Source organism: Streptomyces sp. NPDC057702 (assembly GCF_042799315.1).
Taxonomy (GTDB): domain Bacteria; phylum Actinomycetota; class Actinomycetes; order Streptomycetales; family Streptomycetaceae; genus Streptomyces.
The window spans coordinates 5,756-49,540 of the sequence record NZ_JBHVJC010000050.1; the positions used below are offsets into that span (position 1 = coordinate 5,756).

The 43,785-nt window shown below is 74.8% G+C and carries 29 protein-coding genes, 1 tRNA gene and 1 pseudogene; 11 read left to right on the plus strand and 20 right to left on the minus strand.

The annotated features are described in order from the left end of the window. Positions 1–355: 355 nt before the first annotated feature. Complete coding sequence (locus ACFVFR_RS29005) at positions 356–1,111, minus strand: GPP34 family phosphoprotein (protein WP_383707036.1); 756 nt, start codon at positions 1,109–1,111, stop codon at positions 356–358. 605 nt (positions 1,112–1,716) lie between these two features. Between ACFVFR_RS29005 and ACFVFR_RS29010 the strand changes: the two genes are divergently transcribed. Both ACFVFR_RS29010 and ACFVFR_RS29015 read left to right on the plus strand, forming a co-directional pair. Continuing rightward, positions 1,717–5,118, plus strand: a complete 3,402-nt coding sequence (locus ACFVFR_RS29010; RefSeq protein WP_383707038.1) for a D-alanyl-D-alanine carboxypeptidase — start codon at positions 1,717–1,719, stop codon at positions 5,116–5,118. A 458-nt stretch (positions 5,119–5,576) separates the two neighbouring features. After that, positions 5,577–7,445, plus strand: a complete 1,869-nt coding sequence (locus ACFVFR_RS29015) for an MFS transporter (protein ID WP_383707040.1) — start codon at positions 5,577–5,579, stop codon at positions 7,443–7,445. Between the two features lie 77 nt (positions 7,446–7,522). Here ACFVFR_RS29015 and ACFVFR_RS29020 read toward each other — a convergent pair whose 3' ends face one another. Then, entirely contained in the window at positions 7,523–8,812 is a 1,290-nt protein-coding gene (locus ACFVFR_RS29020) for a nucleotide disphospho-sugar-binding domain-containing protein (protein WP_383707042.1), read from the minus strand. A gap of 7 nt (positions 8,813–8,819) precedes the next feature. Further along, a complete protein-coding gene (locus tag ACFVFR_RS29025; RefSeq protein WP_383707044.1) occupies positions 8,820–9,593 on the minus strand; it encodes a MerR family transcriptional regulator in 774 nt (257 codons plus the stop codon). Positions 9,594–9,932: 339 nt separating this feature from the next. Here ACFVFR_RS29025 and ACFVFR_RS29030 point away from each other — a divergent pair, with 339 nt between their 5' ends. Beyond that, complete coding sequence (locus tag ACFVFR_RS29030; RefSeq protein WP_383707046.1) at positions 9,933–10,364, plus strand: OsmC family peroxiredoxin; 432 nt, start codon at positions 9,933–9,935, stop codon at positions 10,362–10,364. A 138-nt stretch (positions 10,365–10,502) separates the two neighbouring features. On the opposite strand, the gene recQ is transcribed toward ACFVFR_RS29030, so the two are convergent. The 3 genes from recQ to ACFVFR_RS29045 all read right to left on the minus strand — a co-directional run bounded on the left by recQ (position 10,503) and on the right by ACFVFR_RS29045 (position 15,315). Further along, positions 10,503–12,797, minus strand: coding sequence for a DNA helicase RecQ (recQ, locus tag ACFVFR_RS29035; RefSeq protein ID WP_383707048.1), 2,295 nt, complete (start codon positions 12,795–12,797; stop codon positions 10,503–10,505). A gap of 441 nt (positions 12,798–13,238) precedes the next feature. Then, on the minus strand, positions 13,239–14,333 hold the full coding sequence (locus ACFVFR_RS29040; protein ID WP_383707050.1) for a trypsin-like serine peptidase: 1,095 nt from the start codon (positions 14,331–14,333) through the stop codon (positions 13,239–13,241). Between the two features lie 133 nt (positions 14,334–14,466). Continuing rightward, positions 14,467–15,315 carry a class I SAM-dependent methyltransferase gene (locus ACFVFR_RS29045; RefSeq protein WP_383707052.1) on the minus strand — a complete coding sequence of 283 codons (849 nt, stop codon included), beginning with the start codon at positions 15,313–15,315 and terminating at the stop codon, positions 14,467–14,469. Positions 15,316–15,674: 359 nt separating this feature from the next. Here ACFVFR_RS29045 and ACFVFR_RS29050 point away from each other — a divergent pair, with 359 nt between their 5' ends. Then, positions 15,675–16,547, plus strand: a complete 873-nt coding sequence (locus ACFVFR_RS29050) for an NmrA family NAD(P)-binding protein (RefSeq protein ID WP_383707054.1) — start codon at positions 15,675–15,677, stop codon at positions 16,545–16,547. A gap of 29 nt (positions 16,548–16,576) precedes the next feature. Then, positions 16,577–16,747: pseudogene (locus ACFVFR_RS29055) on the plus strand (arsenical-resistance protein); the annotation flags it as partial. 109 nt (positions 16,748–16,856) lie between these two features. Here ACFVFR_RS29055 and ACFVFR_RS29060 read toward each other — a convergent pair. From ACFVFR_RS29060 to ACFVFR_RS29070, 3 genes are all read right to left on the minus strand, one after another. Then, a complete protein-coding gene (locus tag ACFVFR_RS29060) occupies positions 16,857–17,948 on the minus strand; it encodes a methyltransferase domain-containing protein (protein WP_383707056.1) in 1,092 nt (363 codons plus the stop codon). Positions 17,949–18,488: 540 nt separating this feature from the next. Next, positions 18,489–18,989, minus strand: coding sequence for a nitroreductase/quinone reductase family protein (locus ACFVFR_RS29065; protein WP_383707058.1), 501 nt, complete (start codon positions 18,987–18,989; stop codon positions 18,489–18,491). A 419-nt stretch (positions 18,990–19,408) separates the two neighbouring features. Beyond that, the gene (locus tag ACFVFR_RS29070) at positions 19,409–20,170 is read right to left on the minus strand and encodes an SDR family oxidoreductase (protein ID WP_383707060.1); all 762 of its coding nucleotides are present in this window, start codon (positions 20,168–20,170) and stop codon (positions 19,409–19,411) included. A 956-nt stretch (positions 20,171–21,126) separates the two neighbouring features. Here ACFVFR_RS29070 and ACFVFR_RS29075 point away from each other — a divergent pair. Continuing rightward, positions 21,127–25,017, plus strand: coding sequence for a BTAD domain-containing putative transcriptional regulator (locus tag ACFVFR_RS29075; RefSeq protein WP_383707062.1), 3,891 nt, complete (start codon positions 21,127–21,129; stop codon positions 25,015–25,017). Between the two features lie 38 nt (positions 25,018–25,055). On the opposite strand, the gene ACFVFR_RS29080 is transcribed toward ACFVFR_RS29075, so the two are convergent. From ACFVFR_RS29080 to ACFVFR_RS29090, 3 genes are all read right to left on the minus strand, one after another. Continuing rightward, complete coding sequence (locus ACFVFR_RS29080) at positions 25,056–25,961, minus strand: NADP-dependent oxidoreductase (RefSeq protein ID WP_383707064.1); 906 nt, start codon at positions 25,959–25,961, stop codon at positions 25,056–25,058. A 166-nt stretch (positions 25,962–26,127) separates the two neighbouring features. Continuing rightward, positions 26,128–26,664 (minus strand): hypothetical protein, encoded by a 537-nt coding sequence (locus ACFVFR_RS29085; protein ID WP_383707066.1) that lies wholly within the window; start codon positions 26,662–26,664, stop codon positions 26,128–26,130. Positions 26,665–26,737: 73 nt separating this feature from the next. Then, positions 26,738–27,202, minus strand: coding sequence for a cupin domain-containing protein (locus tag ACFVFR_RS29090; RefSeq protein WP_383707068.1), 465 nt, complete (start codon positions 27,200–27,202; stop codon positions 26,738–26,740). A gap of 73 nt (positions 27,203–27,275) precedes the next feature. On the opposite strand from ACFVFR_RS29090, the gene ACFVFR_RS29095 reads away from it, so the two are divergent. Continuing rightward, positions 27,276–27,827 (plus strand): TetR/AcrR family transcriptional regulator, encoded by a 552-nt coding sequence (locus ACFVFR_RS29095; protein ID WP_383707070.1) that lies wholly within the window; start codon positions 27,276–27,278, stop codon positions 27,825–27,827. A gap of 294 nt (positions 27,828–28,121) precedes the next feature. Here the strand turns inward: ACFVFR_RS29095 and ACFVFR_RS29100 are convergent, their stop codons facing one another. From ACFVFR_RS29100 to ACFVFR_RS29115, 4 genes are all read right to left on the minus strand, one after another. After that, positions 28,122–28,970: a TrmH family RNA methyltransferase gene (locus ACFVFR_RS29100; protein ID WP_383707072.1), complete on the minus strand. Its 849-nt coding sequence runs from the start codon at positions 28,968–28,970 to the stop codon at positions 28,122–28,124. A gap of 250 nt (positions 28,971–29,220) precedes the next feature. Then, positions 29,221–29,293 (minus strand) — tRNA-Arg (locus ACFVFR_RS29105). 407 nt (positions 29,294–29,700) lie between these two features. Beyond that, the gene (locus ACFVFR_RS29110; RefSeq protein ID WP_383707074.1) at positions 29,701–30,063 is read right to left on the minus strand and encodes a DUF4190 domain-containing protein; all 363 of its coding nucleotides are present in this window, start codon (positions 30,061–30,063) and stop codon (positions 29,701–29,703) included. Between the two features lie 275 nt (positions 30,064–30,338). After that, the gene (locus ACFVFR_RS29115; protein ID WP_383707076.1) at positions 30,339–30,497 is read right to left on the minus strand and encodes a hypothetical protein; all 159 of its coding nucleotides are present in this window, start codon (positions 30,495–30,497) and stop codon (positions 30,339–30,341) included. 177 nt (positions 30,498–30,674) lie between these two features. Here ACFVFR_RS29115 and ACFVFR_RS29120 point away from each other — a divergent pair, with 177 nt between their 5' ends. Beyond that, positions 30,675–31,361, plus strand: a complete 687-nt coding sequence (locus tag ACFVFR_RS29120) for a TetR family transcriptional regulator (RefSeq protein WP_383707078.1) — start codon at positions 30,675–30,677, stop codon at positions 31,359–31,361. A gap of 219 nt (positions 31,362–31,580) precedes the next feature. Here ACFVFR_RS29120 and ACFVFR_RS29125 read toward each other — a convergent pair whose 3' ends face one another. Next, entirely contained in the window at positions 31,581–32,921 is a 1,341-nt protein-coding gene (locus ACFVFR_RS29125; protein ID WP_383707094.1) for a M6 family metalloprotease domain-containing protein, read from the minus strand. A 2,522-nt stretch (positions 32,922–35,443) separates the two neighbouring features. Here ACFVFR_RS29125 and ACFVFR_RS29130 point away from each other — a divergent pair. Both ACFVFR_RS29130 and ACFVFR_RS29135 read left to right on the plus strand, forming a co-directional pair. Then, on the plus strand, positions 35,444–36,130 hold the full coding sequence (locus ACFVFR_RS29130) for a TetR/AcrR family transcriptional regulator (protein WP_383707080.1): 687 nt from the start codon (positions 35,444–35,446) through the stop codon (positions 36,128–36,130). A gap of 151 nt (positions 36,131–36,281) precedes the next feature. Further along, the gene (locus ACFVFR_RS29135; protein ID WP_383707082.1) at positions 36,282–37,793 is read left to right on the plus strand and encodes an MFS transporter; all 1,512 of its coding nucleotides are present in this window, start codon (positions 36,282–36,284) and stop codon (positions 37,791–37,793) included. Positions 37,794–38,439: 646 nt separating this feature from the next. On the opposite strand, the gene ACFVFR_RS29140 is transcribed toward ACFVFR_RS29135, so the two are convergent. From ACFVFR_RS29140 to ACFVFR_RS29150, 3 genes are all read right to left on the minus strand, one after another. After that, positions 38,440–38,943, minus strand: coding sequence for a MarR family winged helix-turn-helix transcriptional regulator (locus ACFVFR_RS29140; RefSeq protein ID WP_383707084.1), 504 nt, complete (start codon positions 38,941–38,943; stop codon positions 38,440–38,442). A 586-nt stretch (positions 38,944–39,529) separates the two neighbouring features. Further along, the gene (locus tag ACFVFR_RS29145) at positions 39,530–40,723 is read right to left on the minus strand and encodes a questin oxidase family protein (RefSeq protein WP_383707086.1); all 1,194 of its coding nucleotides are present in this window, start codon (positions 40,721–40,723) and stop codon (positions 39,530–39,532) included. Positions 40,724–41,147: 424 nt separating this feature from the next. After that, complete coding sequence (locus ACFVFR_RS29150) at positions 41,148–41,591, minus strand: hypothetical protein (protein ID WP_383707088.1); 444 nt, start codon at positions 41,589–41,591, stop codon at positions 41,148–41,150. Between the two features lie 959 nt (positions 41,592–42,550). Here ACFVFR_RS29150 and ACFVFR_RS29155 point away from each other — a divergent pair. Continuing rightward, entirely contained in the window at positions 42,551–43,552 is a 1,002-nt protein-coding gene (locus tag ACFVFR_RS29155) for an RNA polymerase sigma factor RpoD/SigA (RefSeq protein ID WP_383707090.1), read from the plus strand. Positions 43,553–43,785: the final 233 nt, after the last annotated feature.

Sequence of the window (43,785 nt, forward strand, 5' to 3'; positions counted from 1 at the left end):
GGGGGGTGCCGCCCCTGGCGGTATGCCGGCCCCCCCGCGGGGGGGCTGGTTGTTGTTTTTGTCCTTTGGGGGCGCGGGGGGCCGCGGGGGGCGGGCCCCCGCGGGTCCTGCGTCCTGCTCGATGGCGCCGTGGTCGGCGTGGTGCTGGTTGTTCTGATGGTGCTGGTGGTGCGTGGGTGAAGCTGGTGGTGCCGGGACGAGCCCGTGGTGCGGTGGCGTCGTGCCGGCCGAGGGGCGCCGCGAGGGCGCCGGGTCGGCCGGCAGAGCGTCGGCTGCGACGGGTCGACCGGACAGCGTCCTGTTCGGTCACCCGTCGACGAAACGGTTTTTCGTCGCGTTCGACGCCAGGCCCTCGTCAGCGAGCGCCGACGCGTGCCATGTTCCCGCTGGCGGACGCCGACGGCGCCGGAACGCTCGTCGCGGTGTCCGCCACGGGCCGAGCCCCGGCGGCCTGCCGGCCGGTGGCCGGAGCTCGCCTCGGCTGAGCGGCGACACCGTTCTGTACGTCCATCACGGCGTGCGCCACGAGCCCGCCCATCGGGTCGTGCCTGATCAGGTCCCGGAGCCTGGAGCGCGACGAACGCCCCTCGTTGCCCGGGTAGAGGTGCTTGCCGAGCCCGACCGCGTGGGCCAGGGCGGCAAGCGCCGCGGTCCGCGGGTCCGGCGGTATGCCGGTACGGATCGCGTTATCGAGCCGGGCCCTGATCTCCCGGCTGATGGCCGTCTCCGTCGCTTGGTAGCGCGTCGTCGGCAGCACCCCGCACATCTGGCCCGCCACGGCATGCACCATGCCGCACCGCTCCAGGTGCGTGAGATACGTCTGGCGCAGCCCCAGTCGGGGCCCGCCGATCCAGTGGACGGCCCGCACCGGACTGCCGCGTCGGCGCAGCAGTTCGAGCGCGGAGTCCAATGTCGGATCTCCGGTCGGCCGTGGTAGCACCACGGCGATACGATCCCCATCTGGGGCTATCCGTCCTGCCAGAGCCAGCTCTACTAGCTGGGCCCCGGCAAGGCCGAGGTCAAGCGACTGCGGCTGCGCCGTGGTTCCCGTGGCCGGGTCCAAAGCGAGCAGCAGAAGCTCCTCCGGAATTGTTCTGCGGCTCCTGCCCATCCATGCCTCCCCGCGTGGATGAATGACAGGGTGACCCCTCTCACATTGGTCTGTCGAGAGCGCGTGGGCACTTCGAGCGGGAACCGGTAGGTATGTCGTTCTCGTCTAGCAGGTGGGCGACGCCCCTTGGCGGAGCGGCCGTGCGGGCGCGCCGTGGCGACACAGGACACTGGACAGACGGTTGGGCGGCGGGACGCGAGGCCATGGGCAGTGGCGCGTCCCGCGCGACGTATTTCGAGGAGGCATCGGTGGCGGGCGAGTCCCCCGACAGGTCAGTGCAGCGAAAGTCATCGGGGGAGACCAACAGGGGCGAACGTGACCCGCGGCTCACCGACCGGGGCGAAGCGGAGGAGACCTCGCGCTCCGCCCCGGCGCGTGAGGGCGCCGCACGGACGGCCGCCGGCACGCCGGGCGCGCGAGGCCGCGCCGCGGCGTCTGGCGGCGCCTCCAAGCCCTCCTCGGGCGCCGCTGGACGCGCGAGCGGGGCCGGGCGTCGACCCGAGGAGGGCGGATCCGAGAACGGCGCGTCCGGCGTGCCGGGGCGCGGTTCGGGCGCGGCCCGGACGCGGACGGAAGCGGAACCGGAATCCGATCAGCGTGAGCCCGTGGGCCGGGAACGGTCCGACGACCAGGCGACGGCGGTCTTCACCACGTCTCGGCGCGCCGGCTCCGACGCGGCGGCGGACGCGCCCGGCGCCAGCCGTGGCCCCCGCGAGGCGGCCGGCGCGGCCGACACCGCCGACGAGCCCGCCGACCGCGCGCGGACGGCGGGCGGCGACGCTGACGGCGCGAGGGTTCGCGCCAGCGAATCGCGTCGGGGCCGCACCGGCGCGGGCGCTACCGCGACCGGCCGTGGTGGCACCGGTTCGGCGGGCGGGTCCAGGGACGCGGACGCGTCCAAGGGCGCCGCTGGCGCCAAGGGTGCGAGCGGGGACGGGAACGCCGGCGGGCCCCAGGACGGGAGCGAGGCCGCGGGTACGGGCCAGCCCCAGGGCACGGCCGGCCGGGCTGGTGCCGGTGGGTCGGGCGAAGGCGACGGGCGGGGCGAGGGCGGCCGGACCGGCGCGGACGACGCGGACGACGAGCCGAGCGCGGGCGAGCGGCGGGGCGAGGCCGCACGCGGTGGCACGGTCGACGCGGACGCGGCGGGAGCGGACCCCGAGGGCCAGGACCGGGCGACCGCGGTCCTGCGCGCCGGTGCGCTGCCGACGCGGCGCGGCGCGGACGCCGCCTCGGGCTCGGGCCCTGACACGGGCGCCGACGCCGACGCGGACGGCGTGGCAGCACCGACAAGCGGAGGCTCCGGTACGGGTTCCGGTTCGGGCTCGGGTTCCGGGTCCGGCGCGAAGTCCCGGGCCGCCGACGCGCCGGCTGACTCCTCGGCGGACGCCGAGGCCGGGTCGGCCGACGGCGAACGGGGCATAGCGGCCGGCGGCGACCACGCCGACCGGAGCACACCGGCCCGCGACGCCAGGTTGCGGGCCGCGGTGGCCGCGTGGGTGGCCAAGGCGGGCCCCGACGACCGGGACGACGAAGCGAGCCGCGACCGGCCCGCCGCCGGTGGCGACGCGCCACGACAGCCCGGCGCGGCTCCGACATCCACGGCGGGCGGGACCTCTCGTACGGCCGACGCGGGCGGCTCCGGGGACGGTACGACCGACGGCGCGGCGGCGCGGACCCCGAGCGACGGGGCGGCGGATTCGCTGGACGAATCGGCCGACGGTGATTCCGTATCCGGTTCCGCTTCGGGAGCGAGTGGGGTCGCGGGCACGCCCGCCGACCGGGCGACGGCCGTGTTCGGCGCGGTACACGGTGCGGCGGCCGGAAAGCGCGTGGCGCGCGACGAGGCCGCGCGGCGCGTGACCGACGGCGCCCGCGACGGCGGGAGCACCGGCGCCGGTGACCGTGACGGTGCCCGCGACCAGGGCCGTGGGGCGAGCGACGGTGCCGGCGGGAGCGACCGCCGGGCCGGCGGGAGCGACGGCGGCACCGGTACCGGCGGCGGCCAGGCGGGCAAGGACGCCGGCCGGACCGGCAAGGACGGCGGCGCCACGGGCGTACGCGGCGAGCGGGGCGGCGGCGATCCGGCCCGGCCGGCGCGCACCACCTCGGGTGACACCCCCACCTCCGTGTTCGGCACGTTGCGCCCGCAGCGGAGGGACGCCGCCGACGACCCCTCCGGCGAGCGCGACACCGCCGCCGCCACGGACCGGGACAAGGAGGCGGGCCGGGGCGCGGACCAGGCTCCGGGCAAGGGCAAGGACGTCGGCGGGTCCGCCACCTCCGACCGGGACGCGGGCCGCTCCCGGGCGGCCGGTGCGGGCGGGCGTGCCGACGCGGACGCGGAGGACGGCACCGTCGACCGCCCGACGACCGCCTTCAAGGCGTTGCGCCCGTCGGACACGCCGAGCGCCGGCACCACCGGCGCGGCTACCGACCGTGGCACCCAGCGGGGCCGGGGCGCCGGCGGGGCCGAGCGCGGCCAGGCGGCCTCGCGGGCCGAGTCCGGCGCCGAGCGGACCAGCCAGTTCGTCCCGCTGAAGTCCGCCGACGAGCGGCCGGCGAAGCCGACCACGGGCACGCGGGGCGCCGCCGCGTCCGCGACCACGGGCGCGGTGCCGGAGGCCGAGCGCACCGCGCGGCAGCCGGTGCTGGACCCCGAGGCCGTCGCGGCCAGGGGCGCCACGGCGGCCCCCGATGCTTCGCAGGCCGTTGGTCCGCAGGCGCCGCTCGACCTGTTGGCGCAGCTCACGAACACGCCGCCGCCTCCGCAGACGCTGACCCGCACCGTCGTGCGCCGGGTCAAGATCTGGACGCCGCTGGTGCTGCTCGTGGCGATCCTGTTCGGGGTCGCGCAGTCGGTGCGCCCGCTGCCGACGCCCACGCTGGAGCTGACCGCGAGCGAGACGTTCACCTTCGACGGCGCCAAGCCCGCCATGCCGTGGCCCGCGTCGGGGCAGGCGGTCGTGGAGGTCGAGGGGCTGGGCAGCCTGGGGGCGTACGGGGAGGAGAAGCCCGCGCCGATCGCCAGTGTGGCCAAGGTGATGACCGCGTACGTGATCATGCGGGATCACCCGATGAAGGCGGGCAGTGACGGGCCCAAGATCAGGATCGACCCCAAGGCGGCGGCCGACGCCGGCAAGGACGCCGACGGCGAGTCCGTCGTCAAGGTGGACGAGGGGGCGCAGATCACCCAGCGGGAGGCGATCGAGAGCATCATGATCGCTTCCGCGAACAACATCGCGCGGCTGTTGGCGCGCTGGGACTCCGGGACCGAGGCCGAGTTCGTCAAGAAGATGAACGAGGCCGCCAAGGACCTGGGGATGCGGAACACCACCTACACCGACCCCAGCGGCCTGAACGCGACCACCGTCAGCACCGCCGCCGACCAGGTCAAGCTGGCCAAGAAGGCGATGGACAACCCGGTCTTCCGGGAGGTCGTGAAGATGCCCAAGTACAAGGACAGCCGGGGCGAGGAGCACGGCAACTGGAACCACCTGGTGCCCTTCGACAACGTGGTGGGCATCAAGACCGGCACCACCACCAAGGCGGGCGGCAACCTGGTGTTCGCGGCCGAGAAGGAGATCGGCGGCACCACGCAGCTGATCATCGGCGCGGTGATCTCGCAGCCCCCGGCCAAGCGGGACAACTCGATCCTGACCGGCGCCCTGGACGCGAGCAAGAAGCTGATCCTCACGACGCAGGACCTGCTCCAGGCCCGCAAGGTCGTCAAGAAGGGCGACGTGGTCGGCGAGGTGGACGACGGTCTCGGCGGGAAGACCCCGGTCGTCGCGGTCAAGGACGTCACGGCGGTGGGCTGGCCCGGCCTGACGGTGGACCTGGAACTGACGGACGGCGGGAAGAAGCTGCCGCACGAGGCGGCGGCGGGCACCGAGATCGGCACCCTGACCGTGGGTGAGGGCCCCGGCCAGGTCAAGGTCCCGGTGGCGCTGGCCGACGACCTGTCCGAGCCGTCCTTCGGCACGAAGCTGGTGCGCGTCACCTGACCCGCCCACCGGCGCGCACCGCCCGACCCGGATCACCCGACCCGCGTCGCGCGGTGCGCGCCCACCGGTCCGCGCGGCCCCACGACACGGGGCGGGCGTAAGTGCCCCCGGCGACCGAGCCGGGGGCACTCCCGCGTCCGCCCGCCGCCCGCGCGGGCACCACCCGGTGGGCCACCTGATGGGCCGGCCGGGCAGGCGGCGCCCGACGCGAGGTGCGTAGGCTCCGTGAACCCCGTGCCCCCGCGCCCGGCTGACCAGTGAAGAGTTGGCGAATGCCGAGGTCACGAGCTCGCCTCAGCTCTGGCACGACGCCCGGCCGTGCTAGCGTCGCGGGGTCCCGATCGGGCCGCCGTCCTACGCGCCCCATCGCGACCCAGCGCGAGACCACCGGGTGGCAGACCCGCCCGGGCAGCGTTGAAGATGGGGGATGACCCTCGGGGAAGACGGGGAGAGCCGCAGTGACCACCGTTGATCCGGCGCGGGCCGAACAGGACCAGGAAAGCGCCGCGGGACTCATACGCGTACCCGCACCACGACGGTCAAAGGAGGACGACGGCGGCTCGGCTGACACCCGGGAGCGGCCAGGCATGCTTCGCCGAATCACCCGGGCGCTGTGTCACCCCGTCCCCGCCGCACTGGTCTTCGCCGGCCTGCTGCACCTGGTGTGGGTGCTGGTGGTCGCCAACAGCGGCGGCGACATGGCCGCACAGGACGCCTGGGCGGAGTTCGCGCTCCAGCACCCCGGCTCGGCGTACAACCTCGCCTGGTACGGGGGCATGCACCCCGTCTCGTACAGCGTCATCTCGCCCTACCTCATGGCCGTGCTCGGCGTGCGCACCACGATGGTCATAGCGGGCACGCTCTCGGCCGGCCTGGTGGCACTGCTGCTGGTGCGCAGCCGCTCGGTGCGCAAGCCGCTGTGGCCCGCGCTGTACGCCGCCTTCGCGCTGGTCTGCAACGCGATCTCGGGGCGGGTCACGTTCGGCCTCGGCACGATGTTCGGGCTCGCCGCGCTCGCCGTGATCTTCGCCTGGCCGACGCGGTGGCGGTCCACGCGGGCCCTGCACAAGGTGCTGCGTTGGCTGCTCGCGGCGCTGCTGGCCGCCCTGGCGACGATGGGCAGCCCGGTGGCCGGCCTGTTCGTGGGCGTCGTGGCGGCGGCCCTGTGGCTGACCAAGCGGCGCTGGGCCGCGTACGCGCTCGGTATCACGCCCACCATCGTGGTGGCCCTGTCCTGGTGGCTGTTCCCCTTCTCCGGCGAGCAGCCGATGAGCTTCTGGTCGGCGGTCCTGCCCTTCCTGTGTGGCGTCGGCGCCCTGGTCTTCAGCCCGCCGCGCTGGCGCACGGTGCGCTTCGTCGGTGGCCTGTACGCGCTGGCCGTGCTGCTGGCCTGGCTGATCCCCTCGCAGATCGGCAGCAACATCACCCGGCTGGGCATGCTCTTCGGCGGCGTCGTGCTCATCGCCGCGCTGCCCGAGTTCCCTCGGCCCAGCCGCGCGGCGCTGCTGCGCACCGGCCGCCAGTGGGTGGCGTTGGCCAGCGCGCTCGTAGCGGTCACCGTGTGGCAGGGCTTCAAGTCGGCGGACGACATCATCAACACCACGCCCTCCGCCGCCTGGGCCCGCGAGCTGGCACCGCTTCTCGACCAGTTCGAGCAGATCAACGCCAAGCAGCGGGGCCGGGTCGAGGTCGTACCGGCCAAGAGTCACCGCGAGTCGTCCGCCCTGCTGCGTTACGTCAACCTGGCCCGGGGCTGGAACCGCCAGGCCGACCTGGAGCGCAACCCGATCTTCTACGACGACTCGCTCACCCCGCACAGCTACCGCGCCTGGCTCAACCGCTGGGCCGTGCACTACGTCGTGCTGCCGGCGGGCAAGGTGGACAACGCGGGCGAGCAGGAGGCGGAGCTGATCACCGAGGGCCTGCCGTACCTGCGCGAGATGTGGTCGAACGCGAGCTGGAAGCTGTACGCGGTGGAGAACCCGACGCCGGTCGCCGAGCCGCCCGGCAAGCTGGTCATCGCCGAGCCCGACCAGCTCACGCTCACCGTCGACGAGGCGGGCCCGGTCCTGATCCGCGTCCCGTACTCGCCGTGGCTGGGCCTCGTGGACGACAAGGGCAAGAGCATCAAGCCGCCCAAGTCCGACATCGAGGGCGGCGTGCCGGTCAACCTCAACGGCTGCCTGACCAAGCGGGTCGTGGAGGCCAAGGACGGGCAGCCCGAGGACGAGTGGACGGTGCTGCACGCGCCGTACGCGGGCACCTACCACATCGCCGCGCCGTACCAGTTGCCCCGCGGCACGCCCTGCCCCGACCACATGGAATAGCGGCCCGAGCCTTCGCCCGGGGCCCCCGCGCGAAGGCCCGCCCCCGCTCCGCGACGGCCGGTGCCCGCCCACCCCGCTCACCCGCCCGCCACCGGGAGGGCCGCGACGGCGCGCACCACCGCCCCCGCGCCGTCCTCCGTGGCGAGCCGGCGGGCCAGCCGCCGGGCTCCGACACCCAGCTCCGGTTCGCCGACGGCCCGCGTGATCGAGGCGGCGAGACGGTCGGCGGTCAGGGCCGCGAAGGGGATCGGTGGCGTGGCCGCGCCGCTGGCGGCCAGCCGGCGGGCCCAGAACGGCTGGTCGGCCAGGACCGGCACCGGCACGCTGGGCACCCCCGCGCGGACGGCCGCCGCCGCCGTGCCCGCCCCCGCGTGCTGCACCACGGCCGCCAGGTGTGGGAAGAGCAGCGCGTGCGGCACCTCGCCGATGGTCAGGACGTCGTCGCCGTGCGCGGCGAGTCCCGCCCAGCCCGACTGCACCACGCCCCGCACGCGCGCGGCGCGCAGCGCCCGCGCGACCAGTTCGCCGAGCCGCTCCCCGTGACCGCCGCCCATGCTGCCGAAGCCGACGAACACCGGTGGCGGGCCGGCCTGGAGGAAGTCCGCCAACTCGGCCGGGAGCGCGGCGTCGGCCGGCAGGTGCGGCCACCAGTTGCCCGTGACCTGCAGGCCGGGCCGCCAGTCCGCCGGGCGGGGCACCAGCGCCGGACTGAACCCGTGCAACACGGGCCAGCCGGCCGCCTCCCGGGCCCGGCGCGCCGCGCGGCTGCCGGCCGGGGGCAGCCCGAGGCGGTGCCGCAGCGCGCGGGCGGCGTCCGCGTGGACACGGTCCACGACGCGCAGCGCGAGCCGCCCGGCGGCCTGGTTGCCCCACCGACCCAGCGACCGGGTGCCGCCGACGACCGGCGGAAAGGCCCCGGTGGGCGCCACCGGCTGGAGGTAGAGGCCCATGCTGTCGACGTCCAGGGCCTCGGCGAGGTGCCAGCCGAGCGGGGCGGTGGTCGTGGAGAGCAGCAGCAGATCGGCGCCGGGGCGGGCCGCCTCGACCATGCCCGGCCCGAGTCGCCCCACGAACGCCGACGCGGCCCGCAACAGCCCGGCCCGCCCCCGGCTCGGCACGCCACCCTCCCCGCCCGCCCCCCGCGTGGCCTCCTCCCGCCCAGCCGTGCCGCGCGGGGTGGCCCCGCTGGCTGCCCGGGGGTCGGCGGGGAGAGGGCGGAAGGCCAGGCCGGCGGCGGTCGCCGCTCCCGCGTACGGCGCGTGCGTGGCCAGCGCGACCTCGTGGCCTGCCGCGCGCAGCCGGGCGCCGACGCCGACGTAGGGCACGACGTCGCCGCGCGAGCCCGCCGCCATGACGAGAATCCTCATCGCCGCCTCACCTGCGCCGGTGCCGGGCGTTGGCGTAGACCGCCGCGTGCAGGAAGTCGGCGAGGCCGGGGCGCTGCTCGGCCGGGGGCACGACCAGGGCGAACGCGCGCGCGTCGGCCACGTAGTCGTCCGCGATGCGGCAGTGCATCTCGGGCGAGCAGGGCACGAACCACTGGCCGATGTGCTGGCGATGCTCCTCCGCCAGCTCGCGGGGCACCTCGCCGTCGGCCGGCGTACCGGCGTCGAACGCGGCCAGCAGCCGCTCGCGCCACGCGCCCGCCTCCGCCATGAGGTGCCGCCAGTCCTCCTTGGTGTGCTCGGCGGCGCGGGCCATCGACCGTTGGTAGCCCTTGCTCTCGCTCCACTTCAGGTGCGCGTCGGTGGCGTAGCTCAGGTCGAAGGCGACCTCTCCGAACACCTCGAAGCGCTCGCGCGGAGAGAGCTCTATCCCCGTGTCGCGCACCGCCATGGCCTGCTCGGCGACCTCCACCAGCCGCCGCAACCCGGCGATCTGCTCGGTCAGTTCGCGGTGCCGCTGACGGAGCGCGTCCAGGGCGTGGGCCGTCGGGTCCTGGAGGATGGCGCCGATCTCGTCGAGGGAGAAGCCGAGCTCCCGGTAGAAGAGGATCTGTTGCAGTCTGGCCAGGTCGGCGTCGCTGTAGAGCCGGTACCCGGCCGGGCTGCGCTCGCTCGGGGTCAGCAGCCCGGCCTTGTCGTAGTGGTGCAGGGTGCGCACCGTCACGCCCGCGAAGCCGGCGACCTGCCCGACGGAATAGCTCATGGAAAGTGTCCTCCCGTTCGGGAAAAGCCTGCGGCCTGACGCGACGTAAGGGTCAACAGGTGCCCGCCGGAACCGCTGTCCGCCGGCGGCACGCCAGGTTCCGCCCGCCCCGCGCGCCCGCCCCCGCGCCCCCCGTGCCCCGTACGCCCCGGGGAGTCCGCTCCCGTGTTCCCGCTCGCTCGTGAGGCCCGTGCGGAGCACCTGCGCGTTACGCCAGCGCGGGGGTCCCGTACGCCAGGCGTTGCCCGATCGCCGGACAACCGCCCGCCTCCGGTCGCGCGGCGTGCCTAAGCTAGGCGGCGCACACCGCTTTTACGCTGAGGAACCGGGAGCACCCGCATGGCAACGACGCGCACCGCCCACACGCACTGGGAAGGCAATCTGCTGGAGGGCAAGGGCACCGTCGCCCTGGACTCGTCCAAGATCGGTACGTACGACGTGAGCTGGCCGGCCCGTTCGGCGGAGCCGGGCGGCAAGACCAGCCCCGAGGAGCTCATCGCGGCGGCGCACTCCTCCTGTTACTCCATGGCCTTCTCGCACGGCCTCGCGGGCAAGGGCTTCACCGTCGAGTCGGTGGACACCCAGGCCGACGTCACCTTCCAGCCGGGCGAGGGCATCACGGGCATCGTGCTGACCGTCAAGGCCCGCGTGCCCGGCCTGTCCGAGGAGGACTTCCAGGCGGCGGCGGCCGACGCCAAGGCGAACTGCCCGGTCAGCCAGGCCCTGGCCGGCGTCAAGAACATCACGCTCCAGGCCGAGCTGCTGGCCTGACGCCCGCCGTGGGGCCCGCCGGCCCCGGTCGCGACGCGCCCACCCGGTGGGCGCCTCGCCTGACGCGACCCGGCCCGGACCCGGCCGCCGCCCCGCGGGGGCGGTGTCAGGTTCGGGCCGGGGCGCGTCGTGGGCCGCTTACGCGCCCTCGTCCCAGAACGGCGGCTCCGGCTCGGGCTCCTCGTCCGCGTCCGACCAGTCGTACAGCGACCCGGCCGCCGGGCGAGGCCCCGCCCCGCCCCGGCCCGCGCCGCCGCCGGCCGCGCCCGAGCCCGCCGGGCCGTCCGCCGTGCCACCACCGGCACCCGCCACGCCGCCCCGCGCGCCGCCCTGGCCCCGCGAACCGGCAGCCGCCGACCCGCCGCCACCACGCGCGGCCCCGGCCGACCCCGCACCGCCCGCACCATCCGCACCGCCCGTGCCCGCGTCGGCCCCGGGTCCGCTCCCGGTGTCCGCGCCGCTGGGCAGGGTGCCGTCGGCGCGCAGTTCGGCCAGGGCGTCGAGGATCGGCTGACCGTACTTGGCCAGCTTGCTCTCGCCGACGCCGGAGACCGTGCCCAGTTCGTCGAGGGTGCTCGGGGAGAGCGCCGTGATCTCACGCAGCGTCGCGTCGTGGAAGATGACGTACGCCGGTACGCCCTGCTCCTTGGCGGTCGCGGCCCGCCAGGCCCGCAGCCTCTCGAAGACCGGAACCAGGGCGTCCGGCAGGTCGACTACGGCGGCCCGCCGTGCCCCGCCGCTCCCGCCGCTCCGGGACTCGGACCTGGTGGCGCGCTTGGCCGGCTCCGGGTCGCGCCGCAGCGGCACCTTGCGCTGGCCGCCGAGGACCTCGCCGCTGGTGTCGGTGAGCACCAGCGTGCCGTACTCGCCCTCGACCGCGAGCAGCCGCTGGGCCAGCAACTGCCGTGCCACGCCCCGCCATTCGGCCTCGCGCAGGTCGGCGCCGATGCCGAAGACCGACAGCCCGTCGTGGTCGTGCTGGATCACCTTGGCGGTCTTCTTGCCGAGCAGGATGTCCACGATCTGCCCGACGCCGAACTTCTGTCGCCGTTCCCGCTGCAACCGCACGATCGTGGACAGGAACTTCTGGGCGGCGACCGTGCCGTCCCAGGAGTCGGGCGGGGTCAGACAGGTGTCGCAGTTGCCACACGGCGTGGACTCCTGGCCGAAGTAGGCCAGCAGGCGTACCCGGCGGCACTCGACCGTCTCGCACAGCGCGAGCATCGCGTCCAGGTGGCTGCCGAGCCGGCGGCGGTGCGCGTCGTCACCCTCGGAGCCCTCGATCATCTTCCGCTGTTGGACGACGTCCTGGTAGCCGTAGGCGAGCCAGGCCGTGGACGGCAGGCCGTCACGCCCGGCACGGCCGGTCTCCTGGTAGTAGCCCTCGACGGACTTGGGCAGGTCCAGGTGGGCCACGAACCGTACGTCGGGCTTGTCGATGCCCATGCCGAACGCGATGGTGGCGACCATGACCACGCCGTCCTCCCGCAGGAACCTGGACTGGTTCGCGGCGCGCACCCGCGCGTCGAGGCCGGCGTGGTAGGGCAGCGCGTCGACGCCGCTGCGGACCAGGAACTCGGCGGTCTTCTCGACGGAGCCGCGCGAGAGGCAGTAGACGATGCCCGCCTCGCCCGGGTGCTCCTGCCGCAGCAGGGCCAAAAGCTGCTTCTTCGGCTCGTTCTTGGGCGCGATGCGGTACTGGATGTTGGGCCGGTCGAAGCTGGCGACGAAGTGCCGGGCGTCCTTGAGGTTCAGCCGTACGGCGATCTCCTCGTGGGTGGCCTCGGTGGCCGTCGCGGTGAGCGCGATCCGGGGCACGGTGGGCCAGCGCTCGTGCAGGGCGGACAGCGCCAGGTAGTCGGGGCGGAAGTCGTGGCCCCACTGGGCGACGCAGTGCGCCTCGTCGATCGCGAACAGCGAGATCTGGCCACGGTCGAGCAGGCGCAGCGTGGACTCCGTGCGCAGCCGCTCGGGCGCCAGGTAGAGCAGGTCGATCTCGCCGGCGAGGAACGACGCCTCGACCACCTGCCGCTCCTCGAAGTCCTGCGTGGAGTTGAGGAAGCCGGCGCGCACGCCCAGCGCCCGCAGGGCGTCGACCTGGTCCTGCATGAGGGCGATCAGGGGCGAGATGACGACGCCGACGCCGCCGCGTACGAGCGCGGGAATCTGGTAGCACAGCGACTTGCCGCCGCCGGTCGGCATCAGTACGAGCGCGTCGCCGCCGTCGACGACGTGCTCGATGATCTCCTCCTGCTCGCCCCGGAAGGCGTCGTAGCCGAAGACCCGGCTCAGCACGCGACCGGCCGCCGAGCCGTCTCCGGCGTCCGCCGCTCCGGCTCTGTCCGCCCGCGCTCCGGGGGCCTCGGACGCGTCGAAGGCCCCGGACGGCGTGGCGGCGTCGTCGAGGTCGTGATCGAGGGGAGGGGGAGTCATTCGGCAATTCTATGGGGGGCGCGGCGGGTACCACGGGCCGTTCCCGCGACGGGAGATCGTCCGGCCGGCCCGACGATCACGCGCGCCCGTCGGGGCCGGGGCGCCGAGCTGGTACGGGGCGGCGCCGGGCCCGGTTCGCCGGTGGGTGCCGACGGCCCCGGGCCGGTGCGCGGGGCGTACACCGTGTCGTACGTCATGCCCGTGCGCGCCCCTCGTCGCACTCCGGGCCGTCCCGTCACCGGCCCGCCGGGGCCGGCACGCCGACCGACGGGCCGGGTCGGCCGAGGGGCGGCCCGACCCGGCGCTGACCCACCCCGGCCGGACGCCACCTCCAGCCCGGCCGGCCCCGGCCCCCGGCCCGGGCCGGCTCGACCAGCCGGCCCCGGCCCGAGCACCCCGGCCCCTCCCGGCCCGGCCCGGGGCGCCCCCGCCCCGCTCCCGTCAGTCGGTGGCGAAGCGGCGGCTGACCGCCGCGTGGACCTCGCGGGCCGCACGGCCGAGGTGGGGGCCGGCGAGCCAGGTGTGGGCGGTCGAGCCGATCGCGCTGTTGGACACGAGCACGGTCACCCCGTCGCGGCTGACGAACCAGCCGCCGCCGGACGCGCCGCCGGTCATCGTGCAGCCCACCCGGTACAGGGCGGGCGCGCCGCGCCCGGCGGCGAGCCGGCCGGGCGGGCCGGCGCAGCGGAACATGCGCGCCCCGTCGTAGGGCGGGGCCGCCGGGTAGCCGTACACGCTGATCCCGCTGATCCGCCCGGCGGGCGGCGCCCCGAACCACACCGGGACCGCCGCGCCCACCGTCTCCTCCAGCGAGGCCGCGCCGTGCTCGGGCCGCACGTGCAGCACGGCGAAGTCGTACGCCGAGCCCCGCTCGTCCCGCGTGCCGCCGTACCGCAGCCAGCCGTCCGAGGTCTGCGACCAGTCCGCCCACCACACGCCGTACGGGCTCACCTCCCGGGGCGCGGCCCCGGCCACCCGGGGGGCGGGGTGGCCCCGGTCGTTGTACGAGGGCACGAACACGATGTTGCGCATCCAGCCGCCGCGCGCCCCGGCGTGCACGCAGTGGCCGGCGGTCCACACCAGGTTGGACCGGCCGGGGTGGGCCGGGTCCCGCACCACGGTTCCCGAGCAGACCGTGGGGCCGTCCGGGCGGTCGAAGAAGACCTTGCCGACCGGTGCCATGTTCCGGTGGTAGGGGCGCGGCACCTGGCGCGCGGGCACGGGCTTCGGGACCCGGTCGGTGCCGCCCGGCCCCCGTCCGTCGCCCGTGTCGGCCTGCGGAGGCTGCCGCGCCCGCGCCATCCGGTCGGGTCGCCACAGGTCCCGGTCCCCGGGGTCGGCGAACGCGCCCCCGTGCGAGCCGCCGGAGGGCCCGCCGCCGGGGCGCGTCGCGTCGCCGCCGTCGGAGGGCGTGGCGGTGAGCCGGGGCGCGCCCGGTGGCGCGCTCACCACGTCCTCGCCGCCGACGACGCAGGCGCCGAGCAGCAGCGCGGACGCCGTCGCCACCACCGCCAGCGCGGCCCCTACGGATCGCATGCCCCCGCCCCCGTCCCCTCGCCCGGCGTGCCCCGTCCGCCCATACCTGCCCACTGGCGCGTCACCCGCACCGCGCGCCGGCCTCGCGTCCGGTGTGCGCGGGCGGGCGTGCGATGCGGGCGGGGGCGCGTCGTCAGATCACGGCCCGCATCACGTGGCCTCCCGAGTCCCGTAGCGCCTCGGCCACCGAGCTGCCGTGGGCGTAGCGCCGGGCGAGGTCGCTGAAGGGCGCGTCCGTGGTCCGGGTGAAGCCCCAGGAGGTGAGCCGGGCGGCGATCTCGGCGGGGGTGAAGAAGCTGTGCAGGGGCTCGCCCCGCTCCGCCGCCCACCGCTTTCGCCGCTCGTGCGCGGCGCGCTGCTCGGGCGGTAGCGCGCTGGCCGGCTCGTAGTAGTCGAAGACGACCTCGGAGCCGGGCGGCAGGGTGGCGACGAAGCCGAACGCGCTGGCCAGGGCCTCGGCCGTCAGATACGGCACGACGCCAAGGCACATCAGGAACGCGGGCCGCCCGGTGTCGAACCCGGCCGCCGCCAGGCCCGTGGCCAGGTCGGAGCGCTCGAAGTCGACCGTCGCGAACGTCAGTGACGCGGGCACCTCGATGCCCGCGTCCAGCAGTCGCCGCCGCTTCCACTGGTGGGTGGCGGGGTGGTCGACCTCGAAGACCCGCAGCCCCGCCGCCGCGTGCGGGTTGCGGTAGGCGAAGGTGTCGAGCCCGGCGCCCAGGACGACGGCCTGCCGCACCCCGCGCTCGCGCACCGCCTCGGCCAGCGCGTCCTCGGCACAGCGCGAGCGCGCGGCGACGCTGACCCGCAGTGGCTCGCGACCCGGTTCGAACGCGGCGGCGCACACCGGGTCGTCGGCGTGGTCGCCCAGGATCGCCGCCGCGTACGGGTCGGCGAAGACCTGCCCGCCGTCCAGCTCCTGGTGTGCCGCTCGCAAGGCCGCAGCGCCCCGGGCGGTGAGACTGGGCTGCCCAACCTGCATGAAGTCCTCCCACGTGGTGCGTGCCGAAGAGCCCATCGTGGCAGCGGCTGACAGGCGGCGGCCATGGTGCCATCGGGCCAGTTCGCTCCGCTGACCGACTACCCCGGCGGCTGCCCGTACGCGCCCCCGGCCGGCCCGCCCCGGTGCGTACCCCGGCTCGGCACGTACCCGGGCCGGGGGCGCGGCTCGCCCCGGGTGACCTGGCCGGGTCCGTCCGCCCCGGGAGACATGGGCGCGGGCGACCCCGAGGCGTCACCCCGGGGAAGCGGTCCCGGGGGAGCGGGGCGGAGTGCGGGAATCCCTGACGCGGGGGGCGCGTTGGAGTGCGCGAAACGTGATCATCTCTGTGAGGGGGACCGATGACCATCGTGGTCACGACACCGAACGGCGCGGTGGGCCGGTATGTGACGAGCGCCCTGCGCGACCGGACCGACGTGCGCTTCTTCGTCCGCTCGCAGGCGAGCGTCGACGCGCTGGGCCCGGTGGCCGGCGAGATCGTCCGTGGTTCGGCGGACGATCCGGCCGCCGCCCGGGCCGCCGTCGCCGGAGCGGACCGCCTCTTTCTGGCGCACCCCTTCGCCGACGACCAGGTGGCGGCCGAGACGACCGTCGCCGACGCCGCGATCGAGGCCGGCGTCCGTCGGGTCGTCAAGCTCGGGGCCCGCGCCTTCGTCGGCGAGGGGTACGTCGCGGACACCGTCACCGGGGCCCACGACGTGGTCACCGAGCGCCTGCGGGAGGCCGGGGTACCGGAGTTCACGCTGCTGCGGCCCGACCGGTTCCTCCAGAACTTCCTCCCCCTGGCGGCGGCCATCGCCCAAGGCACCCTGGCCGACCCGGCCGGCCCCGGCGCCCGTGGCTACGTGGACGTGCGCGACATCGCGGATATCGCGGTCGCCGAGCTGCTGGCCGAGCGCCCCGTCGGCGGCGAGATCGACATCAGCGGCCCGCGCGCGCTGTCCCTGCGTGATCTCGCCGACCAGTTCGCCGCCGCGCTGGGCCGGCCGGTGACGTACGTCGATATCCCGCTGGACGACGCGTGGCGCGCGTCCCTGGTGGACCGGGGCGTCACGCCGTACGTCATCGAGGGCCTGCACGGCCTGTACGCGAACTACCGCCACGAGGGGGTGGCCGGTCTCGGTGACGGCGTCCAGCGCGTCCTGGGGCGCCCGCCGCGTACGGCCGAGGACTTCGCCACCGAGCTGCTGGCCGCCGCCCGTTCGGACGCCTGAGTCACCGGGCCCGCCCGCCCGCGCCCGCCGGCGACCTGGGGCTGGGCGACGGCGAGTACCTCGACATCTCGACGACGCGCGGCGCCCTGAACGTCCTGGTCTTCCTCGGTGTCCCGCCGCTGGCCGGATCTCTCACCCGCCGCCTGGGTGAGCGGCGGGCGGGACGGGAGGCGTACGAAACGCGCTTTCGTCCACGCCTCCCTCGCCTGGCGCGCCCGGTTCGCCCCGGACGCGCGGGTCACCATCGCCCGTGGCTGACCCGACCCGGGGCCCGATCGCGGGGGAGGCCGGCGGCGATGCCGTCCGGGGTCAGGGGTGTCGGGGCCTCGCCCCCCGCGCGCCGGCGCTCTCCCCCGTCGGCCGGCGCGGGGCGGTGGTGGGAGGCGTCGTCGGTGGCGGGCCGGCTGGGGTGGCGGGGGCGCGGAAGGGCCCGCGGTGGGTGGACTTGTCACCGGTGACGGCGAAGTGTGCCGCGTAGCGGGTCCGGCCGAGCATGTCCGCGGTGTTCCCGCAGACCGGGGTGGGGCGGTCGGTGCGGAAGCGGTGCCGGTCGTCCAGGTCGAACGCGTGCGGGTGGCCTTCCAGGGTGCCGTGATAGGTGGCCGTCTGGCCGTAGTCCTCGTACGTGTCCTCCAGCGGCAGCTTGAACGCCCGCACCGTCAGCGACGAGAAGTTCACGTACCCGATCTTGCGCGCCAGCTCCGGGCGCGAGACGGGCACCGGGACCCGCTCGACCACGCGCACGTCGGCACAGCCCGCGCCGGCCATCAGCTGCCGGAAGTCCCGCTCGTACAGCGCGCCGCTCAGACACTCGCCCAGCAGCACCGGGTCCTCCATGAGGGCGGGCGGGATGCGGCGGTCGGCGAAGAGCTCCGAGAAGTACAGCTCGCCGCCCGGCCTGAGCACCCGGAGGATCTCCCGGAACATCCGGGGCTTGCACGGGGAGGGGTTGACCACGCGGTTGGCGACGACCAGGTCCACCGAGCCGTCGGCGATGCCGGCCGTGCTCAGGTCCTCCAGGTAGCCGTTGCGGAAGTCCACGTTGGCGTAGCCGAAGCGCTCGGCGTGGAAGCCCAGGTGCCGGCGGGCCACCTCCAGCTGGGTCTGGGCCACGTCCACCCCGATCACCCGCCCGGTGGGGCCGGTGAGCTGGCTCAGGGCGTAGCAGTCGCGCCCGCTGCCACACCCCAGCCCCAGCACCGTGGCGCCCGCGAGGGCCGGTGGGATCGGGGCGCCGCGCCCGTGGAACCGGTTCACCACCTCCTCGTGCACCCGCCCCAGGGCCGCCGCCAGATGCGCGGGCGGCGGCGTCGCGCACCGGGGTGAGGGGGGAACGCCCGTGGTGGGCGGCGGGGTTGTGTCGTCGCTGTCCTGGACGTACGCGGCCGTGGTGGTCGACATGGCTCTCCTCGAACGCGGCAGCAGCCCCTGCCTGGTGGACGGTCCTTCGCGATCCGTGTGTGACGGGTTCTCCACGCTCCGTACGCGTCAGGGGGCGCGCCACTGCACCCCCGAGGCGACGCGCGTCTATGTTGACAGTTATCGAATAAGCCTGCCTAGGGAGAACGCGCCCCGGTCCCCGGGCAAGGTGGACAACCAGCCAGCCCCGCCCGTCGGGCGCCCGACCGGTGGGTGAACCAGCGTGTGCGCCGGCGGGGGAGCCGGCTCGTGTCGAGGAGTCTGGGGCTCAACGCGCGTCAGAGGCAAGGGAGTTGGCGCGCCGAAACGCGCCGGTCGCGCCGCCCCGTCGAGGCCGGGGCGACGGGACGGCGCAGGGGGGCGCAAGGAGGCGGAAGGGGCGGTGACGCTCCGGCGCGCGGCCGACGCGCGCACCGCGACAGGTGGGCGGTGGGGAGCGGCGACGGCTGGCGCGTGCGTCTGAGCACGGGCGCGGCGCCGGCGCGGCACCCGGCGGCCCGTTCCCCCGTGCGGCGTGGCCGGTCAGCGCGCGGGTGCCGGTGGCGCGAGGCGTTCGAGGATCACGACCGGGATGATGCGGTGGCTGCGCGCCGCGTACGCACGGTAGACGGGGGCCAGTTCGGTCATCAGGGCCCACAGCCGCGCGCGCTCGGGGCCCGTGGCGGTGCGGGCCCGGGCCGCGAACCGCTCGCCACGGATCTGCGCCCACACCTCCGGGTGGGCCGCCACGTTCAGGTACCACTGGGGGTGGGTGTGGGTGACGGCCGAGCCGGAGGCGACGAGGACGTAACGGTCCGCGTCCCGGCCGAAGAACAGGCCCGTGCGGTAGTACGCGCCGCTCCGCCGGCCCCGGTAGGTCAGGACCAGGTTCGTCGCGCCCCCCTCGTGGTAGCCGCTGGCGCCGTCGGTGGCCAGGTAGCGGCGGACGTGCTCGGCGACCGAGGGGTCGGGGCTGTCGACCACCTCCCCGGGCGCCTCGGGCGGCGGGGTCCTGGGCGGGTCGTGGGCGTCGCGGGCTGACATGGCGGGTCCCTCTCCTTCGGGTCGGTCCTCTCCACGGGGCCCGCCGTGGGTGGGGTGGGCTTTGTGGTGAGCCGTGTGGTGGGTCCTGTGGTGGGGGGATGAGCTCCGGCCCCCGGCGACGCGGGGCGCGTGACCGAGGGCCGGAGGGCGGTGGGAGCTCGGCGGCGCGCGGTGGGGCAGCGCTGGGCCGTGGTGGTTGGGCCCGGGGGAGCCTGCGGCCGTCAGGCCCGGGGTGGGTGGCTTCGGTGGTTGGGCCCGGGGGAGCCTGCGGCCGTCAGGCCCGGGGCGGGGGACTTCGGTGGTTGGGCCCGGGGGGGGCGGGGGGGCTTGGCCGCCAGGTGGGTGGTGGGGGCTGCGGTGAGGGGTTGGCCGGATGGAAGGGGTGGCCGGGTGGCCGGGTGCCTGGGTGGCCGGGTGGGTCAGTGGGCGCTGACCAGGCCCTGGGCGAAGCCTCCGTCGACGGCGAGTTCGACGTTCGTGGTGAAAGTCGCGTCGGCTGCCAGGAACAGCGCGGCCGAGGCCACCTCCTCGACCGTCCCGTTGCGCCCCAGCGGGGTCGACTCGTCGCCCTGCCGCTCGAACTCCCGGCGCTGTTCCTCGGTCAGCCCGGCCACGCCCATCGTCGGCGTCTTGATGAACCCCGGCGCCACGGAGTTCACCCGGATCCCGCGCGGCAGGAACTCGGCCGCCAGGACGTGCGCGAACGCGCGCATGGCCTCCTTCGAGGCGGAGTAGGCACTCAGGCCGGGGAAGACGACGTCGTTGCCGACCGTGGTGAACACCAGCGAGCCGCCCTCCCGAAGCAACGGGGCGAGCGCCTGCACGGTGAAGAACGCCCCCTTGGTGTTGACGGCGAAATGCCGGTCCCAGGACTCCTCGGTGACCTCCGCGAGCTCGGCGAACTCCGCGATGCCGTGGTTGACGAACAGATGGTCCACACGGCCGAGCTCACGCTGCGCGATGTCGGCGAGCCCCGCGATGTCGGCCATGCTCGCGGCGTCGGACCGCACGACGTGCGCCGCCCGCCCCCGCAGTGTGCTCCGCGCCTCCTCAAGCGTCCGCTCGTTACGCCCCGTCAGCACCACCTCGGCCCCCTCGGCGAGCAGCGCCTCGACGATCGCCAACCCCATCCCGTGCGTCCCGCCCGTCACGACGGCCTTCTTACCGGTGAACCTGCTCATGGTGACTCTCCTCGTGGGTAGTTCGTCGGATCTGTCTGTGGATCTGTCTGTGTGGTGTCGCCGTACGGGTGCGCTACGCGCTGTGCGGTGCTGGGTGGTTCCTGGCGTGCCGGGTGAGGCGTGGTGTGTGGCGCCGGGTGGTGCGCTGCGCGCTGCGTCGGGTGGTTCGGGGCGCCGGGTGGTGGGGGCGGGGCGCGCTGCGTCGGGCGCAGCGGGGGGTGTGTCGCGCTGCGGGTGATTCCGTGCGCGGTGTGCCGGTCTGTGGTGGGTGGGTGGGTGTGGGGTGCCTGCGCGTTGTGGCTGTTTCCGTGTCCGCGTCCGCGCCTGCCTCTGGGTGTTGGGTGTTGGCGGTGCGTGCTGGGTGTTGGCTGGCGCCCGGGGTGACGCGTCCGTTGGTTCGTGTTCGGGAGCGGTGTGTTGTGCGTGGGTGGCGCCTGGCTGGGTGGGGCTGTGCCGCGATTCGCCCGTGCCGTGCGGTGTGGTGCCGTGTGTCGCGGGCGGGGGCTGTGCGCTGCGCGGTGTCACGAGGAGTACGGTGCGGGCCGCCGCTTTCGGTTGCCCTTCGGCCGGCTGTCGGTGGCTTTCGGTTCGTGACGGGGGTGGCCCGCGCCTGGTCGGGTGCGGTGGTTGCCTGTGCCTGGGCCTGTGCCTGTGCCTGGTCCCGGGCGGGCGGGGGTGGCTGATCGCGTCCGGGCAGGTGGGTTCCCTGGTGGTAGCTGCCTGCCGGTAGCTGCCTGGCGGTGCCTGCCTGGCGGTGCCTGCCTGGCGGTGTCTGGCTGTCTGGCTGTCCCTGAGGCGTCTGGCGGTAGGCGCGGGCGCGGCTGGCGGTAGGCGCCTGGCTGTCCCTGCCCGCGCCTGGCGGTGGGTGGTTGCCCGTCTCTGCCCGTGTCCGCTCGTGTCCGGTGGTGTGCGGGGGCGTAACCCGTCGCGGGGCTCGGCCGGCCTAGGCTGGGCCGATGCGTTTTGGAGTGCTGGGCCCCCTGGCCGTGTGGAGTGCGGACGGCGATGCCGTGGCGGTGCCCGACGCGAAGGTCCGGCTCCTGCTGGCCGACCTGTTGGTGGAGCCGGGACGCGTGGTGTCCACGGACCGGCTGGCCGAGGACCTGTGGGGGCAGGGGCAGCCGGCCCGCCCCGGCAACGCGCTGCACACACTCGTCTCGCGGCTGCGCAAGGCCCTCGCGGTGGCCGGTGGGCGCGATCTGGTGGTGCGCCGTGCGCCGGGCTACCTCCTGCGCGCGGGCCGCGACGCGGTGGACGCCGAGCGGTTCACCTACCTGGCGGGCCGGGCCCGCCGCACCACGGACCCCCGGGAGCGGGCCGCCCGGCTGGCCGAGGCGCTGGCCCAGTGGCGCGGGCCGGCCTTCGCCGACTTCGCGGACGAGCCGTTCGCCCGCGCGGCGGCGGACCGCCTGGCCGAGCGGCGACTGCTGGCCTGGGAGGAGTTCGCCGCCGCCCGGCTGGAGTTGGGTGACCACGGCCCACTCGCCGGCGACCTGCGCGAACTCGTAGAGCGCCACCCCCTGCGCGAGCGGCTACGGGAGGCCCAGATGCGCGCCCTGTACGGCGCCGGGCGGCCGACCGAGGCGTTGGACGTCTACCAGGACGTGCGCCGCCGGTTGACCGAGGAACTCGGCCTCGAACCGGGCCCCGCCCTCGTCGCGCTGCACCGCGACATCCTCCGCCACAGCCCCACCGCCGCCCGCGCCCCACAGCCCGCCACGGTCCCCCCGACACCACGGCCCACCCGGCCCGGCAGCGAGGCGACCCCGCCCACCACCGAGCCGCCCACCCCCGGCTCGCCGCCCCTCGTCAGCCGCACCCCGCCCGCCGGCGTACCCGCCCGCGTCACCGACGTCACCGCCCCGACCACCGGCCCACCCGGCCCGTACGCGACGACCCCGGAGCCACCCGCACCGCACCCGGCCCCGCGCGCGGCGGACCCCGCCTCCCACGTGGAGGGCACCAGCCCGCCCGTGCCCCGCCCCGCCCCGAACGCGGAGCACCCCACTCCCCACACCGCGCCCTCCGCCGCGTACCTGAGCGCGTCCCGCGACGCGCACCGGGAAGGGTCCTGGCGTCGCGCCCCGCTGCCCGTTCCCGCGACCGAACTGATCGGGCGGGAGCGGTCCGTGACCGAGGTGAGCGCGTTGTTCGACCGGGCCCGGCTGGTGACCCTGACCGGTCCGGGCGGGGTGGGCAAGACGCGGTTGGCGTGGGAGGTGGCACGCGAGTTGGGCGAGTCCTTCGGCGACGGCGCGTGTCTGGTCGAGCTGTCCGGGCTGGTGCCCGCGCCCCGCCCGCGAGCGGCGGGTGGGGAACCGGCCGGGCCCGGACTCGTCGGCGCGCCGGCCTGGCCGGGTGTGCCGGGCTCGACCCGGGCGGCCGGGCCGAACCGGCTCGCGGACACGGCGGACACGGCGGACACGGCGGACCCCGCGTGGCCCGGGGCGCGGACGCACTGGGCCCCGGCGGAGACCTGGGCGGCGGACGGGCCGGCCCAGTTGGTGGCGGCGAGTCTGGGCGTTCGGGACGACGCCTGGCCCGGCCCGTGGTCCGAGCCGGGCGCCGGGTCGCTGGCCGAGAAGCTGGCCGAGGCCCTGCGCGGGCGGCACCTGCTCCTGGTGCTCGACAACTGCGAGCACGTCATCGACGCCGTGGCACGCCTGGCCCAGTCGCTGCTGCGGGCGGCGCCGGGGGTGCGCGTGCTGGCCACCAGCAGGGAACCGCTGGGCGTGGCGGGCGAGCACCTGTGGCAGGTGCCCCCGCTCACCGTGCCGGCGCCCGGCGCCACACCGGCCGAGGTGCTGCGCTCCAGCGCGGTCCGACTCTTCGCCGCGCGGGCCGCCGCGGCGGCGCCCGGGTACGTCGTGACCGAGCGCGACGCGGCGGCCGTGGCCACCATCTGCCGTCGCGTGGACGGGATTCCGCTCGCCCTTGAGCTGGCCTCGACGCGGGTCAGGGTGCTGGGCGCGGCCCGGCTCGCCGAGCGCCTCGACGACCGGTTCGGGCTCCTGACCGGCGGCCGGCGGGACGCCCCGGCGCGCCAGCGGACGCTGCGGGCGGTGATCGACTGGAGCTGGGAGCTGTTGACCTCGGCCGAACAGACGGTGCTGCGTCGGCTCGCGATCCACTCCGACGGCTGTGCCCTGGACGCCGCCGAGGCGCTGTGCCCCGGCGGTGGCGTCAAGTCCGCCGAGGTCGTGGGCCTGTTGGCCCGGCTCGTGGACCGCTCGCTGGTGGTCGTCGTGGACACCCCCGACGGCCCCCGCTACCGGCTGCTCGAATCCGTGGCGGCCTACGGTCACGAGCGCATGCGCGCCACCGCGCCCACCACCCCGACCCGGGGCGTCACCCCGACCCCCGACGGCCCGGCGCCCGCCACCCCGCACCCCGCGTCCGCCCCGCACGCCGTGCCCGCCGCCTCCGAGTACGAACAGGCGCGCGTCGCGCACGCCCGCTACTACACCCGCCTGGCCGAGCGGGCGAACGGGCCGCTGCGCGGCGGCGACCAACAGCACTGGCTGCGCCGGCTGGACGCGGAGGCGGGCAACGTCCGCGCCGCCCTGGAGACCGCGCGGGTCACCGGCGACGGCCGGCTGGCCCGGCGGCTGGTCCGCGCCCTGGCCTGGTACTGGTTCCTCCGCGGCCGGTTCAGCGAGGCGCGGCGTTCGATGGCCGAGGCCCTGGCCGTGCCGGACGCCCCCGCGCCCGACTCCCACCACGGGGTGCGCGCCGGCGCCGACCCCGCCGCCCGCTCGGGGAGTGAGCCGGCCGACGAGGGGCGGGCGGCCGTCGCCGCCTGGCACGCCGGGATGACGCTGCTGTGCGGCGACCGGGCCGGCCTCCACGCGGACACCCCCTCCCCGCTGCGGCTGCACGAGGCCGTCCACGACCCGCGCGAGCGGGCCGAGGCCGGCTGGTTCCTCGGCTACACCGCGACCCTGTTCGGCGCCATGGCCGACGGGGAGGAACTCGTGCGGCGGGCCCTGGAGGGGTTCCGCGCGGCCGGCGACCGCTGGGGCGTCGCGGCGGCGCTGAGCGTACGCGGCGTCCAGCGGTGCGCACGCGGCGAACTGGCGGCCTCCCGGTCGGACGGGGAGACCAGCCGTGAACTGTTCCGCGCCGTCGGCGACGGGTGGGGGCAACTTCAGGCCGCGGGCGTACTCGGCCGACTGGCGGAGATCGAGGGTGACTACCGGGCGGCCGAGGCCGGCCACCGCGAGGCCCTGGCCATCGCCGAGGACCTGAGCCTGTGGACCGAACTGTCCACCCGTTGGTCCGAGTTGGGCCGTATCGCCCTGCTGGTCGGGGCCGACGCGCGGGCCGACGCACTCCACGAGCGGGGCCGACAGGTGGCGCTCGCGCACGGCGACCGGCGCGCCCAGGAGTTCGCCGAGGTCGGCCTCGCGCTCGGCGCACGCCGGCAGGGGCGGCTCGACGTGGCCGAGGCGTACCTGCGCACCTGGCTGGAGTGGAACCGCCAGTTGGCCGCGGCGAACGGGTCCGCGCTGATCCTGGCCGAACTCGGCTTCCTCGCCGAGCTGCGGGGCGACGTCCAGGCGGCGTCGGACCTGCACCTGGCGGGCCTGGCGGCGGCCCGCGACACGGGCGACCCGCGCGCGCTGGCCCTGGCGTTGGAGGGGCTGGCGGGCGTACGCCACCTCGCCGGCCAGCCCGAACGCGCCGCCAGCCTGCTGGGCACCGCCGCCCGCGCCCGCGCCGCCGTCGGCGCCCCCCTCCCGCCGGCCGAGAGCGGCGACGTCAGCCGCATCACCGCGGCCGTGCGCCAGACGCTGGGCGAGACCGACTTCGCGACGGCGTACGCCCGGGAGGCGGAGGTTCCGTGACCGGCCGGGTGCCGGCGGGGGTCCGGCCGGCGCCCGGCTCAGAAGGCCACGGCGATCTTTCCGGTCAGCCCGCCCCGGTGGAAGCGCGCGTGCGCGGCGCGGATCTCGTGGAAGGCGTAGGTGGCGTGCACCCGGAGCCGTAGCGCGCCCTGGTCGACGAGCGCGGCCACCGCGTCCAGCCCCGCACCGTCCTCGCGTACCTGGTGCACGGTGGTGCGTACGCCCCGCGACGCCAGGTCCGGCACCGGGCCGGCCTGGGTCGCGATCGACGCGTACCGACCGCCGTCGGCGACCGCGTCGGTCACGAACGCGCCGAAGGTGTCGAAGACCGCGTCATACCGGCCGGCGCGCAACTCCGCGCGGTCGGTGGTGGCCAGGTCGGCGCCGTGCTCCCGCGCGAAGGCGACCTGCGCGTCCCGGGAGACCAGGACATCCACGCGCGCGCCCCGCGCGCGGGCGATCTGGAGCGCCAGCCCGCCGACCGCCCCCGCCCCGCCGGCGACCAACAGCCGCTGCCCGGCGCGCACGTCCAACCACTCCAGCGTCTGCCAGGCCGTCAGGCCGGGCAGCGGCAACGTGCCCGCCTCGATGAGGCTGGCCTCCCGGGGCGCGCGGGCGACCGCCCGCGCCGGGAGGGCCACCAGCTCGGCCCAGGTCCCTCGGCCGGTGCTGAGCTGGTGCGACATCGCTATCACGCGGTCCCCGGCGCGTAGCTCGCTCGCGCCGCCGTCCACCACGACACCGGCCAGGTCCCAGCCCAGCGTCATGGGCGGCGACGGCGCCCCCGCCCCGATCGCCCCTTCCCGCGTCTTGTCGTCGACGGGGTTGAGGCTGGTCGCCACCGCCCGGATCACCACCTCCCCGGCGGCCGGCGCGGGTTCGGGGACCTCGACCAGGTCGAGGACGTCGGGTGTGCCGAAGCGATCGATGCGGAGGGCGCGCATGGGGGGCCTTTCGTGAATCTGCTGCTGACGTGCGCCCCAACGCCCACGATGATCACGGGATTCCCCCGCCGCGAGCTCACCGCGCCCCCGCGCGGCAGCCGACCACGCCCCCGTACGCGGCCGGCCGCCCCGCGAACCCCTCACCGCGACCCCTCGCCGGCGCCCCTCACGTCGGCCGCGTACCGGCCCCGTGCGTGGCGGCGCGCCGGTCGGCGGGCGCGCGGAGGCGGTCAAGGGCGAGGGGCAGCCCGTCGGCCGGGGCCAGCGACAGCAGCGCCGCCGCGGCGGCGGCGCTGAAGACCGAGCTGTTCAGGGGCGCCTCGGGACCGGAGAAGAAGAACATCGACAGCGCGAAGCCCATCAGCACCCCGGCGCTGGCCCAGGCTGACAGCCGCACCCGCACACCCAGCAACAGGGTGACGCCCAGCACCACCTCCACGGCGGTCGCCGCCCCACCGGCCACGTCCACCAACCCATCGGACAGATAGGGCGCCAGGTCGCCCACGTAGGACAGATAGGCGTCGTAGTCACCCCAGGCGACGTTGTCGGTGCCGGCCGCGCCCCAGAGGCCGAACCGGTCCGCCACCGCCGACAGGAACCCCGCCGCCAGCGCGAGCCGGGCCCCCACCGTCACCACCGCCCACACCCGCTGGCTGTCCCGCGTGTCGTCAACGCCCCGTAGAAGATCGTTCCATCGCGTCATGAGTCCTGCTCCCGCATGAGGGGTCCCGCTCCCGCCGGAGTGATCCCGCCGTAGTCCGCGTGGTGGTGGAGCGCTACGCCGGTTCCTCGTAGGTGATCTCGTAGCGGGCGGCGATCGCGTTGAGCGCGACGGGATCGAGCCGGCCCTGGTGGCTGATCCGCGTCCGGTTCTCGATCATGTCCTCCAGGAAGCACTCCCAGCCGCCGGGCGAGGAGATCTGCAACACGCGCGGCGGTGGCGTGGTCGCGGGCCGCAGGGCGTGCGGCACACCGTGCGGCAACAGGACGAACTGGCCCGCCGTGACCGTCTGGGTCCGGTCGTCGAACTCCACGGCGAGCTCGCCGTCCAGCACGTAGACGCACTCGTCGGCGACGTGGTGGACGTGGCGCGGTATGTCCTGGGCCACGACGACCTCCATGAGGGAGAACCGCCCCTCGGTGTCGGCGGTCCCGGCCTTGACGGCCATCGAGGGCGGCAACGGCACCCGGGTCGGGCGGGAGGCCCCGGCGTCCAGCAGGATGAAGCGGTGTGCGGGCATGGCCTATCCTTTCAGTACCGGACTCGGATTCGGAATCCGATTCCGTTTAAAGCTCAGCAGAGGAAGTAACGGGATGTCAAGACCGTCGCGAGCCGACGCGGAACGCAATCGCCTCAAGGTGCTGGAGGTCGCCGAGGCGCTGTTCGCCGAGCGCGGTGACGCGGTGCAGATGGCGGAGGTGGCCCGAGCCGCCGAGGTCGGTGTCGGTACCGTCTACCGGCACTTCCCGACCCGGCAGGCACTCATCGAGGCCATCGCCGAGCGGCGGTTCGAGGAGATCCTCACCTACGCCGAGCAGCACTGCCTGCCCCAGCCCACCGCCCACCAGGGGCTGGCCTGCCTGCTGACCCGGGTGGGCGAGGTGCACGAGCGGGGGCGCGGCCTGTCCGGCGTGATCGACGCGACCTTCGGCTCCACCGCGCCCCGAGGCGCCGTCGGCGACGCGCTGCTCACCCTCGGCGAGACCCTGGCCCGCCGTGGCCGCGAGGACGGCACCCTGCGCCCCGACGTCACCATCGCCGACCTGTACATGGCCGTCGGCGCGGTGGCCATGCTCAGCCGCCACGCGGTGGGCGACTGGCGCCGCTTCCGCGACCTGACCCTGGACGGCCTACGCCCCCACTGACGGTCTGGCGGCCTGACAGCGGGGTGGGGTGGGGTGGCCTGGCGGCCTGGGGGTGGGTGCTCGGGGAGAGGCGCGGGGTGCGGGTGCGGGGTGTGGGGTGTGGGGTGTGGGGTGCGTCGAGCCTGTCTCGGGCGTGCGGCGCCCGTGGGGTGGGTCGGCTCGTGGAGCGAAGAGTGTCCCACGGGTAGCAACTCCGTTGGCTACGACGCGCGTTGGGGCGTGTCCCGCGCCCGAGGGTCACCCCGCAGTGGTCGACGGGCTACGACCGGGGGTCGGCGGCGGTGACCGCCGGCGTCAGGTGGACCGCTTCGCGGCGGCGATGCGCTGGCGGGAGATCTCGTACAGCACGGCGGTCGCCGCGTTCGCCGCGTTGAGGGAGCTCGCGGCCCCGCCCATCGGGATACGCACCAGGTGGTCGCACGTCTCGCGCCAGGCATTGCTGAGGCCCGAGGTCTCGTTGCCGATCACGAGCAGCGTGGGCCGCGTGAAGTCGAAGTCGAAGACGTCACTGTCGCCGTGCTCGTCAGTGCCGACGATCACGATCGGCTGGCCGCCGGCCCGTCGCGCCGCGACCCAGTCGGCCACGTCCCGGTGCGCGGGCACGCGCACCGACGGCAACGCGAACAGCGAGCCGGTGCTGGCCCGCACGCACTTCGCGTCGTAGACGTCCGCGGCGTGCCCCGAGACGATCAACCCGTCCGCGCCGAACGCGTCGGCCGACCGGATGATGCTGCCGATGTTGCCGGGGCTCGTCGGCCGGTCGAAGGCCACGCCGAGGAAGTCGGGGCCCACCGCGATGCGGGAAAGGTCGTCCGGCGGCATCTCCACGACCGCGATGACCTCGGGTGTCTCGTCGACCTTCTCCCCGAGCTCGGCCAGCAGCCCCGGAGCCATCGCCACGCGCTCGGCCGCCGTGGTGCGGAGCGTCTCCTCGGCCCACCGGGACAGCGACCGCTCGGCGTCGTAGATGAGGGTGCGGATCGTCCAGCCGTACTCCACCGCCAGCGAGATCGGCCGGACGCCCTGCACGAGGAACTCCCTGGCCCTCGTCCGCTTGTTCCGGTTGGTGAGAAACGACTCCCACTGCTGGAAACGAGCATTCCGACTTGAAACCCGCTGGGCCGCTGGCACACGGCCTCCCATCTCTGATCATCCCTGGTAGCGCCTGACCGACTCTAGTAGGGCCACCCCACCCGGCGCGCGCCGGACACCGACCGCCAGACACCCAGGACCCCGCCGAGGGACAACACCACCCCGACGAACACGGCTTCCGGGCTCCCCCACACCGCCGGCCCCACCCCACCGGAGCCGACCCAGGGAACTTCAAGCCCCGCGCACCCCGCAGAGCCCCTCCCCAAGGGAGAAGCCCCAGGCCGGCGGCGTAACGAAACGGTGCCCCCGGCAGGATTCGAACCTGCGACACCCGCTTTAGGAGAGCGGTGCTCTATCCCCTGAGCTACGGAGGCGGGGCTCGCGTGGGCCGTTGGTCTCCGGTGGAGGCCGCTGGGGAGTCACGCGGTACGGGCCGTCGGTGAGGGCGGCCCAGGACAGGGTAGCGGATGAGGGTGTCCTGGGTGGGGGTGGGAGTGGCGTTGGTGGGGTGGGTTCCGTGCGTTCGGGGCGGCTGGGAGCTCGGCGCTGGTTCGACTGTCGCCGCGCGTGTCCGGTCTCGGGTCGCTGGCGGGGTGGCGTGCGTTCCTTGGCTGAGCCCAACTCGTCGAGCGGGTCCGCGCGATGGTGACGCGTCGGCTCGCTCCTGGCGCCGCGTGGTCCGGGCCGGGTCCGGCGTGGGGTGATGCGGCGTGGCGTGCTCGCTCGGGGTGGTGCGTCCCTGTCGGGGGTGCTGGTTGGGGGCGGGTGTCGGGTGGTGTGGTCAGCCGCCGAACTGCCAGGTCAGGGTGTCGTTGGTGGCGAGGAGGGTGAAGAGGACGACCAGGTCGGCGGTGCCCAGGGTGAGGCCGAGGAGGGCTCGGCCCTTGCGGGTGGTGCCGCGGAGGAGGGCGGTGATGGCCAGGGCTATGGCGCAGGGGCCGAAGACGAGGTTGAAGACGAGGAGGCCGATGAGGCCGAGTACGAAGGAGGCCACCGCCATGCCGTCGGCGTCGCGGGGGCGGTCGGAGCGCCGGAGTGGGGGTGTGGGAACGCGGCTGGGGGCCGGGTCGGATGTGGTGTGCGGGGTGGTGGGTGGGGTCTGCGAGGTGGTGGGGGTCGGCTGGTTTCGGGTGAGGGTGCCCATGGTGCAACTCCTTTCGCCGAGGCGGGTGGTGGTGTCCGGCGTACCGCTGGGGGCGTGTCCTGCCGGGCCTGCCGGGTGGGTTGGTCGTCTCTGTCGCGGTGCCGGGGCCGGTCGCGAGGCGCTGTGCCGCGTCGGGTCGGCCAGCGGTGTGCGGTGGGGTGGCGGGGCCCGGTGCGCGGGCGGGGTGTGGCTGCCTTGGTCCCTGGCGGGATGTGGGTGCCTCAGTGTCGGCGTCTGGCGTGGCCGGTGGCTGGCGGCACGTGCGCGGGGGCGGGTCAGTGAGACCTGGTGCGCGTGCGGCGTTCGCGGACGGTGAAGGCGAGGAGCCAGCAGCCGATGGCGGTGGCCGCGATGAGGAAGACCGGCAGCGAGGTGTGGGCTGCCGCGCCGATCACGACGCTCATGAGCAGGAACAGGGCGACGAGGAAGAGCATGTGAGTGGCCTTTCTCGGCGAGGGGCGGTCGGCGGTCGGTGATCCGGGTGGTCGCGTGCGCGGGCCGGTGCGGCCGGGGAGCGCGCGCCAAATTTCAGTGAACACTTGGGATGACGAGTGTTCACTGAGTCGAGTCTACGGTGGCCAAAGTCAGCGAACGGCTGTTTACTGAATGACATGAGTCACACGGTCGGGGTCAGGCAGGCCCAGAAGCAGAGGACTCGGCAGGCGCTCCTGGACGCGGGGTTGCGGTTGCTCGCCGAGCAGAGCCTGAGCAGCCTCGGCCTGCGCGAGGTGACCCGGCTGGTGGGTGTGGCCCCGGCCGCCTTCTACCGACACTTTCGCGACATCGCCGACCTCGGGGTGGCGCTGGTCGAGGAGGCGTTGGGCAGCCTGCACGTCATGATCCGCGCCGTACTCGCCGAGCAGAACGGCGACGAGGAACGCATCGTGGGCACCGTCGACGCGGTGGCCCGCCATGTGCGCGCGTACCCGGCCCACGTCCGGTTCATCGCGCGCGAGCGGCACGGCGGCGTACGTCCGGTACGCGAGGCGATCGCGGCGGAGTTGGGACGCTTCGTCGACGAGGTGGCCGCGGCGTTCGCGCTGCAGCTGGAGGCGGACGGGTGGAGCGCCGAGGACATTCGGATGCTGGCCGAGCTGTACGTGGACCACATGGTGATGACCGCCGCCGCGTTCCTTGAGGCGGCCCCGGACCGTACGGCGGCCGCCGACACGGACTCCCACGGCGACCCCGGTGCGGCCGACCGCGCGGCGGCCGAGGCCGAGGCCAGGATCGCCGCCACCGCCCGCAGCCAACTGCGCATCATCAGCCTGGGACGCCAGCACTGGCGCGACGCGTAACGGCGCACGCCCCTACGCCGGCGCGCGGGCGAGTGGGTCCGACCCCTCCCTGGAGGCTCCGCGTACCCCCGCCGCCACCGGTGACCCACCCGGCTCCTGTCCCAGCCGTCGGTTGCCAGCCCCCGGGTTCGCGGCCCCCAGCCCCCGGCGTACGCGGGGCGTGCGGGTGGTGGGTGGTGTGCCGGGTGGCGGTGGCGGTGGCGCACGACCGGGTGGGGCTCAGTTCGCCGCGCCGCGACGGGTGATCCTGATGGGGTAGGCGCCGTCGCGGGTGCGGTCGGTGACCGCGATGCTGACGCGTACGCCGTGTCGGTTGTCGGTGAAGGTCTGGCCCGGCGTGAACGTCGCGTCGCTCAGGCCCGCGTGCACGTTGGGGAGTCGGGTGCAGCCCCGTGGCCCGGCGCTCGGCGCGGTCCACGGGGCGACCTGGTCGCCGTGCTGACCGAGGGGCGGCGGGGCGGGGCGCCACCGCGCGGCGTCGGGCGCGCCAGGGGCCGGGCCGCCGCGCTGGTCGGGGCGGTGCGGGCCGGCGCCGCGCGTGCTGTCCATGACGGTCACCGGCCCCTGCCCCGAGTCCTGGTGGACGTCCACCCAGTAGATGAGGACGCCCGGCTTGCACACGGCGGCGTCGTTGCCCGCGCGGGTGCGCGCCTCGATGGCGTACCCGCCGCGCGCGGAGACGGGCAGGAACACCACCTTGGTGCCGCCGGGGCGGGCGAGCGGGGTGAGGGTGTGGTGGGAGGTTCCGGGGCGGGCGGTCATCTCGGGACCCTCGGTGGCACATGCCACCTGCCGCCCACCCAGCCAACCCAGTTTCCACTTGTGCCAGCCGAGTACGTCGTTGTCTGCTCCCCAGTCCTCGGACATCAGGTCCCAGTGCCCGGCCCGGTCCGCGCCCGCGGCCGTGTAGAGGTCGGGCAGGCCGAAGGAGTGGTTGTTCTCGTGCGGCAGCACCCGGTACCCGGTCTCGCGCAGGGTGCCGGTGCCGTCGTCCTGGCGGCTGTAGACGAACGAGACGTTGGACAGGCGCACGCCGTCGGCGCGCGGCGCGCGATCGTTGTCCGCGAACGTCACCGAGAGCACCGTCCGCGTGGCCGGCGGCCCGGCGTTCGGCGTGACCAGGACGTTGACCAGGTCGTACCGGCTGAAGTCCACGCGCTTGTCGGCCTCGGCGACGAGGTCCGCGAGCAGGAGTCGGTAGCCGGGTTCGTACGGGCTGCCGCGGTCGATGCCGTACGCGGCGAAGGGGCGTGGCATCCGCAGCCAGTGGCGGATCGGCGTGGCGGGCCGGTAGTCGAGCCGTCCGTACGAGCTGCGGGTGAACCAGCGCGAGGTCTGCGGGAAGAACTCCTCGAACCGCCGCCGCGCCGTGCCCTCGCCGGGCGTTCCCGGAAAGTCGATCATGAGGGTGAGGGCGTGCACCGTGCCCGTGCTGCGGCTGTAGCCGTCCTTCGTCGGGATGCCCTCGGAGAGGTGGGCGTCGCCGTGCGTCGGCAGGGCGCAGGGTAGGTCGGCCAGGTCAGTGGGGGTGCGGGGGGCGGCGCTGCTCTTCGGTCGCACGGGGCGTTGGTCCGCTCCGCCGGTCCCGGCGGCCTCCGCGGCCTCGGGGTGGGGGTCGGCGCCGTCGTGGTGCGGCGCCCGTTCGCGCCGGTGCTCGGTCGGGTCCTCGCCGGCACCGCGCTCGCGCGAGCGGTCGTCCACCCGGCCCGGCGCGGTGCTGTCCCACTCGGCCGGGGTCGGCGGACGGTCCGGAGGCGCGACGCGCGAGCCGTCGGTGGCCGTGGGGGCCACCGGTATGAGGGCGACGAACGCGGCGGCGGCGACCAGCGCGACGCGGGGTGCGCGGGCCGCGCGTATGCGCTCGTGACCTGCGGATACGCGGCCCGATCTGCGGCGGCTCGGGGCGCCTTCGCCGAGGGCGCGCGAGCGCGGGGCGCGAGGCGCGGAGGCGGGCGACGCGGGCCGCGGGCCGCCCGGGAGCGGAGCGCCGACACCCGCACCGACGCCCGTACCCGCGGTGGCACCGGTCGCGCCGCCGTGGCGCGCTGGACGGGGCGGAGAGGAGTGAGCGCCGGTGGGAGGGGGGCCGGCGGATATGGGAGGACGGGCGGGGCGGGGTGCGGCGGCGGGCACCGGGGGAGGGGTGGCGTGTGGTGCCCCGGGTGTGGAGGGTTCGCCGGATGCGGTGGGTTCGCCGGATGGGGTGGGGGTGTGGGGCGCGGCGGGCGAAGTGGGCAGGGCGGGGGCGTGGGGTGGATCGGACGCGGCGGGTGTGTGGGGCGGGTGCTGGCCGTCTGCCCCATCCGGCTCATGGGGGACCGCGTGCCGGGGCTGCTGGCCGGACCGGCCTTCGGCGGCCTGGCGCGACGGGTGACTGATGTCCTGGCCCGGCTGGTGCTCAAGGCCCGGGCCTGGGCTGTGTCCGGGACTCGGACCGGGACCGTGTCCGTGGCTCGGGCCTGGGTCGTGCCTGGGGTTCGGACCTGCGTGGTGCCTCGTGTCCTGGCCTGGCTGGTGTCTGGGGCCCTGGCTTGGCCGTTGCCTTGAGCCTGAGCCTGAGCCTGGTGCCTGGCTTGGCTGGTGTCTGAAGTCTTGGCCTGGTCGTTGCCCTGAGTCTCCGCCCGGTGGCTGACCGGATTCCTGGCTCGCCGGCTGCCTGGAGCTCTGACCGGGTGGGTGGCCTGAGCCTTGGGGTGACTGCTGGGCGGGTTCCTGGCTCGGCTGGCGCGTCGGGTCCTGGGTCGGCCGCTGCTCGGGGCCTTGGTGGGGTGACGGTTCGTGGGCCTCGTGGGCCTCGTGGGGGCTGGGGGTGGGGGTCTGGTCGGGGTCGTTGTCGCCTGGCTGGTGGTGCCGCATGCCGTACCCGCCTTCGTGGCCGGGGCAGCCGGGCGAGTGCTGGTGGCTGCGCTGTGTGACCACCATCGCGAGCGCGTGGGCGGGGCGCGCGCCGGGTGCGGCCAACCGCGCGGAATCCGTGCGCCGCTCGGGTGCCCCGGCGCACGGCGAGGTGTACCGCCGGCTGCCTCCTCTCGACACGCGGCGCGGCGCGATGCGCACGCGATGCGATGACTGACGGCGTCCTGACGGGACGGGGGCAGAGGCGGGGTCCAGCCCGTGAACCCGGCCGGGCGTGGGGACGAGCCTGCCGTCCGGCCCGCAAGGGGGTCCAGCCCGTGACGCTCGACCCGCCGTGCGGCCGGGCCCGGGCGCCTTGAGGTCGGGCCCGTGCACTCGGGCCCACGGCGTACGGCAGGTCGGGGCCCGAGTCCGGCGATGCCTGACACCAGGACGTACGGCGCGCTGTGGCGGTGCTGCCCGAAGGGGCCCGCGCTCGTGGCGGCCGGTGATGGGCGTGGGCGTCGGCTGGCCCGGCGATGGGGTGACGCGGTGGGTCGTGCCAGGGCGTGGTCCGGTTCCGTGACGTACGGGGGCGGTGTGGCGCTGGCCGAACTGCTCGGCGTGGGGCGTACGCAAGGGGGTGAGGTGGTCGGTCTCGCGGTGTGCGGGGGTGGGTCGGCGGGCGGCGGATCGGCGGGGTGGGGGCGGCGGATTGGTGGGGTCGGCGCGGACGTCGGGTGGCTCGGCTGGCGCGGTGTGGCGCGTACGGTCGCGTGCGTGCGGCGCTGACCTGCGGAAACCGGGCTTCCTGCGGCCGTGTCGGGCGACTACACGCACTGTGGCTCAGTTCACATCCGCTCGCGAAATATCCGGGGAGGTCCTCCCCGTTTAACCGGGTGACTTCATAAACGGGGACTAGGTCCCCGGTACGAGCACTCGGGACCTAGGTCCGGAGGACCGTTCCGGGACCGGGAAGTGACGGGGCGCCACGGGGGCCGGGAGCGGCGCGCGTCGCCGCCCGACACCACTTCGCGTGACCGCACGACCGGAGAACCGCGGAAGTCGGCGGCAGCCTCACAGCGCCGCGGCAGCGTCGCCGCGGGGTCCGCGAGCGGCCGTCAGCGGTGTGTGAGCAGCGCGACAGCAATACCGAGCAGTACGAGCAGTACGACAGAAGAGCGACGGAAGAGAAGCCGTACCGAGCGGGGGCTCATGAGCCTCCGGCCACCGAAGGGAGAGCGGTCGTGACCGCCACCAGCTCCGCGAAGGTCTCGCAGCCCCGGCTGCGCGCGGACGCGCTGCGCAACCGGGAGCGGATCATCGCGGCGGCGCGCGAGGTGTTCGTCGAGAACGGCGCGGACGTCCCCCTCGATGAAATCGCTCGACGAGCCGGGGTCGGAAATGCCACGCTCTACCGGCACTTCGCGGATCGCCGTGAGCTGATACACCACGTCGCACTCTCCGTCACGGACCACATAGCGTGCCAGGCGGAGGCAGCCAGGGAGCAGGAGCCGGACGCCTTCGAGGCGTTGCGACGCTTCGTACACAAGGCGGCTGACGAGCGGATCGGAGCGTTGTGCCCGCTCATCTCGCACTCTCCCGACAAGGAACACCCTGATTTGGTCGCCGCGCGATACCGCCTCAACAGCGCCATGGAAGCGCTGATGAGGGACGCACGGGAAAGTGGGCAACTGCGTACCGACATAGCCGTCGGGGACCTCATGGTCGCGGTCACCCAGCTCACCCGACCGCTCCCCGGCCTGGGGTCCTCACCTCGGGGACACGAGTCCGGCTGCGGAACCGTCTGCCACGACTTCGACCAGTTCGTCCACCGACACCTTCAGCTCTTCCTGGACGGGCTCGCCGCGCCCGCCCGCTCCGAACTCCCCGGCACGGCCGCGACCCTGGAGGATCTGCGCCCCACGACCTGAGCCTCTGACCTCACGCACCACTCTTCGCGTCGCGCCGCCGGCAGTCACCGCGGGCGCGCCTGTCACCACCATCCGGGCCCCACATGCCTCCCGCGTCACCGGCCCGCCACGTCCTGATCTTTCACTCCCGCATCGCTAGGTAGGCCCACTCATGCCAGAAATGGCCAAGCAACAAGCAGACCCCAGGCGCTGGAAGGCGCTCATCTTCATCGCCCTCGCCCAACTGATGGTCGTGCTCGACGCGACGATCGTGAACATAGCCCTGCCCTCGGCGCAGGAGTCACTGCACATATCCGAGGGCAACAAGCAGTGGGTCATCACGGCCTACGCCCTCGCCTTCGGTGGTCTGCTGCTCTTCGGCGGACGCCTGGCCGACCTGTGGGGACGTCGCCAGACGTTCATCATCGGTCTGCTCGGATTCGCCGCGGCCTCCGCCATCGGCGGTGCCGCCGTCAACACGGGCATGCTGCTCGGCGCCCGCGCCCTGCAGGGTGTCTTCGGCGCGCTGCTCGCCCCCGCCGCCCTGTCGCTGCTCGCGGTGACGTTCACCGACCCGAAGGAGCGCGCCAAGGCGTTCGGCGTCTTCGGCGCCATCGCCGGTGGTGGCGGCGCGGTCGGTCTGATCCTCGGCGGTGTCCTCACCGAGTACATGGACTGGCGCTGGACGTTCTACGTGAACATCCCGTTCGCGGCCGTCGCCGTGGCCGGCGCGATCATGGTCATCAGCGAGCCCAGCGGCAGCCGTAACCCGTCCAAGCTCGACATCCCCGGTGTGCTGCTCGCCACCACCGGTCTGGTCTCGCTGGTGTACGGCTTCACCCGTGCCGAGGAGGACGGCTGGACCGCCGGCGCCACCATCGGCCTGTTCATCGCCGCCGTGGTGCTGCTCGCCGCCTTCGTCATCGTCGAGGGCCGGGTCAAGAACCCGCTGCTCCCGCTGCGCGTGCTCACCGAGCGCAACCGGGCCGGTGTCTACATGTCGCTGGGCCTCGCGGTCATCGGCATGTTCGGCCTCTTCCTCTTCCTCACCTACTACCTGCAGATCGTCAAGGACTACAGCCCGGTCACCACGGGTCTCGCGTTCCTGCCGATGATCGCCACCATGATCACCGGTTCGACCCAGATCGGCGCCCGCCTGATGACTCGGGTCCCGCCCCGGCTGCTCATGGGCCCCGGCTTCCTGATCGCCGCCCTGGGCATGGGCCTGCTGACCCAGCTCGACACCGACAGCTCCTACGCCGGGCTGATCCTGCCCGCGATGCTGCTGCTCGGCCTGGGCATGGGCACCGCGTTCATGCCGGCGATGAGCCTGGCGACGCACGGCGTGCAGCCGCGTGACGCGGGTGTGGCCTCCGCGATGGTCAACACCTCGCAGCAGGTCGGCGGCGCCATCGGCACCGCGCTGCTCAACACGATCGCGGCCAGCGCCACCACCGAGTACTTCAAGGACCACGTGCGGGACGGGGGGCCCTCGAAGGGCCTGGAGCTCACCGCCCTGGTGGAGGGTTACACGACCGCCATCACCTGGGCCGTGGTCATCCTCCTGGTCGCCTCGGCGATCGCCTTCACCTTCGTCAACACCGGGCCGCAGGGTGGCCAGGCTGCCACCGCCTCCGGCGACGGCTCGGAGGACGAGGTTCCGGTGCCGGTGATGGCTCACTGACCCGGCTCACCGCCCTACCGGCGCCGCCCAAGGCGTCGGGGTGAGAGAGACGGACAGCGGCTGCCGCGCGAACCGCGCGGCAGCCAGGCGCGGGGCCCCCGCCCTCGGACACGTTTGGCGACAGTGTCCGAGAGCGGGGGCCCCGTGGCGTATCCGGCGCCCCGCGCCACGGGGCCCGTGTCACGGATCGGACCGGGGCGTCGGTCGCGCCGGACGGCCCGGACCGGACGGGATGACGTCGGGTGCGGGTGCGGGTGCGGGTGCGGGTGCGGATGCGGGTGTGGCGGGGAGCCGCGAGCCCAGCGCGGTGGGCGGGCGGGTGTGGCGGCGGGACGGGACGGGGCCGATGGGGCGGGCCAGGGGTCGGCGGGGGCGGCGCGTGCCGGGGCCCGGGCCGGTGTGGTGGCCGGGGCGGGGGCGTACGCGAGGGTGCCGGCCGTCGGGTTCGCGGTGGCCCGCGCCGGGGTGGGCGGGGGCGTGCTCGCGGTGGCGGGCCGGCGGGGGCGAGCCGCGTGGGCCGTGCTGGTGCGGCGGAAGGGGCGGGCGGGGCCCGGTGGTGAGGGGTGCGAGGTGCCGGCCCGGCGGTGGTGTCGTACGGGGTGCGCGGGCCGGTCAACCCGGTCTGGTGCGGGGGCGGCGGGCGGGGTCAGCGCAGCCAGGGCAGGTCGCCGCCGCCGCACTCCGGCTGGAGACCCTTGGCTATGGCGCGGCAGATCTCGCCGAGCTGGGCGACCTGCTCGGTCGAGAGCTGGTCGAACATCGCGTGACGAACCGCCTCGACGTGCCCGGGCGCGGACTTGCCGAGCACCGCGTACCCCTCGTCGGTGAGGACCGCGTTCTGGCCGCGCTTGTCCGACGCGCACTCCTCGCGCCGTACCCAGCCGTACTTCTCCAAGCGGGACACGGCGTGGGACAGGCGGGACCGGGTGATCTTCGCGCTCCGTGCCAGCTCGGTCATCCGCATCTGCCGCCGTGGCGCGCGTTCGAGCAGCACCAGCAGCGCGTAGTAGGTGTGCGGCATGCCGGCGTCGCGCTGCAACTGGCGGTCGAGATGATCCTCAAGAAGGGTGGAGGCATGCATGTACGCCTGCCAGGTCTGCTGCTCCTCATCGGTGAGCCAGCGCGGCTCGGGCTGGGATCCACTCGTCATGACATCCACTGTTTCACTCGGGAAGCTCTTCTTGAAGTTTAAACAAGTGCGAGTTGCAGCCATTTCCCCGACGTGACGGGTCACTCGCTGTCGCTGTACGGAGGGTCACGCCGGCGCTCCCTGTCGGGGCGCGCGCAGGGCGAAGTCCGGCGCCTGACGCGGTGCGCCGGACGCCGGGGCGGCTCAGTGCATGGTCCACCAACCCATGATGCGGGCAGGGGGTTTTGATCATCTCCGCACGGAGCGAAGAGGCTCTCTTGGTGCATTCCATGGCCGAGATCTTTCGTTCCCTCCTCATGACGTGCCGGCGACCGGTCGCCGCCGTGCGCCTTCCTGTCGCTGAACTGTCGGTTGCTGCCGTTTGGCGTACGCCTTGTGAGCGTTCGCGGGCGGTGCGGTGGCGTGGCGGTGACCGTGCGCGGACCCCGTACCCCCGTGGAACCTGTCCGAAAGGCATCGCATCCCTGACGGTGTCTCTCGGACAGCCGAAACGGTGGTCGGATTCGCCCGGCGGGGGCGGCCCCTCGATCGACGGGCGGGCGAGAGCGGCTGGGCGGGGTCGACGGGAGCCGGTGCGGGGCCGGGGTCAGCGAGGGGAGTCGATCATGGACTGGGCGTGGAGCGCCGCCACGAGTGCGCGGCGGTCGCCGTCCGGGGCGTCGACGACCGCGTCCAGCGCGGTGTCGGCGAACTTGATCACGTGCTCGTCGCCGTGGGACGCGGCCCGCGTGAACACCTCATCGGGCGTCATCGCCCGAGCCCGCTCCACGGCCCGGGCCACCGACCGTTCCGCCTCCGGTTCCGGGCTCGCCGCCACGAACGGCGCGCGGCCCGCCCACGGGTCGGGGGCGCCAGACGCGGTCAGCGGGGTCGCGGGCCCGTAGCTGGTCATGATCGCGGCCACCGACGGCCACACGGCGCGCAACGACGGCGCCCACAGCTCGCGCGGCAGGGCGGGCAGCGTACGCAGTACCGCGTTGGGCGCGGTGGCGGCGTGCACGAGCATGATCGGATCACCGTGGCCGTGCGTGACGTACCGCTCGGTGGCGGCTCGCACAAGCCGCCTGAGCTGGGCGTACGCCTCATCCGCGACATCGGGCACGTGGAGGGCGCAAGCCGCCTCCGGCCAGTGGGGGACGGAGGGAATCCGGGCCAGCCGGTCGCGGATGCCGCCGCTCTGGTCCGCCAGCCGGGGAAGTCCCGCGAGTGCCGTCTCGGGCTCCGCGTCCCCGGCGACGTCCACCGCCATCGGCAGCGGTTGATGGCGGGCGGCCCAGTAGCCGAGGGCCTCGGCGAGCTCGGTCAGGCGCGGACCGCTGGGGCCGCTCGACGCGAGACCGGTGGCGGAACCGGGAGCCAGCGCGTGCGCGCCCCGCTCGTCATCGAGCAGGGTGCGCACCGCGTGCCCGACGCGGATCACCCCGTGCGTGGCGGAGGCGAGCATTCCGGGCAGCAGGCGGGGCCACCACTCGGCCAACACCGCGCGCCAGGGCCGCTCGGCCACCTGCCGGCCGAAGAAGTCGGCCCAGTCCGTGAGGTGGCGGGGGTCGCCCAACGCCTGGCGCCAGGTGGCGTCCGTGACCGGGGCGACGGGGCGCGGCCGGTCCTCCAGCTTGCCCGCGTAGGAGTCGATCCAGCGGTGAACGGTGGCCGCCTGTCCGTGTCTGGTCAGGGCCTCCACGGCCATGGGGGCGTGATTGGAGAGCCAGCCGTGGCGCTCGGGGCCGGTGGTGTGGAGGCGTTCGAGAGCCTCGTCGAGGATGCCGCTCGTATCGTCCATGCCGCGCACGCTAGGCAACCGCCCCACGACCCGGAACGGTCGCGAGGACCAACCCCACCTGGTCCGCAAGGCGTGCGACCAGGGGCCTACGGCGGGCGGGCGCGGCCACCTGGCGGCCTCCTCGGCCGCCACCGCACGGGCACGGGCACGCGCGGGAGCGCGGGGCGCGGCGGGGGGATCGCGGGGGTGGCGTGCGCGGTGGTGCGCCGGGTGGTGCGATACGGGGCGATGCGCTGGGCCAGATCGTTGGGCCAGGTGCCAGGCCGTGGGGCTACGGGCTGGGTGGTGTGGGGGTGTGCCGGGCCGTCGGATGCCCGGTGGACCGTCGGGTGCCGGGTGCCGGGCCTCCGGTGGGGCGTGGCGGGGCCGGCCGGCGGGGCGCGGGGCGGGCCGGCGCGGCGCCGGGTGTCGGCGAACGGGCTGGTCAGCGTGCTCGTGTGCGGAAGACGTACAGCGCGCAGATACCCATGATCACGCCAAGCAGCAGGCCCATCATCGCGGACTTGAACACGGTCGCGCCGCTGAGCGCGTACAGGAACCCGAAGGCGCAGCCGAAGGCCACCGCGTACGTGAGGGTCTTCGCTTCGGTGATCATCGAGCCCTGGCGGCGCCCGATGGCGTAACAGACGGCCGTGCACACGGCCGCCGCGATCAGTCCGACGATGGCGGACTTGCCGGCGGACGAGCCGCCGTCGTGCTCCAGGAAGCCGACGTACGCGCCGAAGACCAGGCCGAGCGCGAGCGGAACCGACCAGGCGGAGGCGTGGCGTTCCATGTGCCGCGCGGTCGCTCCCGGGTGGCGCGGGCGGGCGTGCCGGGGGCCGCGCGTCTGGGGCCGCGGATGCGGGTGGGTATGGGTGTGCGTCATGGCGAGTCCCTCTCCCTCGTCGCCCCCGACCGATGCGCGGGGCACCTTCCACGGCACACCCGGACGCGACCCCCGGCAACTCGATCAGCGGATCGGGCCGTGAACGGGGCGGACGCGGACGCCGGGCTGGGGTGGGGACGGGCGCGCCGGTGGGCGCGGGGGACGCCCCTGCGGCGAGGTCGCCGAGGGCGGCGCGACGACGCTGGTCAGCGCCCGATGAGGGCGCGGCGGCGATGGTGGGAAGGCCGCGTCGCCCCACGCCCCGCGCGAACCGGTGCTAGGGCCCACCCGCGCGAGGTCGCCGCGCGCCGATCACGCCGGGGTGCGAGCCACGGGGGCGGGTGGGCGTGTGCCGACGTGGCGTGGGTACGCGTACGACGGCGCGCGGCGGGGCCCGTCGGTCGTGACGGGGCCAGGCCGGGGCGACGTTCCCTGCGTCGTCCCGGTCGCGTGGTTGGCCGGTTACCGCGACTCGCGGCCGGGGCCCGAGGGTCTGGGCGGACTGATGGGGCGCGGACCGGCCGGGCCGTGCGGACTCGGCTCCGGGTCGGCGCCGCGACCTGCGGCTTCGACGGGTTGGCCGGGGGAGGGCTGAGCAACCAGAAACCGGTGTACGCCGTCTACAGGGTGGGAACGCGGCCTCGAACGACGTCGTTCGAGGGTGAGAGGCAGAACGACGTACGTGACAGCCGTCTCACGAGCGCGACGCACGCCGACCCGCGTGAGGACGCGGGTGTCGCCCTCGGTACCCGGCCTGACCTGCGCTTCCGAATGATCCACTGGCATGTGGCCTCCCTTGCGGCGGGACAGGGTACTGCATGATCACGAAAATTGCGGGACTGGCTGGGAATTCTGTCCGGTTTCCACTCGTTGTTTCCATCGGACGGGGTACTTGCAGGGCCTGGCCCACTATCCCGACTAGCCCGATCCCGCGACCGACTCATCGCAAGGGAGCACGCATGGCAACTCGTGCCGTCGCCCGTCGTCAGGCCACCAACACCGGCTCTGACGGGGCAAGCAGCGTTCGCGCCGTAGGCGGGGAGATCGCCGACCGCGACCTGGTCGGCATGTACCTGGACGAGATCGCACGTACGCCGTTGCTCGACGCGGCCAAGGAAGTCGAGCTGTCCCAGACCATCGAGGCGGGCGTCTACGCCCAGCAGGTCCTCGACGGCGAGGTGGAGGAGAGCGCGGCGGCCGGAGCGAGCCGCGAGGAGCTTGAGGCGATAGCCGCCGAGGGCGCCCGCGCCAAGGACGTGTTCATCCGCTCCAACCTGCGCCTGGTGGTCGCGGTCGCCCGCCGCTACCCCCGCAGCGGCCTGCCGCTCCTCGACCTGATCCAGGAGGGCAACGCCGGTCTGGTGCGAGCGGTGGAGAAGTTCGACTACGCCAAGGGCTTCAAGTTCTCCACGTACGCGACCTGGTGGATACGCCAGGCCATCACCCGATCCATCGCCGACCAGTCCCGCACCATCCGGCTCCCCGTCCACTTGGTCGAGGAACTGGGCCGCATCCGCCGGGTGCAGCGCGAGTTCAACCGCGAGAACGGGCGCGACCCCGAGCACACCGAGATCGCCGCCGAACTCGGCTCCACCCCGGCACGGGTCTCGGACGTGCTCGACTGGGCCCGCGACCCGGTGAGTCTCAACATGTCGGTGGACGACGAGGGCGAGACCCAGTTCGGCGACCTGCTGGAGGACACCTCGGCCGAGTCCCCGGAACAGTCGGTGCTGGTCATGCTGCGCCGCGAGGGCCTCGACGACCTGATCGGCCGCCTCGACGAGCGCACCGCCTCGATCATCAAGGCCCGCTACGGCATGGAGGACGGCCGCGAGCGCACCCTCACCGAGGTCGGCAAGCAGCACGGCCTCACCCGGGAACGCATCCGGCAGATCGAGAAGCACGCACTGCTCGAACTGAAGAAGATGGCCCGCGACACGGGCTTCGACGCGGCGGCCTAGCGACCACGTCGACTGGGTCCTGAGACCCAGCGGCGGTGGCCCCGCCGCCGCCTCGCCACCACCAAGCGGGCCCCAGCGGCCCGCCCCCATACCAGAGCCCCGGTGCCACCCCCCCCGCACCGGGGCTCTGCCTGTGTGGTGGACGAGGGGGGGGGGGGGCCGCGGGGGGGGGCCGGGGGGCGCGGGGGCGGGGGCGGCCCCCCGCCGCGGGCCGCGGCGGGGGCGGGCGGCGC

Bases quoted from the DNA above. Each gene is read 5' to 3' on its own strand.
- ACFVFR_RS29005 (WP_383707036.1), bottom strand. From the start codon at position 1,111: ATGGGCAGGAGCCGCAGAACAATTCCGGAGGAGCTTCTGCTGCTCGCT.
- ACFVFR_RS29020 (WP_383707042.1), bottom strand. From the start codon at position 8,812: ATGAGGATTCTCGTCATGGCGGCGGGCTCGCGCGGCGACGTCGTGCCC.
- ACFVFR_RS29025 (WP_383707044.1), bottom strand. From the start codon at position 9,593: ATGAGCTATTCCGTCGGGCAGGTCGCCGGCTTCGCGGGCGTGACGGTG.
- ACFVFR_RS29030 (WP_383707046.1), top strand. From the start codon at position 9,933: ATGGCAACGACGCGCACCGCCCACACGCACTGGGAAGGCAATCTGCTG.
- recQ (WP_383707048.1), bottom strand. From the start codon at position 12,797: ATGACTCCCCCTCCCCTCGATCACGACCTCGACGACGCCGCCACGCCG.
- ACFVFR_RS29040 (WP_383707050.1), bottom strand. From the start codon at position 14,333: ATGCGATCCGTAGGGGCCGCGCTGGCGGTGGTGGCGACGGCGTCCGCG.
- ACFVFR_RS29045 (WP_383707052.1), bottom strand. From the start codon at position 15,315: ATGCAGGTTGGGCAGCCCAGTCTCACCGCCCGGGGCGCTGCGGCCTTG.
- ACFVFR_RS29050 (WP_383707054.1), top strand. From the start codon at position 15,675: ATGACCATCGTGGTCACGACACCGAACGGCGCGGTGGGCCGGTATGTG.
- ACFVFR_RS29060 (WP_383707056.1), bottom strand. From the start codon at position 17,948: ATGTCGACCACCACGGCCGCGTACGTCCAGGACAGCGACGACACAACC.
- ACFVFR_RS29065 (WP_383707058.1), bottom strand. From the start codon at position 18,989: ATGTCAGCCCGCGACGCCCACGACCCGCCCAGGACCCCGCCGCCCGAG.
- ACFVFR_RS29070 (WP_383707060.1), bottom strand. From the start codon at position 20,170: ATGAGCAGGTTCACCGGTAAGAAGGCCGTCGTGACGGGCGGGACGCAC.
- ACFVFR_RS29075 (WP_383707062.1), top strand. From the start codon at position 21,127: ATGCGTTTTGGAGTGCTGGGCCCCCTGGCCGTGTGGAGTGCGGACGGC.
- ACFVFR_RS29080 (WP_383707064.1), bottom strand. From the start codon at position 25,961: ATGCGCGCCCTCCGCATCGATCGCTTCGGCACACCCGACGTCCTCGAC.
- ACFVFR_RS29085 (WP_383707066.1), bottom strand. From the start codon at position 26,664: ATGACGCGATGGAACGATCTTCTACGGGGCGTTGACGACACGCGGGAC.
- ACFVFR_RS29090 (WP_383707068.1), bottom strand. From the start codon at position 27,202: ATGCCCGCACACCGCTTCATCCTGCTGGACGCCGGGGCCTCCCGCCCG.
- ACFVFR_RS29095 (WP_383707070.1), top strand. From the start codon at position 27,276: ATGTCAAGACCGTCGCGAGCCGACGCGGAACGCAATCGCCTCAAGGTG.
- ACFVFR_RS29100 (WP_383707072.1), bottom strand. From the start codon at position 28,970: ATGGGAGGCCGTGTGCCAGCGGCCCAGCGGGTTTCAAGTCGGAATGCT.
- ACFVFR_RS29110 (WP_383707074.1), bottom strand. From the start codon at position 30,063: ATGGGCACCCTCACCCGAAACCAGCCGACCCCCACCACCTCGCAGACC.
- ACFVFR_RS29115 (WP_383707076.1), bottom strand. From the start codon at position 30,497: ATGCTCTTCCTCGTCGCCCTGTTCCTGCTCATGAGCGTCGTGATCGGC.
- ACFVFR_RS29120 (WP_383707078.1), top strand. From the start codon at position 30,675: ATGAGTCACACGGTCGGGGTCAGGCAGGCCCAGAAGCAGAGGACTCGG.
- ACFVFR_RS29135 (WP_383707082.1), top strand. From the start codon at position 36,282: ATGCCAGAAATGGCCAAGCAACAAGCAGACCCCAGGCGCTGGAAGGCG.
- ACFVFR_RS29140 (WP_383707084.1), bottom strand. From the start codon at position 38,943: ATGACGAGTGGATCCCAGCCCGAGCCGCGCTGGCTCACCGATGAGGAG.
- ACFVFR_RS29145 (WP_383707086.1), bottom strand. From the start codon at position 40,723: ATGGACGATACGAGCGGCATCCTCGACGAGGCTCTCGAACGCCTCCAC.
- ACFVFR_RS29150 (WP_383707088.1), bottom strand. From the start codon at position 41,591: ATGACGCACACCCATACCCACCCGCATCCGCGGCCCCAGACGCGCGGC.
- ACFVFR_RS29155 (WP_383707090.1), top strand. From the start codon at position 42,551: ATGGCAACTCGTGCCGTCGCCCGTCGTCAGGCCACCAACACCGGCTCT.